Genomic DNA, 57,671 nt, shown 5'->3' with positions numbered 1-57,671 from the left:
ATGGCCTCGGCGCTGGTCTCGCTGACGGTGACGCCGATGCTCGCTTCGCGCCTCTCCGGCCACTCCTCCAGACCACCGGCGATCATCCGCTGGTTCGATGCGGGTTTCGAACGCACGTTGCGCGCCTATGGCCGCGCCGTCGGGTGGTGCCTCTCCCATCGCCGCATCGTTTTGGCGTCATTTCTCGCCTCGGTCGCGGCATCGCTCTATCTCTTCGAAACCCTGCCCTCCAGCTTCTTTCCCCAGGAAGATATCGGCCGTCTTTCGGTTTCGACGCAGGCGCGTGAGGATATTTCCTATACGGCGATGCGCGATCTCCAGGCTCAGATCGCCGATCAGATCCGCAAGAATCCGGCCGTGGTGCATGTCACCTCCATTGTCGGCGGCAATTCACGCAATCCGCTGAACAACGGCTCGATGTTCGTGGAGCTGAAGCCCAAGGAAGAGCGGGCGCCGCTGAGCCAGGTGCTGGCGGAACTGGGGCAGGCCACATCGAAAGTGGCGGGCATCCGCACCTATATCAATCCGCAGCAGAGCCTGCGTTTCGGCGGGCGCAGCTCCGCCAGCCAGTACCAGCTCGTCGTTCAGGGCCTGAACGCCGACACGACCAATGAATGGTCGAACAAGCTGATGGAAGCGATGCGCCGCGACCACACCTTCACGTCAGTCACCTCCGACGCCCAGAACGGCGCGATCGCCGCGACGATTTCCGTCGACCCGGAAAAGGCCGCCGCCTTCGGCATCACCAATGACCAGTTGCGCAAGACGCTGGAAATGTCCTTTGGCGGTTATACGGCGGCACAGATCCAGTCCACCGGCGACAGCTACGACGTGATTGTGGAATTCGACAGCTCGAAACCGTGGAATGATGATTTCCTCAGCGATATCAACATTCTTTCGGCGAAATCGGGCGTTCTGGTTCCGCTTTCAAACTTCGCCAGCCTCACCCGCACACAGGCCCCTGTCACCATCAACCAGACGGGCCAGCTCGTCTCCACCACCATCTCCTTCAACCTGCCGGATGGCGTGGCGCTTTCCGATGCCACAAGCCGGATCGATCAGATCAAGAGCACGATAGGCCTGCCGCAGGATGTCTTCACCAGCTATGGCGGCACGGCGGCGATCTTCCAGCAGAGCCAGGGCAATACCGGCATCCTCATTCTGGCGGCGGTGCTGACCATCTATGTGGTTCTCGGCGTGCTTTACGAGAGCTTCATCCACCCGCTGACCATCCTCTCCGGCCTGCCGGCGGCGGCCTTCGGCGCACTGGTGGCGCTGAAGGTGATGGGCATGGATTTCTCGATCATCGCGCTGATCGGCCTGCTGATGCTGATCGGCATCGTCAAGAAAAACGCGATCATGATGATCGATGTCGCGGTGGAACTGATGCGCGAAAAGGCCGAACCGCCCGCAACCGCCATTCACGAGGCCTGCGTGCGCCGTTTCCGGCCGATCATGATGACGACCTTCTGCGCGCTGCTTGGGGCGCTCCCCATCGCACTCGGCTCGGGCGCGAGTTCGGAACTGCGCCAGCCGCTCGGCATCGCCGTGGTCGGCGGCCTCATCGTGTCGCAATTGCTGACGTTGTTCATCACACCTGTCATCTTCGTGGAAATGGATCGGTTCGGCCATTTCCTCACCAGGCTGTTTTCCCGCCGGAAAAAGGCGGAAAAACACGTCGAACCGCAAAAGCCGGAAGGGACCGGCGAACCGGACTCCGTTGCCGCTTAACGCAGATTTTCGAGGCGCATCAGCGCCTCGAAACCCGCTGAGGCACCACCGCTGCAATAACAGAGCCTCTGTCAGAGAATATGAAAATCCAGCCAGGCTCTTTTATTGCCGCGAAAACCGGCCAAAGGCTCCGCCCGAAAAGCACAGCGGGTCCCCGTCGCGATGGGCGGCGCGCAGCACCTCGCCGACGATGATGGTGTGGTCGCCCGCATCGTGGGACGCCGCCTGACGGCATTCGAACCGGGCAAGCGTGCCGGGAATGACGGGAACGCCCTCGTCATTCATTTCCCAGTCGAGATCGTCGAAAGCGCGGCCATTGCGGGTGAAGCGGGCGCTCAGCACATCCTGATCGGCGCTCAGCACGTGGATGGCGAAATGGGTTGCACCGCTGAAGGCCTGATAACGCGACGAGCTTTTGGCCGGCGACCACAGCACCAGCGGCGGATCGAGCGACACGGATGCGAAGCTGTTGACCGTCATGCCGATCGGCCCTTCCGGCGTCGTGGCGGTCACCACCGTCACGCCGGTGGTGAAAGCGCCTAGCGCATTGCGGAAGCTGCGGCTGTTTTCGCCGCCGGGAACGAATACATGCTCATTGGGCATTTTGATCGCCTCTGCCACTGTCATCACGGCACCTCTTTTCCAAGCGCAAGGGTGTAGAGTTCGAACCACGTCTGGCGGTCCATCGTCACGTTGAGCGCATCGGCCGCCGTTCTGATACGCTCGATATTGTTGGTGCCGAGCACAGGCACGATCTTGGCCGGATGCCGCAAAAGCCAGGCGATCGCCACTGCCGTGGCATCCACGCCCTGTTCCTTGCCGATGCGCTGCAGGGCGGCCATGGTGCCACCATGGGCACCGGAGAACAGCGAGCCGCCGCCAAGCGGCGACCATGCCATTGGAGAAACACGCTTTTCCTGCAGGAAGGCCAGATCGCCATTGGTGAAGCAATCCGTGGCGAGAAGGCTCATTTCGATCTGGTTGGTCACGAGCCGGTTGCTCATCGCCGATTGCAGCAGGGAGAAATCCCACGGGCGGAAGTTGGAGACGCCGACGGCCTTGACCTTGCCGGATGCCACCAGCGCATCGAGTGCCTTGCCGGTTTCTTCCGCATCGATCAACGGATCTGGACGGTGAATGAGCAGCAGGTCGACGTGATCCGTCCCCATGTCGCGAAGCGACGCCTCGACCGAGGCGTTGATGTGGCCGGCCGTCGTGTCGTAATGTTTGACGCGGGCGGCGGCGTAACGTCCGGCGGGTGCAACGATGCCGCATTTCGTGACGATTTCTATTCTGTCGCGCAGTCCGGGCGCGGCTTTCAGGCCCGCCCCCAGAATGGCTTCCGCCGTGTATCCGCCGTAAATATCGGCCTGATCCATGGTGGTGATGCCCTGCGCGAGGCAAGCCTCGATCTTGGCCTGCACGTGGGCGGGCGAGGTATCGGCATCGTCGCCGATGCGCCACATGCCGTAGACGATGCGGCTGAGTTCGAGTTTGTCGGAAAGAGCGATGCGTTCCATCAGTGGCGTTCCCCGTTGCCGAGCGGCGTGGCCGGCGTTTCAGAAGGCACCCGGCCATAGGCATGCGGCAGGGAGCAGGTTTTCATCTGCGGCAGAACCTTGGTGCCGAAGTGCTCCGCCTCATCGAGATGCGGATAACCGGAAAGGATGAAGGCGCGAATGCCCATCTTCTGGTATTCCTCCAGCGCCGAAAGCACCTTGTCGGTGGAACCGACCAGCGCCGCACCGCAGCCCGAACGCGCCCGGCCGATGCCGGTCCACAGATTGGGTTCGACATAACCGAACTTGTCGGCGAGTTCGCGGGCACGCGCCTGATGCGACACGCCGAGCGAGCCGCTGTCATGCGCGCGGTTGCGGATCAGTTGCCCATATTCGTCATCGAGCTTCGAGACAAGATGTTCGGCATATTCGCGGGCTTCCTGTTCGGTATCGCGCACCACCATATGGACACGCAGGCCGTAATCCAGCGTGCGGCCATGGGCGGCGGCGCGTTCATTTGCGGCACGCATGCGGTCCGCAAGCTGGTCCTTCGTTTCCGGCCACATCAGATAGACGTCGCATTGCGCGCCGCAGAGTTCCAATGCATCCGGCGAGTAGCCACCGAAATAAAGAAGCGGTCCGCCATTCTGCTGATAGGGTCTTGCCGGCTCGGTGGAGACGCCCTTGAACTGGTAGATTTCGCCGTCATGGTCGATGGTGTCGCGCGTCCAGGCCTGGCGCAGAATCTCAACCACCTCATGGCTGCGCTTGTAGCGAAAGGCGCTATCGGCCACTTCGCCGGGGAAATCCGAGCTGATGACGTTGAGCGTCAGGCGGCCTTTCAGCATGTGGTCGAGCGTCGCCACCGTGCGCGCCAGCATGATCGGCTGCATTTCGCCGCAACGAATAGCAGCAAGGAAATTGATGCGGTCGCTGATCGGCGCACAGCCGGCGACGAAGCTCAGCGTATCCTGCCCGACCTGATAGGACGAAGGGCAGAGGATGTTGCGGAAGCCGAGTTCTTCGGCCTTTTTGACGATGTCGGAACAATGCTCGAAACTGGAACGCAGGCTGCCATCCGGCACGCCGAGATAGGCGTAGTCATCGGAACACAAAGCGGAAAACCAGGAGACCTCGGCAGCATCGAGATCAGCGGATGTAACGGGTACGACGGTCATGCAATTCCTCCTCAGGGCCGCTCTCGTTTTTCTTGCATAACATCAAGAAATATGTAAATCAATGATGTATCAATTTTTGTTTCGGGGGAGGAAACGGCATATGAAAAACACTGGCGGCAGCCTGCCAATGTATATGCAGATCGCGGAAATGCTGGTGCGCGAGGTGGCGGCGGGCCGGCTGATCGATGGCGAGAAACTCGCGCCGGAGCGCGATATGGCGGCCGATCTCGGCATCGCCGTTGGCACGCTTCGCAAGTCGCTCGCCGAATTGCAGGAGCGCGGCCTGCTGGAGCGCGTGCAGGGTTCGGGCAATTACATTCGCGCAGTCAGCGACCCGCAAAGCGTCTACGCCTTCTTCCGGCTTGAACTGATCGAGGGCGGCGGCCTGCCGACGGCGGAGGTTCTGGATGTGGCCCGCCTTGCCAAGCCCGCCGGCCTGCCCGCCTTCGGCACGTCGACCGAAGGACACAGGATTCGCCGCCTGCGGCGCATTGCCGGCAAACCGGCGGCCATCGAGGAAATCTGGCTGGACGGTTCTTACGTCGACACCATCGCCATCGAGAACATGTCGGAATCGCTCTACCTCTATTATCGCACCCGCCTCAACCTCTGGATATCGAAGGCGGAGGATCGCATCGATCTCGGTGAAGTACCGGAATGGACGCCCGAGGTCTTCGGTCAGAAATCAGGCGCGCTGGTGCCGCGCGTGTTGCGTCTTAGCCAGGCGCAGGATGGTGCTGTGGCCGAAGTTTCATGGACCTGGTTCGACCATACCGTTGTGCGATACGTTTCTCGCATACGTTGAGACTGCGCAAAATTCGCGTGATGCAGATGAATAGAGAAAATTGACGGGAGGCAAGCAAGCAGCGGCCTGCCCAGCAGGCAGTTTTGCGACTATATTTCTTTAAATCAATGGCTTAATAGTTTTTGATTTCTGTCAGAAATAAAATTGATACACTATTGATTTCCTTTTTTTGAAAGGTAATATCACGTCCTCAGGGAGACAGGCGTTTCGCCATCCCACGATATCGCCAGACAATCGGGATCGATTTTCGACGATGCGATGCGTGGAACTTGAAGGTTGATACCGGCAATGGCGTCCATCCGAATTCTGGACGCGCCGGTCGTGAGGAGGAAAATATGGCTTCGGTCAGCCTGCGCAAGCTGGACAAGAGTTACGGTGCCCTTCGCATCGTCAAGGGCATAGATCTTGAAATCAACGATGGCGAATTCGTCGTGTTCGTCGGCCCTTCCGGCTGCGGCAAATCGACGACGCTGCGCATGGTCGCCGGGCTTGAAAGCATTACCGGCGGCGAAGTGAAGATCGGCGACCGCGTCGTCAATCGGCTGCCGCCGCGTGAGCGTGACATCGCCATGGTATTTCAGGACTATGCGCTTTATCCGCACAAGACGGTGCGCGAAAACATGGGTTTCAGCCTGAAGGTGCGCGGTGTCAGCGCATCGCAGGCCAATGCCAGCATCGATGACGCGGCGAAGATGCTCGGCATCGAGCACCTCCTCGACCGTCGGCCCGGCCAGCTTTCCGGCGGCCAGCGCCAGCGCGTGGCCATGGGCCGCGCCATCGTGCGCCGCCCGCAGGTGTTTCTGTTCGATGAGCCGCTTTCCAACCTCGACGCCAAGCTGCGCGGACAGGTGCGCACGGAAATCAAGCGCCTGCACCAGCAGCTCGGCACGACCATCATCTACGTTACCCATGACCAAGTGGAGGCCATGACGCTGGCGGACCGCATCGTCATCCTGCGCGGCGGCGATATCGAACAGGTCGGCACGCCGGACGAGGTCTATAACAGGCCGGAAAGCGTCTTCGTGGGCGGTTTCGTCGGCGCGCCGGCGATGAATTTCGCCCGCGCAAAGGTGAGCGGCGACCGGCTGGCATTTTCCGACGGCAATTCCCTGCCGATGGCAGCCATCCGGCCATCGCGCGAAACCGGGCTCGACGGACGTGAAGTCATCGTCGGCATTCGTCCGGAACATTTCGGCCCCGTCGAGGGCTTCGACACGCAGCTTGCGGTCAAAGTGCAGGTGGTGGAACCGCTCGGCTCGGACACGCTCGTCCATTTCAGCCTTGGCGATGCGGCGCTGACCGCACGCATGCCGCCGCATCTGCGGCCTGCTCCGAATGAGGAACTGAAGATCGGCGTCGATCCGTCCAAGGTCCATCTTTTCGACGCCGCAACGGAACGCTCGATCCACTGATTGCCGGGCGAAAAACGCTGCGGCCAAGTATTTAATAACGGGAGGAACACATGACATTCAAAGCTATCGGGGGCAAATCTATCCGGGGCAAAGCCCTCATGGGTGCCGCGTTCTGCGCAACCATGCTCGCCTTTTCGGGACAGGCCTTTGCCGACGCCGAACTGAAAATCTTCGTTTCCAGCCAGCATCAGCCCGATGTGTGGCGCAAGGCGCTGGATCAATATGAGGCCAAGACGCCGGGTGTGAAGGTGGTCATCGAGACCGGCGGCAACACCTCGGAAATGCAGGCGCAATATCTAAATACCGTGATGTCGGCCAAGGATTCGAGCCTTGACGTGCTGATGCTCGACGTCATCCGCCCTGCGCAATTCGCCACCGCCGGCTGGACCAGCGATTTCTCCGGAAAGGATATGTCCGCCTATCTGCCGACCTATGCGGAAGCCAACACCGTGGATGGCAAGATCGTGGCGCTGCCCGCTTTTGCCGACTCCATGTTCCTATATTACCGCAAGGACCTGCTGGACAAATACGGCATTCAGCCGCCAACCACCTGGGACGAGTTGAAAGAGGCGTCCAAGAAGGTGATGGAAGGTGAAAAGAACCCCGAGCTTCAGGGCCTGTCCTTCCAGGGCAAGGCGATCGAAGGCGCGGTCTGCACCTTCCTCCTGCCCTATTGGAGCGAGGGCAAGTCGCTGGTTGAGAACGGCAAGCTGAATTTCGACAACAAGGCTGCCGTGGATTCGCTGAAGCTCTGGAAGAGCTTTGTCGATGAAGGCATTTCCAAGAAGAATATTTCCGAAGTGGCGACCGACGACACCCGCAAGGAATTCCAAGCCGGCAAGGTGCTCTTCGCCGTCAACTGGTCCTACGCCTGGACGCATTTCCAGGGCAAGGAATCGCAGGTGAACGACAGGGTTGGCGTCGCCCGCCTGCCGGCCGTCAAGGGCGGCGAGCAGACAACCTGCCTCGGCGGCTGGGAATTCGGTGTTTCGGCCTATTCCAAGCAGCAGGATGAAGCCAAGAAGCTGGTGGAATATCTCTCCGGTCAGGATGTTTCGAAGTTCATGGCCATCAACGCCGCGCTGCTGCCCACCTATGCCGCACTCTACAAGGATGCGGATGTGACCAAGGCGATCCCGTGGTTCGCGGATGCCCTGCCCGTCGTCGAGACCGCCAAGGCCCGCCCCGTGACGCCGCGTTACAACGAGGTCAGCGAGACGATCCGCACCACCGTCAACGGTGTGCTCGCCGGCGTGATGACGCCGGAGGATGGCGCAAAGCAGATGGAAAGCCGTCTGCGGCGCGTTCTGCGCTAAGCTTTGGGCCGGAAAGCGGCATGCCTGCCATGCCCTTTCCGGCCGCTTCGACTGACAGGAACAAAGACGCCTGAAGGGCGCGATAAACGGGCCGGATAAGAACCGGTCCGCTCGGGAGATGACGACGTGAATCCAGTTGCGGGAGTGGCAGACGTGACAATGCCGGAAAGAACCATGGTTCGGGTGGACGAGAAACCGCAGCCGCGCTGGACGCGGTGGCTCGATCTCGGCGACCGGCCGCTGGCCGTGCTTCTCCTGGCGCCGGCGGCAATCTTGCTGTCGCTCATCATCGTCTATCCGGTGGCGCGGCTTGTCTACACCTCGTTTTTCAGCCTTTCGCTGACATCGGGCCTGCCGGCGGAATTCATCGGCTTTGAAAACTACACGGCGATGTTCGACGACCCGATCTTCTGGGAAACGACCTGGAACACGGTGCTGATCACGCTGATCACCGTTCCCGGCGCGCTCATCGTGGGCCTTGGCCTCGCACTGCTCGCCAACCTGCCTTTCTCCATGCAGTGGCCGATGCGGCTTTCGCTGTTGATCCCGTGGGCGCTGCCGCTGTCCTTTGCCGGCCTCATCTTCGCGTGGTTCTTCCATTACGAATATGGCGTGGTCAATGATGTGCTCAACCGTTTGGGCTTCGAAGGCATCATCTGGTTCAATTCGCCGAACTGGGCCTTTGCGGCCATCTGCCTGACCATCATCTGGAAGACATCCTCCTTCATGGCGCTGATGATCCTTGCCGGCCTGCAGACCATTCCGCGTTCGCTCTACGAGGCGGCGGATGTGGATGGCGCCGGCAAAATCCGGCAGTTCTTCGAAATCACCCTGCCGCTTCTCAAGCCCTCGATCGTCGTCGCCCTCATCTTCCGCACGATCACGGCGCTGCAAACCTTTGATATTCCTTACATGATGACCGGCGGCGGCCCCGGCACATCCACCACGACGCTTGCCATGTACATTCACCAGAACACCGTTTCCTTCCTCGACCTCGGTTACGGTTCGGCGCTCGCTGTCATGATGTTTGCGCTCTCCATGTGCGTCACCGCCGTTTATCTCCGCATCATCAGGACGAAGGACTGATCCCATGAGCACCGTTGCGAATTCCGGTCTGTCCTCCTTCTTTTCCGGCAAGCCGCTGCGCTTCATCGCGGCCTCTATTCTTCTGGTCAACGGCCTGTTTCCGGCGATCTGGATCCTCTTCACCTCGCTGAAGACCGAAGCGGAACTGACGGTCAAGCCGATCACCTGGTTTCCGCATGCGCCGACGCTGGCCAATTACATGCAGGCCTTTTCCGACCAGCCGCTGCATCTCTTCCTGTTCAACAGCTTCATGGTGGCGCTGCTTTCGACCGCGCTCACCATCCTGATTTCGGTGCTGGCGGCTTACGCGCTGGCGCGGCTGAACCTCAAATATCGCGCGCTGATCCTTTCGCTCATCATCGCCGTTTCCACATTCCCGCTGGTGACGCTTCTGGTGCCGCTGTTCGAAATCATGCGCGCCTTGAACCTGCTCAACAGCTGGACGGCGCTGATCCTGCCCTACACGGTGCTTTCGCTGCCGGTCTGCACGCTGATGCTGGTCTCCTTCTTCGAGAGCATCCCGCGCGATCTCGAAAACGCCGCCATGATCGATGGCTGCACCCGCATCGGCGCGCTGTTCAAGGTCGTCGTGCCGCTCTGCGCGCCGGGCGTTTTCACCGCCGGCATCCTTGCCTTCGTGAATGCCTGGGATGAGTTCCTGCTGGCGCTGTCCTTCAATTCCAATCCCGCGCTCCGCACACTCCCCGTCGGCATCCAGCTTTATCAGGGTGAATTCGCCTTCCCCTGGCCGGTCATTTCGGCGGCGCTTGTGGTGGGTATCGTGCCGGTCGCCATCCTGATCGTCATCTTCCAGGAGCGGGTCGTCTCGGGTCTCACCGCCGGTGGTCTCAAGGGCTAAAAGGTAAAGTCATGCGTTTCGAAACCACCAAAGACGGCTTCGCGCTCACGATCGGCAACCGCACCATACTTTCCCATTCTCCCCAAAACCCGGCCTTCTTCGCCGGTTTCGGCGAGGAGCGAATGGACATGTATCGCGGCAATTTCGATATCGAGGACTACGTTATCGAACGAACCGCCCTGCGCCACGCCGAGGTGAGCGGCGACAGCGTCACGCTCTCATCCGCGCCGGGACAGGCACCGCGCCTTCGCCTGACACTCGACGGCAACGCGATGCGGCTAACGGCGCTGGATGACACCGTCAACCGCCTCTGGCTGCGCGTCGTTGCGGAAACGGATGAGCATGTCTGGGGCGGCGGCGAACAGATGTCCTATTTCGACATGCGCGGCCGGCGTTTCCCGCTCTGGACTTCCGAGCCGGGGGTCGGTCGCGACAAGACCACCGAAATCACCTTCAAGTCCGATGTCAGCGGCAAGGCGGGCGGTGATTATTACAATACCAACTACCCGCAACCGACTTACCTGTCGTCGCGCAGATACGCCCTCCATGTGGAAACAAGCGCCTATTCGGTCTTCGATTTCCGCAACGGCGATTTCCACGAGATCGAAATCTGGGCCATCCCCGAAAAGATCGAATTCTTCGCCGGCGATCATTTCACCGATATCGTTTCCGCCCTATCGCTGCGGTTCGGACGCCAGCCGGAACTGCCGGAATGGGTCTATAACGGCGCGATCATCGGGTTAAAGGACGGCGTCAACTCCTTTGCGCGACTGGAGAAAATCCGCGCGGCCGGAACGAAGGTGTCCGGCCTCTGGTGCGAAGACTGGGTGGGTCTTCGCCAGACATCCTTCGGCGCGCGCCTGTTCTGGGACTGGCAGGCGAATGACACGCGTTATCCGCATCTGCGCCAGAAGATCGCCGAGCTTGCCGATCAGGGCATCCGCTTTCTGGGTTATGTAAACCCCTATCTCTGCGTCGATGGCCCGCTGTTCCCGGTGGCCGAAAAAGCCGGTTATTTCGCCACCGACGCCGAGGGCAAGACGGCGCTTGTGGATTTCGGCGAGTTCGATTGCGGCGTGGTCGATTTCACCAATCCGGCCGCCGCCGACTGGTTTGCCGAGGAGATCATCGGCAGGAACATGCTCGATTTCGGCCTCTCCGGCTGGATGGCCGATTTCGGCGAATATCTACCGATCGACATCACGCTTTCCAACAGTGTCGACGCCAAGCTGATGCACAATGCCTGGCCAACGCTCTGGGCCGAGGTCAACGCCAAGGCCGTCGAAAGTCGCGGCAAGACCGGCGAAGCGCTGTTCTTCATGCGCGCCGGCTTCACCGGCGTGCAGGCCCATTGCCCACTCATCTGGGGCGGCGACCAGTCTGTCGACTTCTCCCGTCACGACGGTCTGGTCACCGTCATCTGCGGGGCGCTCTCCTCCGGTCTCATGGGCAATGCCTATCACCATTCCGATATTGGCGGTTACACCAGCCTGTTCGGCAATATCAGAACTGCAGAGCTCATCATGCGCTGGACGGAGATGGCGGCTTTTACCCCGGTCATGCGTACCCATGAGGGCAACCGGCCGCGCGACAATCTCCAGATCGATCAGGACGAGGCGGTTCTTGCCCATTTCGCCCGCATGACATCCATCTATGTCGCACTGGCCCCCTATCTGAAATCGCTCTCGGCGGAAGCGGCCAGGACGGGCCTGCCGGTGCAGCGTCCGCTCTTCCTGCACTACGAGAATGACCGGCGGACCTATACCATTCAGGACTGCTATCTCTACGGGGCGGACACGCTCGTCGCACCCGTCTGGAAAGCGGGCGAAACGCAACGCTCGCTCTATCTTCCGGGCGACGGTGAATGGGTGCACCTGTGGAGCGGCGCGCATTATACCGGCGGACAGGACGTCACCGTCGAAGCGCCGCTCGGCGAGCCGCCGGTGTTTTATCGTGCAGATAGCAGCCATCGGCCGCTGTTTGAACAGCTTCGTACCATCTGCTGAACGATAGCCGAGATCGTCCCTGCCATCACCCCGTCAGGCGGGGTGATGTGATTGCCTTTTTGAAAAGGGCGGTCATCGCCTCGCTGATGCCCTGCGACGGGCTGACTTCGAAGAACAGGCCCGGCGAAGCGCATTGCTGCATGCGTGCACCGATTTCCGGCTGAAAGGGTGCGATCCAGCTATTATACCAGCCATTGGTCGGCAGCGGCAGATAGGTGGTATAAAGCACGGCGATGCGAAAACCCTTTTCCTTCAGCTTCGTGCAATATTTGATATCGATCGGTTCCTGACAGCGGCCGCTGGTCGTTTTTTTGGTACAGGAGGATGGCTTGTAGCTGTCGCCGACGCCGTCTGACACGAAGAAAACGATCTTCTCCGGGCTCGCCGAACTCGCACCGGTGCCCGAAGAGCCGATCCTGTCTCCAATCTGGGTCAGTGCCCGGTCGAAATCGGTCTGCTGGTCGTTATTATAGCCCTGATAGGGAATGGACATCAGATCGATTTCGCCCGCTTTTTTCTTCGCGGTCGCCAGATCCGAGGTCAGGGGAACGACTTCGAGCAGCTTCGTATCTTCCGCCTTCTCTCCGAAGGTATATACCGCCATGCGATATTGATTGCTGCTTTTCCGCGTGGACTTTGCCGTATCCATCAGGCTTGCCGTAGCCTGCGCCACCACATTGATGCGCGTCGTGACCCCGAGGCTTTTGGCTTTGTAGTAATAGCTGTTTGTATCGACCACCCCGTTTTTCACGATGTGACAGGCGAAAGCACATTTGTCGCTCGTATTCGCAACCATGGTGGCAACGTCGGTCGGCGTCGCCCCAACGCCCATCGAGGGGGTGTTATCAAGCAGGACATAGAAGTCGCTGAATGTTTCCGTCTCGTATTTGGCGGTCGCCTTGCCCGAAACGGTAATGAGATCCTCTCCGAGTATCCGTGAAAGCGTCGTGCCGACCGATGCCTTGAAGCTGACCGAGGATTCGATCGCGTTACCCCGCTTGATCACCGACACATCAAGAGACAGGAGCTTATAATCGGGATTGGCCCGCTCATTGCTTTCAAAGAATGCGGACGCTTCATCAGTGCCAAGCGAAATGACACCGTCGCCCGACATTTCCTTTGCCTTGTGAACGCTCGACGACGTATCGGCAACCACTGCAAGCGCTGCGGCATCCGCCGCCATCTGCAGGTCCGATTTGACAGCCATGCCATGCGTCACATCGAGTGCCACGCCGGCCGCCCCGATCAGCGGCACCATCAACAGGGCGCTGAGAATGCCGAAATTTCCCGATTTATCCTGCCAGATGTTCTTCAAATTCGCCCCCGGAACCTTTCCTCGGAGCGAAAGTTAGCCGAATAATATTGAAAGGCAGTTTCAAGAGATAACTAATTTTCGATAAATCTAATTTCCTCAATAACTAATACGCCAATGGGAGATGCGCACCAGCGCAAGCCCGTTCGGGTATTCACGATCACGCCTGACGACGGATCGCCGGCAGGACGTTGACATTTATGAAACTTGACCTACAGAATAAACTCTTCCGAGGGGAGCACCGAACGGTGCTGAGATGGCGATGAGCCGGACCCTTGAACCTGATCCGGGTGACGCTCGCTACTGTTTTTGCTGATCTTTCAGCGTTTTTTTAGAACAGCTTATTAGCAATTCCATTAGCAATTCGACGCTAGCCGACGCCACGCTCCACCGGAGCTAAACTCGCATTCCCGAAGATGATCACAAGCCCCCGACACCTAATTTATCTGCGCCTAAATCGATCATTTTTGCCATGTTGATATCTGTCGGTAGCAATACGGCTTACGCTCATATCTTTCGACGATGTGCATGGCTTCGGGTGGGATCAACGCTTTGCTGATGCGAGAAAGAACGCGACCACGAGAGGATGGGGAGTTAAAGAAGTCTCCCGCTTCTCCCAGCGAATGGGTGATCAGCGGGACGGACTTCCGCCTCTACATGTGGGATGATAAGATTGCTGCTGTGAGAATGCATGGGGTCGGGACACTCGACGATTTCGTCGTTGATAGTGGATGAACTCCAAGCAAAGCACGATCTACCCCCGAAACGATTTTAAATCGAACTGAGCGGCTAAGACGTGAAGCTCCGCTGCCGGGTCAAACCCGATAACCTTAGCGATAGCTATGTACTCAACGACGTCTAGGCGGCGTTGACCCGTTTCTAGTTTAGCCATGTAGGACTGGTGCTGCCCGATGGCGTTAGAGACAAACTCTTGCGTATAGCCAGCCGCGTGCCGCTTACGCGTAATCATACGGATCAGTTGCTCATGTTCCGACGAGCTTAGCGATTTCGACAAAAAAAGCCCCAATTTTTTAATTGGGGACTTCAAATATACATAAGAACCAATTATGCCAAAACAGCAGAAATGGTATTACATCCATTTAGCAACCAGTCGTGGGTATTTGGGGGATAACTTGAAATCCAAAACTTTGTGGACCGCATGCAGGGTCTGCCAGAAGCAGGTTTCCGTGAGCGCTAAGGCTTGCCCGCAGTGCGGCGCGCCTCGAAAGCGATTGGGTGCTCTGAAGTGGTTTGGCGGCGGTTTCGCCGCATTAGTGATTGCCAGCGCAATTTTTGGTTCGGGTGAATCAGAGAACGGCGCACTGGTTGGCAACAGTACCACCGCGTCTGCATCAGCCGTCAAATCCGCCGCAGCGCCTTCGCCAGAACGGCAGGCGAGCTTCATCGCAGCAATCAGCGATTACAAAACCCGTTTTGAATCTGCTGGAAACGAACTTCAGCAAAGTGTTCTGCGGGACGAACGTCGCGCAGCAATCCTAAAAGCGGTTGGTGACGAGCTTCGCGCTGACGGTTGGTTGGGTACGCTTCGCAAATTGGAAACGAACAGTGATGGCAATGCAGTCATCGTCGTTCGTATCGCCCCAAATATCGATCTGGCGACGTGGAACAACGCGATCTCCGATGTTCTGCATTCGACCCTGATCGAAAAGGGAACTCCGCTTTACGCTGCCCTTGTGAACATGTCGACTGGCGACAGGGTAAAGGTCTCCGGCAATTTCATTCATGCTGAAGCTGACGGCTTGTTCGAGCAAAGTATCACCATTCGCGGGGCGATGACCGCTCCAGAATTTCTTTTCAAATTCACTGACATTTCCAAATAGGAGAATTGACCATGGCGCTTATCAGTTGCCCGGAATGCAATAACAACGTCAGCGACGCGGCATTCAAATGCCCATCTTGCGGTACACAGCTTCGCAAGCCAAAGCGCGGTTTCTTTGGGAAACTGTTCAAATGGTCCTTCATCGGATTCAATGCCTTGATGCTGCTATGGGCTGTTGCAGGCTTCAATGCCGCCACGAACGATATGGCGTCTCTTACGGGAGCGGAACAAGCGGGAGCGGCAATCGGAACCGGTATCGGTATGGCGATGGTGCTGACCGTGTGGGTACTAGGCGCAATCGTTCTTGGAATGTTTGTACTCTTCACCAGACCGAAGGTCGTCTAATGTGGAGAGATAACCGGCGAGATATTCGCCCGCGTGAACCTCTAGGTTTTAATCGGATGGTGGATTGCTGATGCTTGCGAAACTCTCTGGCATTTCGTTTCTTGCTGTCGTCGCATCGGCGATAGCCGCCAATTCTGCTTGCCTGAAGGAATCAGATGTTCAGCTTCACAACGCGGACTTGAAATCCCATTCGGAAAATGTTGGGCGAAAGGATGGCAGCGTCGTTTCCGTCTATCGACAAAAAGGCAGCGCACGCTTTGTCGAGGTCGTTCGTCAAAACCGCTGTATTGCGACTATCGAAGTCCTGAACGCTGACGAGTTGGATCGAAGATACGGTCTCATGGCTTCGCTCTGGGATGAGCGCGCCATTGCTCAAGAGGAAGCTCTCGACAACGAAGGAATGGATGAAGGTGGCGAAACCGAAGTTGTTTCGGATTCCGAACTGCCCTTCCTCGCAATGGATCAATTTCCTGTATCCATCTACTCAGGTCCGAGCCGACTTCCCGATTTCAAAGGGCGAGACCGAGACTTCGCCACCTTTCGCACTCGCATTTCCAACGGCGTGAAGGCAGGGGTCAATTTCTCAGGACAGTACGCGATTACGCAAATCGGCTGCGGGTCGAGTTGTTCGATAGCCTTCGTAAGCGATCTCAAGACCGGTCACCAGTTTCGCTTTCCGTATGGCGGTGAGGAAGCTGGACCTATGACGCTAAAGCACAGTGCGGGTAGTCGGCTTCTGATTGCGACATGGCGTGTTGGCGATCAATGTGTACTTGGCTCAATGACATTCAATGCCGGAACCTGGGAATCGTTGGCGAAGCATTCGATTGGGGATTCAGACGCCTGCTATGAAGACATTGATGAAAACATCAGCGCATTCAAAAGCAAACAAGAAATGAGCGGCGCAAATGAAGTTTCCGCTTCAGGAAACAAAAGTGCTAACGCCGATCACGCTCAAGCGCAGACAGATCAGCAACCGCCCGCCAATGTCTCACCGAGCGCGGGGATGACCGAATACGACAACATCAATGTCGCGGCGTTGCTGGACCTTTACGAAGCCCACGATTTGATCCTTGCTTGCTTCAAAGCCAGAAAAAATCAGTTCCCCGCTTATTTGTCGCGACAAGATATGGAAAAAGCCGAAGCGGATTTCCTGAAGGATGAAGCGGAAATTTTGAAGCGCGATCCAAGGATTGATAAACAAGCCGTTTCTCGAAGAGCGCAGGAGTTGAACACGCTGTTTACAATGGCTGTTGTTCTGACAGGGATGACAGAAACGAATTATGAACACTGGAAGGCGTGCCGAAAGCTGGCATCTATTTTTCCGCCCGGTATCGAAAACGCGAGATTGAAAAAACGCGAAGCCATGGGAAAGAAAAATTCGGCTGGCGGACTGATAGTGCCGCAGGACCCGCGCTTCAGATAAGCTTCTCAGAATGAAATTGCAGAAAAGCGAACGGGGAGATTAATGTTCTTGCCAGAGGCGACCTGATGAAAACTCTAAGCCTACACTGTCAGTATTGTGACTTCTCCCAGTCGATGCTCCAAGCGTCTTCTGGAAGGAGTCTGAGTAAGGCGGAGATATGCCAGACGACCTCCTCGTCATCGCCTTTTCGAGCTGAAAGTCTCGACAAAACGAACGTGTTCTCACCACGACACTGCCATGGGCTGGCGCCTTGATAAGTATTTTCGATTTTTGAGGAATGGTGCTCATCGATTTGAACAACGATGGACTGTTCAAAACGTCCAAATCCGTTTGATTGCATTCGATATCCAGATTCTTGTGAAGGCGGTGAAGATTTCAGTTTCCAACTTCTGTCGTCGCGTCGGCGGTGACAGCGTTATGAAAAGCAAAATCAGGGATCCAATTGCACAAAGCTGACTGAGCATCCCAGCCACTTGTTTCGTGAAAACGATTCCAAAACGGGAAATCCATCGACGAAGCCGGATAGAAGTCAAAAGGTGCGTAATTCGTTTGGTTGCTGGTAAGATGATTTTCCACTTTCAGTGAGTATCTCAAAAAACCAGCGAGATCACAAACACTACTCACAGGTTTGAAGTCAACGAGTGAAATACTTGCTGTTGGATTGGGGATTTTATAGCCGCCTTCCGGCGTAAGAAATCGATGATGACGGTCTTTGAAGTTCTTAAGTGTTTTCTCATGAAATAAAACCGCGCCGTGACCATGAGGGTGAATTGGATTTGTGTGAAAGCTATTTTGACGGCTACCTTCGATATCAAAAGCTAGGAAAGCCAAAGGCTGAAACTTCTTATTCCTGCGCGTCACTTTATCTTTAGTGAAGCAGTGACGTCTAAGCGTTGAAGCGTGATATTGTGCGAATGCTCTATCAACTCTCCGCTGCGCATCGATAATGTTATGACAATCTCCATAACTTCTGAGATGAACAGTAACAAGAAAAGCGTTCTCACTTATGTATTCCTGTATTCGAGATGTATTTTTATCGTATGAATTGACTATGTCGAACGATGCTTTTTGAATAAAGTTCGATAAAGCCCATTCGTCTATTTTATTTGTTTTCATTTTTACTTCGTTAAAAGGCAATATAAATCTAATTGCGCCAATCTCTGACGGGCGCATGTGAAAATTAAATAAAGAAAACCAAGATCGCTCTCGTGAGCGGACCCCTGATTGCCGCAAACCGGCTACTTCTTATTTAGTTTGTGGAATTGCTTTGCAGCGGAATAATTTTTCCGCTAGCTGAACCATGAGTTATCACGATATATTTATTACTATATCAGACTTTTTGTTTATTTTCAATAATATTATTGATTTAAGCAACTTTTTACTCGCGTCATCCCCACGTTCTGACGGTTCCGCTCACTGTTGCGTAGACATATGAGTCGACGTCTTGACGATGTTGACAGGAGCGCGGCATGCCAGCTCAACAAATTGCGCCATTTGAGTAAACCGTAGTGAGACAACGCCATGAGACACTTTTAGCGTCTTATTAGGGTTGATTTCAGCATTCCGAGACGTTACGACTCATACATCTAGAGTCAAATGAGACAAAAAGGGCATCAGATGTCGGTCATATACGGATATGCCAGAGTGTCGTCGGTCGATCAGGATTTGACCCTGCAAGAAGAGACCCTCCGATCAGCCGGGGCAACGCTTATTCTGAAAGAGAAGAAAAGCGGCACCACAACACAAGGCAGAGAAGAGCTTTCCAGACTGCTCGATTTCGCTCGGGAAGGCGACACCATCATCATTACCCGCATTGACCGTCTCGCCCGCTCGATAGGCGATCTATCCGCTATTGTGGACCGCCTGAAAGCCAAAGGTGTTTCCTTAAAGGCAACGGACCAACCAATCGACACCAGCACTCCAGCCGGAAAAGCATTTCTCCAGATGCTTGGCGTCTTCGCTGAATTCGAGACAGCCATACGCAGAGAACGCCAGTTGGAGGGAATTGCCAAGGCGAAGAAGGAAGGCGTCTACAAGGGCAGGAAAGCCACTGTTGATGGCGCTAGGATCAATGAGCTAGTGGCGGCTGGTAAAGGTCCGACCGAGATCGCGAAAACCCTTGGGATCGGCAGAGCGACTGTCTACAGATATTTACCGGACAAGGTTTAAATCGCTCAACAAAAGTGAACAGTTTTGTGTATTGTTCAACAATTGTGAAATCTGGCGGAAAACTAGGGCTGCACCGGGCGCGGGTAGGATTTGTGGCCCCTGAGCCCTCATCGAAACGTCAGTGCATAATTGTCTCGACTAGACAATTTGATAAAGGGTCTTCATTCTTTATTTGCATTCACCTTCTTAGGTTGCGGAGAATATATATCGCAACCACCAAGGATTTGTGCATTGCTAAATATCAACTTCAAATGCCCCGAGTGCAACTCATTCATCGAAGATGAAGTTGATAATGCCACTTTCGACTGGACAAACGATAGCACTGGCGACGGGATAGAGAGCAACTATTCGACAGTTACCTGTACCGAGTGCGATGAAGATTACAATATCGAGGTAATCGCCATGCCGGGGCAAAAGGATGTGAAGGTGACTGATCATCCTGAAGTAAAAGTCCGTTTCATTGATGATACATTCGATTTTGAAGACTTCGGACCTGAAGACCTGCCTTTCGACGCTTATGAGGTGTTTCAGCAATCAGTTGCAGACGCGAAATCCCTTCATACAAACTCGTACAAGTTAGGGATACCCGGTCAGCCGCTTCTAAAGGTGCTTTACCTTCAGTACGTCGTCATTTTGGAAGCGTATCTTAGTGACCGACTGATAAAAATAATCACCAACGATGATAAAAAACTACTTGCCTTAGTTGGAAGCACTGAGGCTCTCCGATCTTCAACGCATACGCTGATTGACATAGCTAAAGACCCAAATTTTGTAAAAAGGACTGCCAAAAAATATCTAGAACGAGTTTCATTTCATGATCTTTTGAAAGTTTCAGGCTTCTACGAAGCCGTGCTTGACGTTTATATTTTTGCTGACGAGCGCCCTGAAAAACCTAAGAAGAATAAGAAAAAAAATGAAGGTCAATCTGAACTGACTGCCGAAGAGCAGAAGATGCAACAAATAATCCAAATCCGACATCATATCGTGCATCGTAACGGGCGAGACAATGACGGAAACTTCATTCCGCTAAAACTCGAAGAGGTAGAAGAAGTCGCGAAACTGGTGAATGAAATGGTTGAGAGGATAGAAAAGAACTATCGTCCATATATCGAGCAGTTGTCCGAAGAGTTAGACAAGGACATTCCGTTTTGAAGTGATCGGGAACCGCCCTGATTGTTGGACAGTTTCTTCATCACACCACCAACGCCATGCTGTGCGCTCTAAGGAATTCAGCACATTTCATATCGTACTGAATGTGGACGCGCTCGGAATTAATGGTGAAGTCGTTAGGGGAGTACAAATCAAGGATTTTTGTTTTAAGTCGCTCATTTATGACGGGATTGTAGCCATATGCAGTCGCGAAGGTCTCAACCTCTTGTTCGGGTTCATCAAAGCCCTTGTCGATAGTCAAAAGCCGCATATTTTGCGGAGCGAAAGCGAAGCCAAGAAAAACGATGGTAGACGCGTTTGCCATTGCATGCTGAATTTTTGGTGCTCTATCACTCGCCCGCGACTCGGACCACGTAACGATATTGTCGCTCATTTGCCTTATTCTTTGGGGTGAAACATCGCCGCCAAAGGGATGCTCTTCCAAGTTTCCAAGGCTTCCGTATGGGTGGATAATATTGATCCTAGCGACAATCTGTCTCGCCCTATCAGGTGGAACATCACGGAACGCATTCATTATGGCATGTTCTAGGTACATTTCGATGCAGCGATCATAGTTGAAGCAAATAATCGTTATGTTGCTTCCCACGTTGTCAACGTCGCTGTTTCTCACCCCATCGAAGAGCATCCGCGTAAACGAATTGATCCATGTGTCAGAGAGTTGTGGGGGTGAAGAAGCCGCTGTTCCGAGTAGGGTAGTTGCGAGCTTACTGCGGCGCTCTGCTTCCAAGATCGCGTAAGCAATCTGGATTTTCCCCACTTCCGCGATTACTTCGTCTCCGGTATGGCGATTTATGAATTCGTCAATTGAACCAGCGTGATCGATAGCACGATTGATTTCCGCCATTCCCAATAAGCGTGCGTTGATTTCGTCATCGTCTTTGGTGTATCGATTGACAATGCATTTATAGATCGGCTCAACGCCTTCACTAATTGACCAGTGATCAAATCTAAACCTGCAATTGATTTGGATTGTTTTCATGAGTGCTTCACCTACAGGCAAGCCAAACTCGTGGCTTGCACCAGCACCGATTATGAAGACAGTGTTGTCCCGAAACATTCCAGCCGCCTAATTTGCAATCTACCCTAAGCAAACTAAATCATGCGTTGAGTTTGGCTTGCAATACTATTTTTACGGGGAAGATCGCGCTTTTCGAGATATGCCCAGATTACTGCCAAAGCAGTGAGGGCGATGACCGACGCGAGCACAACGGACAACACCCCTTGTGCAGAGACTTCCAGTCCGAGAAATTTAATGGTGATCTTGGGCATTGGACGCACCTTTCCATTTAAAATCAAAATGAAGGTGCTGCTTGCTGCTTCGCATAGTGGGAGGTGGGCGAGATTCGTCAATGATATTGTTGCAACATGATCTTATCCACAGGCGCTAATATTACGCGTTGCAGAGGCGCTCACCTCCTGCGCACCGCGATTCCCATAGCCAAGAGTGCAAGAATGAAAATGAGAATTACAGCGACGAGACCAGACGCGCTGGCTTCGAAGAACAGGAATTTGACTGACAGTTGCTGATCCATGGGCGCACCTCTTCATTTAAAAAACAAAATGAAGGTGCTGCTTGCTGCTTCGCAGTATCATCTGCTTGATGTTTTCAGTCAACTCAAGACGTGAACAAACCGTGACTCGCTGGACTCTAAATTGACTTACACCATCTAATTCACAGGCTGGTGTAGGCTCTTCCGGAAGTCGGTATGGTAGATTGGACCAAAATCACGTGCACAATCTGAAAAATGTTCAGAGGGTAAAGTCACTCTAACGTGGGCGGAGATGGCTTGGGGCAGCAAGGTGACTTCGTCTCTTCTCACCAACGATGAAACTGCTCACGTTCAGAATGGTGCGTCGCTCTCGGGGGTGAGATCGCTGGTAGCGCTGAGGTTTATTTTTTTCGCCAATGATTGCTTGACGTCTTGCCTCCACATCTTAGCTTTCTTTTGACGAAGCGCGTTCATTTCATCTGACAATTTCTGACCGGCGGGCGTATTTGCTCCAACAATAAAGCTTGCAGTTCCAAGGTTAGCTAAAAGCGTTTGGATACACTGGTCGCGCTCAGATGTAGTCGTGGCGTCATGATATTCAGCCCAGCAGTTCTTAATTTCGAGATTTAGCGAAAAGGGTGCGATTAATTTGCGTCCAACGACTCCAATACCGGTTATGAATACGGGGGCGCGACCGAGATCGCCAGAACGATTGGAATAGGTAGGGCAACGGTTTATCGCTACCTAAAATAACTCAGCGCGAGGAAATTGTGTCTCAGGTCGCGCCGTATGTGGACGGGTTTGTGGACAAATATCATCATCGCTACAGTTGGCAGCCGCATATTTTGTTGTCATTAACGAGAACGTGCTAATATTTTGCAACTCTGGGCTTTGAGGGGAGAAACAATGGGGATGGACCCGACTGCAAGCTTAAGGATTTCCATATGGCAAGCATTTTCACCGCCGTCGTCCCTTCTGTATACGGACGCTGAAAGGAGCCATTTGCTCCATCCCCGAGGTTCTTCACTTTTGAAAGAAATATATTCGTGGCAAACCCGCGAGGAGGTTTTTGGGTCCATCAGTGACGACACCTTGCGCACTTCACTGAAAGCTTTGTTGGTGGATGTCTTCAATGAGACGGTTCCACCTTCCGAAAGGACCTGTACAAAACTCAATGACTTTCTTGCAGCCGCAGGGAGTGCAATCCACTCTGGTCAGACGGAATGGATGTCAAGTGCGGAAAGCGACGATGACCGGGACGACACGGCAACAACAATAGATCCGTTTCGCGCCCTTTTCCAACATCTCCAGTGGATTCACGAAATTTTCAAAGACAGACCCGGCACGTCAATATTGGTTCGGTAAAAATGAAACTCGCAGCACCGTTAGACTTAACTGATTCAATTGCTCGACTTCTGAGTTCTGGCTTGTGCAAGTTAGAGGTACAGGAGGATCACGCCTTTGGCAGCTCAAATTGGTTGAACTTAGGTTCAATTGAAGTGAAGTCTGCGAGCACCCTACAGGAAGCTTATACTCGCGCCTGCCGCCGAGGCGGGTACGTTTGGACAACCCCATCGGTTGCAGACACAACAGACGCATTATCCGCGTTGTTCGCGGTCGACGCATTGGGTCCTGACGACAAAAAACGCGCCATGGGGAAAATACGCCGCCTTCTTGATACTATTGCAACTACCGTGATGCGCGTGGGCTTGGTCAATCCTGTTTTTGATCCGGGCACTCTAGAGAGCATGCCTTTTCAACGCCCATGTACAGTAGTGACCGACACGTCTGGGATCATTCAAGGCGCTTTGAACTTTATTACCAGCTATTTACATCCGGCAGCGCGGATAAAAGTTCCTGGCATTGTGCACATGGAAATCGTCAACTTTGGTGACCGCTTCATTTCAAATCGACATGATACAAAGCCCAGAACAATTGATCTGACGCTTGACCACATTCGTAGTCAAGCAGGGCATAGAGTTTTATTGGGTCTAGAATTGCGATCGAACACCGAAATTGAACGAACCTTTCTACTAGGAGATCCGCTTCGAAACGCTTTCCAGCCGGAAGGTGACAAAGACCTGAGGGGATTGAACCTAACGGGAATAATTAATGCATACTGCGACAGACTCATCCTCGAAGCTGCACGACACCATCAGGCACAGTCTGCTCCCGGGCACCGTGTCCACTTGCTCACCGCCGACCAAGGATTGGCGCGTATGGCTCTGGCAGAGGGCTTGATGCCAATTTATTATCGAGCGGTGAAAGCGTCTGACATGTTAGGAAAGACCTTAAGCGGCGTCACCCTGAATCCCTTCACCGGCAAGATCCGTTCTTTTCCTCTCACCGACATCCTGTGGGAGCTAGCTACCGCTTTTGGAACGGTTCGGCTGTCCGTTAACGATGAAACTTACCTTACAGTTTCTGCCATTGGAAAGGACCTGCCTTGGTCGCCTTATCAAAGCCAAGAAGACTTACTTTGGTTCGAAGAGGTAGGAATATCCTCTTGGGGCAACGGATCAGCGACGCCCTCGGTTATTCAAAAAAAGGCAAAAAAACAGGAAAATCCAAGAAGTGGTAAGACAAAACCACTAAACGCATCTGAAAGCAGAAGCTCAGAAGCTTCGCGGACCGACAAATCTGTCCCTGTATTCAGATTCCATCTTGAGAAGCTATTCAACCTCGTGTTGGAACTTGATGCCGAAGGTAGACTTTCTGAGAAGGAGGTCATGGACACCATTTCAGCGAAAAAACTTGGTGGTATAGAAGAGTTCCGAAGATTCTTGACTTCTGGGAAAGCAATTTCTCTTGAAGACAGGCGTTGGGAGGCGGAGCCTAAAATCTCCCGTTTAGCGGAAGCGATTATCGGTTTGGACATCGACGCCTTGAGTAGAGAACTTCACGCGTTTCCATCTTGCGCTCTCTTGCAAGATGTTATCAAGGATCTCCCCATAGGTCACTCTTGGGATTTCAAAGAATTTTCGAGAGCTAAGACGGCTTACAAGAGTGTCGCTGAAATCCTTGAGATTGGCTGTTTGCTTGAAGATGGAATGTATGCGACTCCGCTGAAACCAAGTTTAGAGAACTTTGCTAACATAGCGATTGATCGATTCAAAACCCTGTCTCAGGGGGACGAACTTGTTGCTACAGGGGCTTGGCTTGAAGATCTTATTAAAATCGACGGTATTCATCCAAACGTCGCTCGCAAGCTGTTAGATGCCGCGAGCGAAAAAAATCTGCTAAAACGGTCCACTGAAGGCTCAACTACGGATACGCGGTTTGAGGAGCGATTTATCTATGAATTAGAAATTGCTTCTGGCAAACCTGCCGTTAATAAAGCCTACCTTTATAGGGGTGACTTTCTCATCCCGGGAAAATCGAGCTCAAGTCTTCGGATTGAGAGGACATCTTTATGAGTCTGCGAGAACGACTGAAAACTGCTCAGAGAACACAACGGTCTGTTGATGTATTCAGCCGCTATGGTGTCCTAACAAACCCCTTTCCGGCATCAAATCAAACATCAAACAATCCCCATTTCCCCTCAGCGGCTGATGATGAGGTGGAATCGCGTATCGTAAGTTTTATGCGCGATGGAAAATCACAAGTTGTAGTGATTGAGGGCACTCAAGGCGTTGGTAAGACAAACTTGCTCAACCACTTTGAGCAGGACATCCATGACGCCCTCAGTGACGATGAGGGTTATTACGTAGTACGATATTTGGCTGACCCTGAAAAATCTTTTGACGGGACTATACGGCAATTATTTTTGGAGCTTGGTCAAGATCACTACAGACGCCTTGCTGAAGCGATTAGCAGCGATCCAGCTTCACTTAGCCTAGTTCGTAGTACTGATCTGAAAGCAGCACTGAAGACACTTTCAGAGTTCCCAGAATCCGACGACCTCTTGCGAGCATTCGAGGATTGGTTATTGGGTCTGCGTCTTTTGAAGATTCATCGAGAAGGTCTGGGTGTTCAATTCAGACTCGATACTGTTGAGTCAAAAACAGCGGCTCTTCGAGACATTGTTGTGATAAGCAGCGAACTTAGCTTGCTGAAAGGCGTATTCCTGCTTTTGGATGAGCTAGAGAAACAAGACGGGGTATTAGGACCCGCAGCAATAGTTCGATATCTCTCGGCAATGCGCGCCATAATGGACGCTTTGCCTAAACATCTTTTTATGATGTTGGCTATCACTCCTGATGCCATGCGAAGATACTCATCCGCTCTACCCGCGTTTCGAAGTCGTTTGCAGAACCAGATCGTACTCTCGCCGCTAAAGACGGTCGAGGAGGCTATTGAATTAGCCAACTTTTACGTTCAAAACGCTAGGCGAGAGGCAGAACGCGTAAGAGGCACCAAACCATCAAAACCACGTGCTCTCGTATCCACCGACGAGATGGAAGACGCTTTTCTAAAGCTTCTTCGCACGGCTGAAAGACGCGGCGATGATGGAGTTCGCCAGCGAGAATTTCTGCATCAGATTCATTTAATCGCAGAGAAAGCAATTAGCCAATAGGTTTCTAGGTGAACAATCGTCAGCCAAAAATATCATTTGGCTGACGTAGCGGTTAAAGCGCCGTCATGCGCTACTAGTAATGTACGATGAGGTCTAGCTCCTCCAGAACGCGTTTCTTCGCTTTCGCATGGCTTAACGCCGCTTCGGAAAAGCTTTGATCTTTAGCATTGGTAATCACCCAATCAATCGTTTCAAATAATTCCTTTCGCAACCTCTCGCTTTTCGCGAGATTATCGATCGTATATTTCTGCAACTCACATATTCCCTGTTTGGAATACGCCGATATTCATAATATAAAGTCATTCACTTCTCAGCATATCGTTTTGATATTATTGTTTATTTTTTGCGTATTCGAATGCTTTTTCTAACGCCTCCCTCTGGTTTTCAAGAGAGTATCCCTCCCCATAATACCCAGCGTGACCTTTGAGTGAATGCCCCATAATCGCGCTTTTTAAACCGAGATCGCAGCCTGATCTTTTCAATAGGTCGTCCAGCCGATGGCGATATGAGTAGTGCCCTTTACCCGGGACAACCTTTCTGAAAAAACCGGACATCGAACAGTTCATGCGCGTTGGACCTTGACCGTCATGGAAAGACGGAAACCCGTTCGGAAAGCGCTTCATCACTTCCAGCGCATCGCCCGTTAGGACAATATCCCTGTGGCGTACACCGCCTTTCTTGACCTTTCGGCGCAAAGAATTAGGGTACACACTGATGAACGGAATTGGAGCATCAAGACGAATGTCCGCTGCCTCCATCCAAATGAGTTCTCGAACACCGCAGCCCGTCATTTCGCCGAGGATCGCGATGGCTTTGCATTCTTCTCTCATCGAAGATTTCTCCAGCGCGGCTCTGGCAATTTTGACTTCTGCTTCGGTGAACGGCTTACGTTTCGCAGAATCTTCAAGGTTGATGGGTTTGAAGTTTTCAAAGACGTTTGTCCGCTCTGGATAGTGAGAAGCAATTACTACATCCAAAATGATCCGAAGCCACATCAGTTTCTTATTGCCTTCATCCCCCTTGAATTCACCCTCCTTACATGCAGCAATCAGCTTCTTTCGATACTCTGCGACATGACGTTTCTCTATTTCTAGAACGTTTGTGTGCGTAGGCATCCGCCTTAAGAAATCATCGGTTGCCTGCTCAAATCTACGCCATTTCCGTCTCGTCTCAACTTCGTTCAAGCCAAAAACTTTCTCAGGCGATAACTCTTGAAACAGCTTGAACGCTTGTTCCCATAGCAACGGTGTCTCCGGTGGCGTCTCCAGTATCCCGGCGATAGCCCCGGACTCGATTGGATTCAGCTTGGACTTGAGCGCCCTAACATTTTCTCTGGCTTCATAGGCTTGGAGCAACTGCGATACGTTTAGATTGATCAAGTCGGAGTGCGGAATATAGTCAACATTAAGTTTTTTTGCCGCCACCCTTATCTCGCTGTAATCAATGCGAACGTCATCGGGCACAATATCGCTGTCCATAGGGACAGCATATTTCACCTGCTCAATGGGCAAACGCCTCCGTGCAGTCGCCTCATCCTTCGTTCTCAAGGAACGCCAAATCTGGCGATGTTTCGTCAACGGCTTTAGCCGTTTCGGAACATTCATGACGAAATAGTAGTAGCCGTTTTCACGCTTCATAAGATTGGGATGAACACCCATGAACAACTCTCCCTGACAAATTCGGATTTCCACCTCCGTAATATTGATGATGCATTACTGTAGATTAATTTGGCGCATCAAGTCAATATAGCGAAGTTTAATTTTGCTTGGCGCCCAATTTTGTTTTCAAAATAAAATATTAATTCTCATTTGTTTTGAAAACAAACCGGCAATAAATCCAAATTTACAAATATACATAGAGTTCCTTCGGTTTGGCTTATTAGCAATTCCATTAGCAATTTTCTGATGCAACGGTTCACAACGGAATATTTGAAGAAGACATTTGACATGAGTTTTGAATTCTCCTATGAAATCAAACTCTTCCGAGGGGTGTGCTGCGGCACTGAGATGGCATTTTGCCAAACCCTTATCTACCTGATCCGGGTCATGCCGGCGTAGGAACGGAACTGTCGCGCCAAGAGGCGCTGCCCTTTCTCTTCTCCGCTTTGCCTGATCTCCGGGATTGTCACATCTGGAGACGAATGATGATGCTGAAACCTTCCGCCCTTCGCACACGGTGCGTCTGCGTCTGCGTCTGAGGTCCGGCTCATGCGTGCCACCCATGCGCTGAACGGTGTCGGTCTTCTGCTGGTTTTCTGGCAGGCGGGAACATGGCTGTTTTCACCGCCCCGCTATATCCTGCCATCGCCCGCCGATGTTGCCGGCGCTTTCTGGCGTCAGCCCGGCTTCCTGTTCGGGCAGGCACTGGTGACGCTCAGTGAAATGGCGCTAGGGCTCGCGGCAGGCATCGCCGCCGGCATTCTCGTCGCTTTCACGATTGCCGCCATCCCGCGTCTCGGCCGCCTCGTCTGGCCCATGGTTCTGGTGTTGCAGGCCTTTCCGGTCTTCGTGCTCGCCCCCATCCTCGTCCTCTGGTTCGGTTTCGGCATGGCTTCGAAAGTAGTGATGACGGCGATCATCATCTTCTTCCCCGTTGCCTCCGCTTTCACTGACGGGCTCAACCGCACCGATCGCGCCATCCTCGACGCCGCCTCGCTGACTGAGGCGAGCCACTGGCAGATCCTCACCCGGTTGCGTGTGCCGCTGGCGCTGCCATCGCTCATTTCCGGCCTGAGGGTGGCGGCGCCGCTCGCCCCGCTTGGCGCCGTCATCGGCGAATGGGTGGGTGCATCGGCCGGGCTTGGGTTCGTGATGATCCAGTCCAATGCCCGCATGCAGACCGACACCATGTTCGCCGCCATGGCCATTCTCGCCGTCATGGCGGTGCTGCTGCGGCTCATCGTCGACCGGGCGACCGCCAATCTGGCCCCCTGGGCCAAAGAAACAGAACACACCATTCCTTTCAGATCTTTACGGAGACTTTCGGCACCATGAAACGAACTCTTCTTTCCCTCGTCGTCGCGGCAGCAAGCGTGCTTTCACCCATGCAATCGCAAGCGGCAGACAAGCTGACCGTGTTGCTCGAATGGTTCGTGAACCCCGATCATGCGCCGATGGTGATCGCCAAGGAACGCGGCCTGTTTGCCGATGCGGGGCTGGAGGTCGAACTGGTTCCGCCCGCAGACCCGTCCGCCGTGCCGCGTCTCGTCTCGGCAAAACAGGCCGATATCGGCGTGCATTACCAGCCGAACCTCTATCTCGATCACGATGCCGGCCTGCCGCTCGTGCGTTTCGGCACGCTGGTCGAGACGCCGCTCAACACCGTCACCGTTCTGGCCGATGGGCCGATCAAGAGCCTGAAAGACCTGAAGGGCAAGAAGGTCGGCTTTTCCGTTTCCGGCTTCGAGGATGCGATGCTGAAACGCATGCTGGAAAAGGACGGGCTGACGAAGGACGATGTCGAACTCATCAACGTCAACTTCTCGCTCTCGCCGTCGCTGATCGCCGGCAAGGTGGATGCCACGCTAGGCGGCTTCCGCAATTTCGAGCTGACGCAGATGAAGCTCGAGGGACATGAAGGCCGCTCCTTCTTTCCGGAGGAACACGGCGTGCCGGCTTATGACGAGCTGATCTTCGTCACGCACCGGGATCTCGCAAAGGACAGCCGCCTGCCGCGTTTCCTCTCCGCCGTGGAACAGGCCGCGATCTTCATTACCAACCATCCTCAGGAATCCTGGCAGCTTTTCATCAAGGCCTATCCGAACCTTGACGATGCGCTGAACAAGCAGGCCTTCTTCGACACGCTGCCGCGCTTCGCCAAGCGCCCGGCTGCACTCGACCGCGCGCGCTACGCCCGTTTCGGCGCCTTCATGCAGGAGATGCAGCTGATCAAGCAGGCGCCGGCGGCGGACGACATCGCCGTGGAGCTGCAGCAGCCATGACGACGAATTTTCCGACAGCGGCAATCGCCGCCGAGATTCTGGAGCGGGTGCGCAAGACGCGCCCGCGCGTGCATTGCCTGATGAACACCGTGGTGCAGAAATTCACCGCAGACGGCATCACCGTCGTTGGCGGTATTCCTTCCATGACCACCTCGCTGGAGGAAATCGAGAGCTTCGTCACCAAGGCGGATGCGCTGACCGTCAATCTCGGCACGCTGGATGCCGAGCGGCGCAAGGTCATCCGGCTAGCGATCGAAATCGCCAATGCATCCGGCAAGCCGTGGATCGTCGACCCCGTGCATTGCGACTATTCGCCGTCGCGTCTGGAATTCGCGCGTGAACTCATCGCACTTTCCCCGACGATCGTACGTGGCAATCACGCCGAAATGAGCCTGATCGGCGATGTGCCTGGCGTGGTGAGGATCGAGACCGGGCCGGTCGATCATCTGCGCGATACCACCCGCAGCGTCAGGATCATCAACGGCCATCCGTGGATGGCGAAGGTGACGGGAACGGGGTGCCTTTCGGGCGGCGTCATCGCCGCCTTCATGGCTGTCGAAAAAGACGCGTTGACGGCGGCGGCCTCCGCCCTTGCCGTCACCGGCGTTTCCGCCGAACTTGCGGCCAAGCACGCCAAAGGCCCCGGCAGCTTCGAACCGGCGTTTCTGGATGCGCTTTCCGAAATTTCCGGTGAGGACATCACAAATCACGCAAGGATAGAGCATGAACAAGGTTGATTACCGCCTCAACGCGCTGGTCGATGCGAGCCTCAGTGAGGTTGCGCCGCTGCCGGAGCTTGCTCTGGCGGCTGCGCTGAACGGCGCGACCATTCTGCAATATCGCGACAAGCACGGCTCGACGCGCGAGATGATCGAAAACGCCCGCGCCATTCACGAGGCCATCGCCGGCGCCGGCGTACCGCTTGTCATCAACGACCGGGTGGATGTGGCCCTCGCCTCGGGTGCGGACGGGGTGCATCTCGGCGCCGACGACATGGACGCCAAAACCGCAAGGCGCATTCTCGGCGAAAAGGCGATTATCGGCCTCACCGTCAAGAACCGCCCCGATGCCGAGCGGGCGGCCTCCATGCCCGTCGACTATGCCTGCATCGGCGGCGTGTTCGAAACCGTTTCCAAGGTCAATCCGGACAAGCCGGTCGGTATCGACGGTTTTACCATGCTGCGCGCCCTGCTGAAGGAGTGGAAGCCGGATATGCCGGTCGGCGCTATCGCCGGCATCGATCTTGCCCGTGTGCCGTCCGTCATCGAGGCGGGCGCGGATGGTGTGGCGGTGATTTCCGCCATTTTCCGCGCGGGCGATATTGCCAGCGCAACCAAGGACTTCCGCTCCAGGATTGACGCGGCGCTGAAAGCGAGACAGCCATGACAGCCATTGCATTGACCATTGCCGGCTCCGACAGCGGCGGCGGCGCGGGTATTCAGGCGGACATCAAGACCTTCTCCGCGCTTGGCGCCTATGCCGCCAGCGTCATCACCGCCATCACCGCGCAGAACACCAAAGGCGTGACGGCGGTGGAGGATATTTCGGTCGCCACCATTATCGCGCAGATGGATGCGGTATTCTCCGATCTCGCCGTCAATGCGGTGAAGATCGGCATGGTCTCGCGGATCGAAACCATCGCCGCCATCGCGGAACGGCTTCGGCGGCAATCGCAGCCGGTGGTGCTGGACCCGGTCATGGTAGCGACCTCCGGTGACAGGCTGCTGCATGAAGACGCCATCGAGACATTGCGGCGCGATTTGCTGCCGCTCGCAACCATCGTTACGCCGAACCTGCCGGAAGCGGCGCTGCTGACCGGCACTTCGATGGCGAAGACGGAGACGGAGATCGCCCGCCAGGCTGAGTTGATTCTGAAGGCGGGCGCGAAAGCCGTGCTCATCAAGGGCGGCCATGGCGACGGGCCTGAGAGCACGGATTATCTGTTTGCGGATGGCGCCATGCAGGCGCTTTCCGCGGCACGGGTGGAGACGAAGAATGACCACGGCACAGGCTGCACATTGGCGGCGGCGATTACGGCTCATCTTGCAAAGGGTCGTGAGTTGCGGGAGGCAGTGGGGCTTGCGAAGGACTATCTGAATGGGGCGCTCGATGCTGGGCGGGGCCTTGCTGTTGGGCACGGGCGGGGCCCGGTGCATCATTTTTATCGGTGGTGGGGGTGACTTGAAGTGGCGGAGCGTGGGGCTTACCCCCCTCTGTCCTGCCGGACATCTCCCCCTCAAGGGGGGAGATCGACAAGTGGCTTGCCCACCACATTCAGTAACGTCACTTTATTGATAATAAGATGGCTGCGAGGGGACGAGCGGGCGCTCCATCCGATCTCCCCCCTTGAGGGGGAGATGTCCGGCAGGACAGAGGGGGGTGGCCGCGAACTCTGATGCTACCGCGCCTTCGGCGTCGCCAGCACATTCCGGATCGCAAAACTCGAATGAATGCGCGAAACCCCCGGCAGCTTCGACAGGATCTCCTTGTGAATCCGCTCGAAATCCCCAGCACTTTCCGCCTCGCAGCGTAGGAAATAATCCGAACCGCCCGTCATCAGATAACATTCGCGGATTTCCGGATATCGCCGCACCGCATTTTCGAAACGGTTGAGAAAATCCTCCGTCTGGCGGTCGAGCGTGATCTGCACGATGACCGAAATCACCTCGCCACCGGCAAGGCCGCTCGTCAGCGCCGTATACCCCCTGATGATCCCTTCCCGTTCGAGAATATCGACCCGGCGAAGGCAGGCGGATGCGGAAAGCCCGACTTCCGCTGCCAGTTTCGCATTGCTGATACGGGCATTGAGCCGAAGCAGGCGGATGATGTGGCGGTCGGTCGCATCGAGTGACGACATAGAAGATTCCAATCAGCAAAAGAAAATTGCGCCATTGTGAATTCTATCGCATTTTCTTCGAGCAATCGCCAAGAAATTCGACAATCGTTGCAATACCCTCATGGGATAAAAATGAGGGTGAACGACCATGGACATGCAGATCAGCCGCCAGCAGGCCGCCGGTGGTGCAAGCGGCCATTTGACCATTGATCTCGGCGCATTGCGCGACAATTATTTGACCCTTGCGGCCATGGCGCCCGCATCGCAGACGGCAGCGGTCGTCAAGGCCGATGCATACGGTCTCGGCGCGGATATCGTCTCGCAGGTCCTGTTCGACGCGGGTTGCCGCAATTTCTTCGTCGCCCATATCGATGAAGCGCTGGCGTTGCGACTGCGGCTTTCGGCAGAAGCGCGGATCTTTGTTCTCAACGGTCTTCAGCCCGGCAACGAGACCTCCTGCGCTGCCATGGCCGTTACCCCGGTTCTGAATTCGCTGGAGCAGATTGCCCAATGGTCGGCCCACGCCAAAAAGCTTGGCAAGGCGCTCACCGCCGCCGTGCAGATCGATACCGGCATGTGCCGTCTCGGCCTCTCCCCCGAAGAACTCGAAATCCTCGCCCCCCGGCCGCAATTGCTGGATGGCATCGACATCGCCTTCGTCATGAGCCACCTCGCCTGCGCCGATGAACCGGACCATGCCTCCAATGCCGCGCAGCTTGCAGTGATGCGTGAGGCCGCCATTGCCTTTCCTGAAGCGCCCGTCTGCTTTTCGAATTCCGGCGGCATCTTTCTGGGCAATGATTACCACAACCACCTGCTGCGCCCCGGCATCGCGCTTTATGGCGGCGCGCCGTCCGTTACACGCCCCAACCCGATGAAGCCGGTCGTTCGCCTCGATCTGGCCGTCATCCAGACCCGCACCGTTCCCGCCGGTTCGCTGGTCGGTTACGGCGGCTCCTTCGAAGCGGCCGGGCCGACGCGTCTGGCAACCATCGCCGCCGGTTACGCTGACGGCCTGCCGCGTTCGCTCAGCAATCGCGGCGCGGCGTGGTATAACGGCGTGCGACTGCCGATTGCGGGACGCGTTTCCATGGACAGCATCATTCTCGACATATCCACCCTGCCCGAGGGAACATTGACCCAGGGCAGCCTTGTGCAGATGATCGGGCCTGAACAGACGCTGGAAGACATTGCCGAGGATGCCGGCACGATCGCCTATGAAATCCTGACCGGCCTCGGACGCCGTTATCGACGCAGTTATATTCAGCCGGGAGAAACCCCGGCAGCCGCTTCAACATCAGTCAATCACAAGTGAGACGATCATGAACGTCACTATCCTCGGAGCCGGCGTCGTCGGCGTGACCTCCGCCTGGTATCTGGCCAAAGCCGGGCACAAGGTGACGGTGATCGACCGCCAGCCGGCCGCAGCGCTCGAAACCAGCTTCGCCAATGCCGGCGAGGTTTCCCCCGGCTATTCATCGCCATGGGCTGCGCCTGGCATTCCGGTGAAGGCAATGAAATGGCTGTTCATGAAACACGCGCCTCTCATCATCCGCCCCACTGCCGATCCGGCCGCATGGCGCTGGATGAGCCAGATGCTGCGCAACTGCACCTCGGCGCGTTACGCCATCAACAAGAGCCGCATGGTGCGTGTTGCCGAATATAGCCGCGATTGCCTGATGGCGCTTCGCGAAGAGACCGGCATCGAATATGACCAGCGCATGCAGGGCACGCTGGAGGTGTTCCGCACCCAGAAGCAGTTCGACGCCATCGGCAAGGATGTCGACGTGCTGACGGCGGGCGGCGTGCCTTTCGAGATTCTCGACCGCGACGGCTGCGCCGCCATCGAACCCGGTCTGTCTCCTTCGAAGGAAAAGATCGTCGGCGGCCTACGCCTGCCCGGCGATGAAACCGGCGATTGCTTCATGTTCACCACCGAACTTGCCCGTATGGCCGAAGAGGCGGGCGTTACCTTCCTTTACGATACCGGCATCATGCGCCCCATCGTCGAGGCAGGGCGCGTCAAGGCCGTGGAGACCACCCGTGGGCTGGTGGAGGCCGATATTTTCGTGGCGGCGCTGGGCAGCTATTCGCCGCAGTTCGTGCGCCAGCTTGGCCTTACTTTGCCGGTTTACCCGGTCAAGGGTTACTCCATCACGGTTCCGATCGTGAAAGAGGAGCGCGCGCCCGTTTCCACGGTCATGGACGAGACGTTCAAGGTGGCGATCACCCGCCTCGGCTCACGTATCCGCGCCGGCGGCATGGCGGAAATCGCCGGTTTCAGCAAGGATTTGCCGGCAGCACGGCAGGAAACGCTAGCCCACTCGGTGGAAGACCTGTTCGGCGGCGCGGGCGACCAGAGCCAGGCGAAATTCTGGTGCGGTCTGCGCCCGATGACGCCGGATGGTACACCTGTCATCGGCGCCACCCGCTACAGCAATCTATATCTCAATACCGGCCACGGCACGCTTGGCTGGACCATGTCCTGCGGCTCCGCCCGGGTGCTTGCCGATCTCATCAGCGGCAACAAGCCGGAGATCGACACACACGATCTGGCGATCAGCCGTTACGCCGCCTGACGCGCAATCAACCCGCCATCCCGTCCCGCGACGGGATGGCGGTCAATCAGAGCGCCAGCGCATCCTTCAGCGCCAGACCTTCCATCATGCGCAGGTCAAGATCGGCCTCGATGTGGTCGAGATGCTGCAACATCAGCGCACGCGCCTTTGCCGTATCCTTCGCCTCAAGCGCGTCCAGGAGATCGGCGTGATCATTGTGGCCGCAGCTTGAAACACCCGAGCGCCCGTAAAGCGCAATGACCAGCGACGAGCGGGCGACCAGCTCGTCCATGAATTTTTCCAGAATGGCATTGCCGGCAAGCGAGGCCAGCATCAGGTGGAAATCGCCCGATGCCTTGATTTCCGCGCGTCTGGCGCTCGGGCCGCGCTCATGCTGGTGGCGGCTTTCCTGCACCAGATGCTCACGCAGCCGCTTCACCGCCGCAGGCGTGATTTTTTCGATTGCGGCATCCACGACGCCGGGTTCGATCAACCGGCGCGAAGCGAACACCTGCCGCGCTTCATCCGGCGTGGGATTGGAGACGAAGGCGCCCCGGTTGCGCTCGGCCTTCACCAGCCCCTCATAGGCCAGCATCTGAAGTGCGGCGCGCACCACCGTGCGGCTGACATCGAACAGCGTTCCCACTTCCGATTCCGACAGTTTGGTTCCCGGCGCCAGCCGCCGGTCGACAATGGCGTCACGCAGCGTATCGCGAATGGCCTGGGCACGGTCTTCGTGCGAGGTGTCGGAATTGACGGTTATCTGGGAAAGGCTCATCGGTGCGTCCTGTTTATTCTTGAGTTCTAGCGCGAAGTGCGTCGCGCGCAAACAGGAATTGCGGGCCGCCGCCGGTCTGCCACAATTCATTCAGCGCCCGTTCAGCAGCCGGGCTGTATTTCCTTAACCATCGAATTTGCAACTGGCAGCGCCCTGCCACCTGTATGGAAGAACACACCATGTCGTCCTTTGCAGCTAAAACAGTTCTGGCCGTCGCCGTCGCCGCCGCCACCATCGTTCCCTTCAACAGTGCATCAGCCGATGACTGGGGCCGCCGCGACCGTCGCGATGCTGCCATTCTGGGTGGCGTGCTCGGCCTTGCCGCCGGTGTCGCCGTCGGCTCCGCAATGTCGCGTCCGGCGCCGGCCTACGATGAGCGCGTCTATGTCGACGAGCCGAGCTATATCGATGAAGAGCCCGATTACCGTTATTATCGCGCAGCACCCCAGCCGGTTTACCGCCCGGCACCCGTCTATCGCGCCCAGCCGGTTTACGACAGCCGCCCGGTCTACAACCAGCGCCGCACCTATCGCACCATCGAGCCCTGGACCAACGCCTGGTACGATTATTGCTCGCAGCGTTACCGGAGCTTCAACACCCGCACCGGCACCTATACGGATTATGACGGCCAGCGCCATTTCTGCGTAGCAGGTTGATCGGGAAGACCTTCAGCACGGTTATTACCGTTATTGTCAGGCCGCGGACGGAAACGTCCGCGGCTTTTCCGTGCGCGCTACGCGCCATCTTACGCCGTGCCGCTCCTCACATAATCCGCCCGGTTGATGCCGTGGCGCTGCAGCTTGTCGTAAAAGGTCTTGCGGGCGATGCCGAGTGTGGCGATGGTTTCCGCCACGTCACCATTCGATTGTTCCAGCGTTTCGCGGATGATGCGCGCCTCGATCTCATCCATGCGTTCCGGCAAGGTGCCGGAGGCGGGGATCGCGGATCGTAATGCGGGCGCGTCCGCTGGTTCCGTCTCCAGCCCCAGCACCACCCTTTCAGCGAAATGGCCGAGTTCGCGCACGTTTCCCGGCCAGTCATGGTCATTGAGGCGGCGGGAAATGCCGGCACTGATCTGCGGCACCGCCATGTTGAAACGGTTGGCGGCCTTGGTGACGAAGTGGGAAAACAACAGCGGAATATCCGCCTTGCGTTCGCGCAGCGGCGGAATGGACAGCGTCACCACATTCAGCCGGTAATAGAGGTCCTCCCGAAACGTGCCGCGTTCGGCAGGATCGCCAAGATCGACCTTGGCCGCCGCGACCACGCGAATATCGACCGGCCGCTCCTCATTCGACCCGAGCGGCGAGACCTCGCGCATTTCCAGAACGCGCAGCATCTTCACCTGCACCGCAAGCGGCATGCTCTCGATTTCGTCCAGAAACAGGGTGCCGCCGCTCGAATGTTCGATGCGGCCGACGCGCTTTTTCTGCGCGCCGGTGAAAGCCCCCGGCTCATGGCCGAAAAGCTCACTCTCGATCACCGTTTCCGGCAGCGCCCCGCAATTCAAAGCCACGAAATTGCCCTTGGACCGCTTCTTGCTCCAGCGGTGAAGCGCCGTCGCCACCACCTCCTTGCCGCTGCCCGTCTCGCCCGCCACCAGCACATCCACATCCGTATCGGCAATGTGCCGCAGCGTGGTGCGCAGGCGCTCCATGGCGGGCGTCTGGCCGATCAGCGGTAGATCGTCCTCCGCCTGCCCCGCCGCCCGGCGAAGGGCGCGGTTTTCCAGCACGAGGCGGCGCTTTTCCAGCGCCCGACGGGCGCTTTCCACCATGCGTTCGGCGGGAAATGGCTTGGCGATGAAATCATAAGCGCCATTGTGAAGCGCATCGACGGCCATCGGCACATCGCCATGGCCGGTGATGAGGATGACCGGCAGATCGGCATCGATCTTGCGGACATGGTCGAAAAATTCCAACCCGGTCATGCCGGGCATTCGCACATCGGTGATGACGACGCCGTCGAAATCCTCGTTCAAGGCCGCAAGCGCCTGTTCTGCGCGGGAAAACGACGTGACCGGCAATCCATCGAGTTCCAGCGTCTGTACCATCGCCTTGCGCAGCTGGGAGTCGTCGTCCACCAGGAATATGGTTCCATCCACCGTCATGTCATGCTCGCTTCAGAAATACGGAAAAAAATGTGCCCGCCTTGCTGCTTACCACCTCGATGCGCCCGCCATAATCCGAAGCAATATCGTTGGAGATGACGAGACCGAGGCCGAGGCCGCTTTCCTTGGAGGTATTGAAGGGCGAAAAAAGCTGGGCGCGGATGGCTTCGGGAATGCCAGTGCCATTGTCGCTGACGGAAAGCACGACCATGTCGCCTTCCTCGCGCACACGAACTTCGACACGCGCCGCCCCAGTCTCTTCAGTGGCTTCCAGCGCGTTTTGCAGAAGGTTGATGAGGATCTGCTCCAGCCGGATACGGCTGCCGAGCACTTTCAGGTCCTGATCCGGCAACACGATATCCAGCGCATCCATCTGCCCGGAGAAGCGGCTGCGCAAAAGCATGACCGCACCTTCGATAACCAGTCGAACGCTGACAGGCTCGGCGGCGGTGCGGCCCTTGCGCGCCAATATTTTCAGGTCGCCGGTAATGGTGCCGATACGCTCGGTCAGCGCCGCGATCTTTTCGAGATTTTCGTTGGCCTCGGACATGCGGTCGCGTTTCAGCAGGGTGCGGGCATTATCGGCAAAGGCGCGGATGGTCGCGACCGGCTGGTTGATTTCGTGCGCCACGCCCGCCGCCACCTGCCCCAGAATGGAAAGGCGGTTGGCCTGTACCAGTTCGTGCTGCACATTGCGCAACTCGCCCGAGGTCTTTTCATGCAGGGCGATTTCGGCCTGCAGATGATCGCGGGTCTTCGTCAGGTCGCGGGTCCGCTCCTGCACCTTCATTTCCAGCTCGGCGCGGGCGCGCTGCTCCTCTTCCTTTTCCTTGAGTGCCTTGTGCCTGCGCCACAGCCACAGGGCCGAAAGCGCCATCAGCGGCATCAGCGTCGCCAGCGCCACCACCCTGCCCTCGCGGATGGCGGCGTTCAGCGCCGGCGCGACCGGTTGGAGATAGTGCAGCGTCCATGAAGTGGTTGGCACCGGCACTTCCAGCCGCAGATAATCGCCGCGTTCCCTCCCCGGCTCATCGACATGAATGAGCGGAACACCCTCGCTCGCACGCCGCGCCGCCCGAAACGGCAGCGTTGAAAGCGCCTCATTGCCGAATTGCAGGCTTTCGGAAATGATTTTCCGCCGCGCCTCGTCGATGGGCGCAACGGTCTTGAACCGCCACTCAGGCACGCTGGTCATCAGCACGACACCGTTCCTGTCGACCACATAGACCGGCTTGCCGCCGATGTTCCAGTCTGTCTCCAGCCGGTTGAACTCGACCTTGGCAATGACGACGCCAAGCGGCCGCCCATCGGCGGCATCGATGCGGCGGGAGATATAAAGACCCGGCCGACGGCTGACATTGCCGAGAGCATAATGTTCGGACATGCCGGTCTTCATCGCCGCCTGGAAATATTCGCGGAAAGCATAATTGGAGCCGACAAAGCTGTCATCCTGCCGCCAGTTGCTCGACGCGATGGTCAATCCGGTCGGCCCGGTCACATAAATCACCGAGGATTGTGTGCCTTCAATCAGCCCTTCCAGCTTGCGGTTCAACCGGTCGAGGGCAGGAGCACCGCCGCCATCCAGCGCGGCGGCAAGATCAGGATCTCCGGAGAGGACAAGCGGAATGGCGCGCGGCCGCTCCAGCGCGACATTCAGGAGCGCGATCTTCAGTTCGGCATCCGTGGCGGCTTCGGAACCGGCCATGCGCAGCGCCTGATTGCGGGCGAACTCATCGGCCACCAGCAGAACGCCAAGACTGACGAGCAGCCACAGGCCCGCCAGCGCCAGCCATTGCGCCCGTCGCTTCGCATGGGAATGAGATGCCTGTTCCTGATAAGTCATGCGGCAATTGTGCGGATTTACACACAGACCGCAAGATATTTTGTCCGGAATTCCGCACAAATGCATGTGGGCCGATGAGGCGCCAATAAAAACTACTTTTGAAATCAGCCAGTTACACTAAATAAGCAAGTCTGGCATGCGTATTGCACATGACTCCGCAATCGGCGCGAAGCCGTCAACGTCACGGCGATCCCGGGAGGCCAATAAAGGCAGGGTGAGGCCGAGGAGGAAAAAACATGATCGATACGACAGCCGTGGCCGCAGGCCACGCCAAGCAGCCATTCTACAAGCACCTGTATTTCCAGGTTCTGGTGGCCATCATCGCCGGTATCGCGCTCGGCCATTTCTATCCGGCCTTCGGCGAACAGCTGAAGCCGCTCGGCGACGGCTTCATCCGCCTCGTCAAGATGATCATCGCTCCCGTCATCTTCCTCACCGTCGCAACCGGCATCGCCGGCATGAACGACATGAAGAAGGTGGGTCGCGTGGCCGGCAAGGCCATGATCTACTTCCTCGTATTCTCCACGCTCGCGCTCATCGTTGGCCTCATCGTCGCCAACACCGTGCAGCCGGGCGCGGGCATGAATATCGATCCCGCCACGCTGGATGCAAAGGCAGTCGCGACCTACGCCGACAAGGCCCATGAGCAGACCATCACCGGCTTCCTGATGAACATCATCCCGACCACCATCGTCGGCGCTTTCGCCAGCGGTGACATTCTGCAGGTGCTGTTCTTCTCGGTTCTGTTCGGTATCGCGCTTGGCATCGTCGGTGAAAAGGGCAAGCCCGTCACCGATTTCATGCACGCCCTGATGTATCCGATCTTCAAGCTGGTCGCTATCCTGATGAAGGCCGCCCCCATCGGAGCTTTCGGCGCCATGGCCTTCACCATCGGCAAATACGGCATCTCGTCCGTCACCAACCTTGCGATGCTGATCGGCACCTTCTACGTCACGTCCTTCCTGTTCGTATTCGTGGTTCTCGGTGCAGTATGCCGTTACAACGGTTTCTCCATCGTCGCGCTCATCCGCTACATCAAGGAAGAACTGCTTCTGGTTCTCGGCACGTCGTCTTCCGAAGCCGCCCTGCCGGGCCTGATGAGCAAGATGGAAAAGGCTGGCTGCAAGCGCTCGGTCGTCGGTCTCGTCATCCCCACCGGTTATTCCTTCAACCTTGACGGCACCAACATCTACATGACGCTGGCGGCCCTCTTCATCGCGCAGGCGACCGGTATCCACCTCTCCTTCGGCGAACAGATCCTGCTGTTGCTGGTGGCCATGCTCTCCTCCAAGGGTGCCGCCGGTATCACTGGCGCGGGCTTCATCACGCTCGCGGCCACCCTCTCCGTTGTGCCTTCGGTTCCGGTTGCCGGCATGGCGCTGATCCTTGGCATCGACCGTTTCATGTCGGAATGCCGTGCACTCACCAACTTCGTCGGCAACGCAGTTGCCACCATCGTCGTCGCCCGCTGGGAAGGCGAACTGGATCAGGATCAGCTCGCCCGCGTGCTGAGCGGCCAGGAAGAGTTCACCGGCATCGCCGATGTAGATCAACTTCCGGCTTCGGTGCAGCCCGCCGAATAATAAGACCTCCCAAGGTCCGGCCTGTCCCGGTTTCTCCGGGCAGGCACATATGGAAAGCCCGGCGCATCGACTGGATGCGCCGGGCTTTCATTGTTCAGGCTCTCCCCATCAAACGGGGTTTTTATCGGCCGGAAGATGCGGTAGAGCCGAAGCGGAACCAATGCGATAAGCGGAGTGGCGGCATGAAGAACCTGTTTCTGGCCTGGCAATTCTGGGCGCTGCTATCGGCAGCCTTTGCGGCTTTGACCGCCATCTTTGCGAAGATCGGCGTCGAAAATATCAATTCCGATTTCGCCACTCTCATCCGCACCGTCGTCATTCTCGCCGCCGCAGGCCTGATGGTCTACATCACCGGCAACTGGCAGCAGCCTTCCACCATCTCGGGTAAAACCTGGGTGTTCCTCGTGCTTTCGGGACTGGCCACCGGCGCATCGTGGATATGTTATTTCCGGGCGCTGAAACTCGGCGACGCCGCCCGCGTCGCGCCCATCGACAAGCTGAGCGTCGTGTTTGTCGCCGTCTTTGCCGTGCTGTTTCTGGGGGAAAGGCTGTCTTTGCCCAACTGGCTCGGCGTGGTGCTGATCGCCTGCGGCGCGGTGCTTGTGGCCTATCGGGGATAGGCCGGCCGGATAAACCGGCCGGCACAATCGCTGGAGTTATCAGCCTCGGGCAGCCGCGACCTTGTCGAGACCACGCTTCACACCGGCAAACAGCTCGTCCAGCTGTTCGGCCGTAATGATAAGCGGCGGGCAGAAGCAGATGGATTCGCCGATAGGCCGGGTGATGACACCCTCCTCCTCAATGGCCGCGGCAAGAGCGAGCGTCGTATCGCCCGGCTTCATGCCCTCCCACGGTTTCACCTCCAGCGCGCCGATCAGGCCGATACCGCGCGAGGAATGAATGAGCGGATGATCGGCCAGCGCCTTCAGATGATCGAGAAACCTGCCTTCCAGCCGCGCGACATTGCCGACCAGATCGCGCTCCTGAATGATCTTCAGGTTTTCCAGCCCCACAGCCGTCGCGACGGGATGGCCGGAGGCGGTGTAACCATGGCCGAAGGAACCGATACGGTCGGATTCATCGGCAATCGGCTGGTAGAAATTGTCATTCATGATGATCGCCGAAAGCGGCATATAGGACGACGAAATCTGCTTGGAGACGACAAGCACATCCGGCTTGATGCCATAGGTCTCGCAGGCGAACATCTTGCCGGTTCGGCCGAAGCCGCAGATCACCTCATCCACCACAAGCAGAATATCGTATTTCTTCAGGATCGCCTGAACGCCTTCCCAATAACCTTCCGGCGGCAAAAGAACGCCGCCGGCGCCCATTACCGGCTCGCCCCAGAAAGCCGCGATGGTTTCCGGGCCTTCGCGGAGGATCAGATCCTCCAGCTCCTTCAGGATACGCGCGGTAAAATCCGTCTCGCTTTCCCCTTCCTTTCCAAAATGCACATAGGAGGGGCAGGCCGTGTGCAACATGCGGTCCAGCGGCAGGTCGAAGCTTTCATGGTTGCGCGGCAGGCCGGTGATCGAGGCCGAGGCAATCGTCACACCATGATACCCCTTGATGCGGCCGATGATCTTCTTCTTGTCTCGTCTGCCCAGCGCATTGGAGCGATACCAGACCATCTTGGCGACCAGATCGTTGGCCTCGGAGCCGGAGGAGGTGAAATGCACCTTGGACATCGGCACCGGTGAAAGCTCGATCAGCAGCTCGGCGAGATCGACCGACGGGCCGTGCGTCTTGTAGGAAAAGGTGTGGTAATAGGGCAGCTTCTGCATCTGCTTCGTCGCCGCGTCCACGAGCCGCTGTTCACCGAAGCCGAGCGCCACCGACCACAGCCCCGCCATCGCCTCGATATAGCGCTTGCCGCTGCTGTCGGTGACATAGATGCCCTCGCCGCTCTCGATCACCAGACCGCCGGTCTTTTCGAATTTGCGCAGATTGACATTCGGATGCATCTGATAGGCGATATCGCGTGCCTCGACGGAATTCGGCAGGATGGTCATCGATGAAGGCTCCATTTTCGGTTGATGCTCGGCGTGTCAGACGTGCTGGCCGCCATTGATGTGAATTTCCGCGCCGTTGATGTAGCTCGACTGTTCCGAGCACAGGAAATAGATGGTCTGCGCCACCTCGGCCGTGGTGCCGAGCCGCCCGAGCGGCACCTGGGCTTCCACCAGCTCCGCCGTTCCGGGGGAGAGGATGGCGGTGTTGATCTCGCCCGGCGCAATCGCATTGGCGCGCACGCCGCGCGGGCCGAACTCATGCGCCAGCTCGCGCGTCAGCGCTGCAAGCGCCGCCTTCGACGTGGCATAGGCCACGCCGGCAAAAGGATGCACCCGTGAGCCGACAATCGACGTGACGTTGACGATGGAGCCTTTTGCCGCTTCCAGTTCCGGCAAAAGCGTGCGGGCGAGCAGCGCCGTCGAAACGAGATTGACGTTCAGCACCCGCGTCCAGATTTCCGCCGTCGTATCCATGACACCGAGACGGCTACCGCCCTCGCCCTTCGGCGAAATTCCGGCATTGTTGACAAGCGCCGCAAGCTTTCCCTCCGGCAGGCGTGAACGCACCTCATCCGCCAGATCGTCAATGCGGGACAGGTCCTCCAGATCGGCCTGAATATGGCTCTCCCGCGCCGACGGCCAACGGCATTCCTCGGAGAAAGGTTGCCGCGATACGGTGAGAATTCTCCAGCCCTTTTCCTGAAACAGCTTGACGGTGGCGTGCCCTATTCCGCGGCTTGCGCCGGTCAGAAGCATATAAGGAACAGCCATGTGAGAACTCCTGTGCCATGCGGACCGTTGAGCCGGCCGCGCATTCAGCCCCGCATGTTAGAGCGCTGCCACCGGCTGACAAGGTCTTTTTTGTCGCGGCGCAGCGATGGCGGATCGGCGACGGGCTAATCCCATTTGATGCACGGCTTTCACCCGAAGGGAATATTTGAAGCCGACCGTTTACCCATAAAATGAAGCCTCCCGAATGTGTGATCAGTATTGGGAGGGGGACGAATGCGCATCGATATCATCGACACGGACGCCGGCTTCGAGGCGATCCGGGAAAACTGGGATGCGGTGTTCATGGCCGATCCCCATGCCCGGCATTTCCTCTCCTGGGGGTGGCTAAGGGACTATATGCCGCGCCGCAGGCGCTGGTTCATTCTTGCGCTGCGCGAACGGGCGGAAGGCTCGCCCTATGTGGCGTTTTTCCCGCTGCGCATCGTCACCGAACCGGACAAGAAAACCGGACGCTTCCACGACAGCATCGTCATGGCCGGCAATGCAGCGGCGGATTACACCGGTTTCATCACCCTGCCGGACTATGAAAATCACGCAGTCGCCGGTTTCTGTTCCTATATACGCCAGCAGAACTGGACCGAGCTGAAGCTCGATTATCTTTCCGGTCCGCCGGAACGCCGCGAGGCGATGATCCGCGCACTTCAGGGCCCGCTCGTCATGTTTCGCGACAACATGCCGACCAACCCCTACAACATCAATAATTGCATCTGCCCCGTGGTGGCCCTGCCGGAGACGTTCGACGGCTATCTCGACAGCCATATGAGCAGCCAGACCCGGCAAAAGCTCAGGCGTTTCCTGAGAAAAGTGGAGGGCGGCGACGAATATCGCATCACCTTTGCAACGAGGGAAACAATCAAGCGGGACATGGACATCCTGTTCGATTTCTGGCGCATCCGCTGGGCGCCGCACAAGGGCAAGGAACGCACGGAACTCCTGATCGGCGCGACACGGCAGATGCTGATGGATGTCTATATCCGTGGCGATCTGGAAGTGCCGGTGCTGTGGTTCGGCGACCAGCCGCTCGGCGCGCTCGCCAATATCATCGACCGCCAGAAGAAATCGGTGCTGTTCTACATTACCGGCCGCGACGAGAACTGGAAGACCCCTTCCCCCGGCCTTGTGCTGCATGGCCATTGCATTCGCAGGGCAATCGAGCAGGGTTTCAAAACCTATGATTTCCTGCGCGGCAACGAGCCTTACAAATATTTCTTCGGGCCGGAGGAGCAGAAGCTGAGCTGCACGCTGTTCCGCACCCGCTCGGGTGACAATCTCGGCGGCACGCTGCACCCACGCAGCATCCGTTTTGTCTACGAACAGGCCCTCAAACTCTATAAGACCGGCCAGAAGGCGGCCGCCAATATTGCCTTCGCGCAGGTGCTGACTGCGGCACCGGACCATCTCGGCGCGCAATTCGGGCTGGCCAATCTGTTGTTCGACCGGGGCGAATTCCGGGAGGCCGAAATCGCCTTTCTCAGCCTTCTGGCCGCCGGGCAGGAACCCGTCGTCCTGTGGCTGCGTATCGGCGAGGCCCGGCTGGCGCAGCAGCATTACCATGAGGCGTCCGAGGCCTTCCGCCAGGTGACCAATCGCGCGCCCTTCCACCGGGAGGCGCTTTACAAATGCGCCGTAGCGCTGATTGCCGCCGAAAGAACGATGGAAGGTGCGGAAATCCTCGACAGGCTGCAGCACTATCATTCGGACGATGCAGCGCATCTGGAATATGCGGAAAAGGCCCGTGCAGCCCTTGCCCGGCTGGAACTGGCAAAAGCCAAGGTTCCGCTGCCAGCCGATGTCGTCACGCTCGCCATCAAGCCGAAAGCGGCGGGCAAACGCTGGCACCCGCCAAAGGTTTTGCATTAAAGGCAACGCCCTGTAAGTTGCGGCAGGAAAAACCGGCCGGACGACTTGCAAGGATTTTTGATGTTTCTGACCAACAAGGACATGCTCGATCTCATTGAGCTTCGCCATGATCTTCACCGTCATCCGGAAATTTCCGGCGAGGAGAAGGAAACGGCGCGGCGCATCCGCGCTTTCCTCGAGCAGGCGCAGCCCGACCAGCTTTTCGCCGATCTCGGCGGCCACGGCGTGGCTGCGGTCTATGACAGCGGCAAAAGCGGCCCGGCGATCCTGATCCGTTCGGAACTCGATGCCCTGCCCATTCACGAAAAGAGTGACGCCGAACACCGCTCCGGCACCGACGGAAAGGGCCATCTTTGCGGCCACGACGGTCATTCCACCATTCTGACGGCGCTGGCGCTCGGCCTTTCCCGGCAGCGGCCCGCGACAGGCCGCGTCATCCTTCTGTACCAGCCGGCGGAAGAAACCGGCGCGGGTGCCGCCGCCGTTCTCGCCGACCCGCGCTTTGGGCAGATAAAGCCGGATTATTCCTTTTCGCTCCATAACCTGCCCGGCCTGCCCTTCGGCCATGTCAGCATCGTGGAGGGACCGGTCAACTGCGCGTCGCGCGGGGTCAAAATCCACCTTTCCGGCAAGACGGCGCATGCGTCTTCGCCAGAACACGGCATTTCCCCGATGCGGGCAATATCCCGGCTGATGCCGGCCTTGGCCGAACTGGGCTCCGGTTTTCCGCCAGAGCCCGATTTTTCGATGGTGACGATCACCCATGCCGTAATGGGCGAAGCCGCCTTCGGCATTTCCCCGGCCGATGCTGAAATCTGGGCGACACTCCGGACACTGACCGACGACCGGATGGAAAAACTCTGCGAGGCTGCGGAAACTCTGGCTAGAAAGGTGGCGGACGAACAGAAGCTGACGCTCGACATCACCTATGACGATATTTTCCTGCATTGCGAAAATGCGCCTGATGCGGTCGGGCATATCCGGCGAGCGCTGGATGAGGAGAAAATCTCCCACGGTTCGGAGGGTCTGCCCATGCGGGCTTCCGAGGATTTCGGCCGCTTTCGCGCCGTTTCGTCATCGGCGATGTTCTTTCTCGGCGCAGGCCGGGACTATCCCAACCTGCACAATCCGGACTACGACTTTCCGGACGCTCTGATCGGCACCGGGGCGCGCATCTTCATGCGCATCATCCGCAACCTGACCGACGCGGAATAGCAGCGACTGCGGCTATATCCAGCCGCGATCAGCCGCCCGTCAGCCGCCCTGGGGACCGTTGCTCGGCCGGGCGGCGCGCACCGCAGCCAGCCCCCGGATGCCATCCTTGTTTCCGATAGCCGTCAGGCTTTCGAAAATCTGGGCGGCCTCACCATAACGGCGCATGGCGAGGTAAGAATAACCGCGCAGCACCATCAGGTCCGTGCGCTCATCCGCCAGCCGCGCCCGCTGGTCCAGCAGGAGAAGCGTTTCGGCATATCGCTTCGACCCGAATGCGGAGACCGCTCGATCGGCAAGGATCGACACCTGCAGTTCCGTCGCGCGTGGGCGATCCATACGCGATTTCGTCGCCGAGACGGCTGCATGGTCCGTCAAGCCCATGCGCAGATAGGCAAGGCTCTGGCCGTAGGCTGCGTCGCTTTTGACATTGGACTGACCGCTTTCAATCGCGGATTCGAAAGCTTTGAGAGCCTCCGCCGGCCGGTTCGTCTCCATCAGGCACCAGCCGAGATCGAGCGCCTGCTGTGGCGGCAGACGTTGCGGATCGGGATAGGCCGCGCAGGAACGTGGGCGCGATGCGGCGCTGGTTTCCCTTTGCACCTGCGCGGGGCGGCGCGCCTGCTTGCGCGAAGGTTCAAGCTGCTGAACGACAGGCGGGTTATAGACCACCGCCGTCTCACCCTGCGATACATTGGTCTGCACGGGCGGGGCCATCACCTGTGCGACAACCGGCGGGGCGGTTATGGGAGCAACCGTCTGCCCGGACTGGTCCACCATGCGCGCCATTCCGACATCGGCGATACGTTGCGAACGGCCTCCCCATTGCTGCTGGATGCCACGCAGGCCGGCGAGATTGCGAAGATCGTGGTAGCTGACCGCCATGCCGTAGGCCGATGGCTCATCATCGGGTTTCCAGCCAAGGGCCGTGCTGAACCATTGCAAAGCAAGCGGCGTCTGCCGGAACGCAAGCGAATACCAGCCGAATTGCTGCGCGGTCGCCGCATCCTTGCGCGCCACCGTTTCGGCGGCGATACGTTGCAGCACCTCCGGCGGCAGAACGACCGGCGGCTCCAGCGCGAGAAGATTGGCCGTTGCGGCGAGATAGGTCGCAAGCGCATCGTCGGATGCCTTGCGCCATTTATACATGACGTCCTCGGCCTCACGCGGCTCGTTACGGTCGATCAGCGCCAGCGCCAGCCCCTGCGAGGCCGATGCGCTATCTTCCTCTTCCCGCGCCTTGCGGAACCACTTCTCCGCCTCCGTCATGTTCTTCTGCCGGATATTGTACCAGCCGAGCAGCAGGGCGTCGCTTGCAAGCTTGTCGGTCTCGGCAAGCCGCTGAAGCCGCATCACATAGGCCGAAGGAACGGCAACGCCCTCCTTCTCCCCTGCCCTGGCCACGAACTGACGGGCGAGATCGTTCTTGACCGGTTCGAATTCCAGCTGACCGTCCGCGCCGGGTTTTTCCCTGGTCAGCAGCTCGTCCATCATTTCCGCCGGCAAAAGCGCGGATGCCTTCTGCACGGTGGCGAGCCTGTCGCTGGCGATCGTGCAATTGTTGAGGATGTAGAGATAGGCGTCGCGCGCCCGTCCCATCCGGTCGGTATTGGCGAAGGCATCGGCAACCCGCCACAGCACATCGACCTCGCCGCAGGTCAGCAGGCCAGGATTGTTGGCGGCCGTATCCACCACTGTGGCATATTGCTTGAGATCGGAAGCATTGACGAGCCGCTGGCGCGCTTCGGCAAGGGCAAGCATGCCCGTCAGATTGTCGGGCGGCTGCCAGCCGGGCTCCGCCTGCTGGCGGTCGGCAATCGCCTTCCTCACTTCGGCATAACGGCCGTCGGTATAAAGCTGCCACATGGCGTCGAGCCGCGGATCGCCGTTTTCGGGAATGGCGAGAGGATCGGCAGGCGGCGTCCAGTTGGGATAAAGCGTGCGCAGGCGCGCGATTTCGGCCTGAAGACGCTGCGTATCGCCCCTCGCCGCGAAATAGCGCAATGCACTCAGATCGACCTCGGGCATATCGGCCGATGCAGGCTGGGTGGCACGAGGGGCCGGCGCCTGTGCCGTCTGTGTTTGCGGTGCCTGCCCGCCAGCCTGTGTCACCGGCAACGGGTCGGTCGCCGGCACCGTGACCGGCGGTGTCGCGGGCTGTGTTACCTGCGCCATTTCACGGTTCTTGACGAAAGCGTTGATCTGCGCCGGATTGGCCGCCGTCGGCAAAACACGCTGTGCTGCCCGGTTGTCGCCGACCGCCGAGGTATGCACGTCCGACACCCGCCCGAGAATGTTGTCGCGCCAGTGGAAGGCGGCGAGCGCTATCAAAAGCAGAATGAGAGCCGAGGTCGACAGTGGCTTGTTCATCGGCATTCCCCGTTATTCCTTGCCAGAAACGACAATGCCAGAAGATGCAATGTGGAAGGATAATAAAGTGTTGGCTGGAAGTTTTTAAGTTCGGCGGAAACCTCCGGCCCGCCGCCGACACAGGCCGCAAGCGCCGGAATGATGCGATAGCCGGGATCGGACAGGACATCCTTGACCGCTCCGCTCTTCAGATCGAAGGTTCCGGCAGCGCCGCTTTCCAGCGTCATGCCGCCTTTCAGCCGGGCGAGCAGCTCCGGCGACCCCATATTCGCCCTTGCGAGATAAAGCGGTATGCGCACCGCATTATAGCCGAATTCCGGCGGGAAACCCGATGCCGGCTGCGGCTTCGTCTTCACCGACACCCAGTCAGCCGGCAGTTTTCTATCGCTGAAAGCGAATGTGCCGATCTGCGCCACACCGTCATCGGCAAGCGCTTTCCAAAGCGGCGACGGCGCAACAAGATTGAGCACCGGAAAGGCCTCGAAAATCAGATAGGAAGGATTGACCACTGGCCCATCCTCCCGGTCATCCTCGTCGAAACCTCTGGCCGCCGGCAGAAGCAGCGTTCGCCCGCCGCGTTGCACCACCGTCTTCTTGAGAATGGCGGATGCGATGGCCGCGGATGCTTCGGCATAATCCTGCCGGTTCCATTGCCCGGCCGCCAGCGCCAGCGCATAGGCGATCAGGATATCGCCATCCGTAGCGTTGTTGATATCGGTTACATGCGGTCTGGTGCGCGGATCCCATTTCCAGGCGGAAAGCCCGTCGTCACGCACCAAAAGCTCAGTGCGCGTGAAACTCCAGATCAGCTCGAAGTCGGACAGGTTGTCGGCAAGCACGGCAAGCCACATGCCGTAGCCCTGGCCTTCGCTATGGCTGATATTGCCGTTGCCAGTATCGATGACGCGGCCGCCGGGATCGAGAAACGCGCCTTTATAGGCAGACCACGCCTCCGGCGAAACCGAAGCGGCGCGGCTGACGGAAATACCTGCAATCACCGTCATCATGGACAGGAAGAAAATGCCGGCCAGTTTCGAGATTCCGTTCTTCATCGATGCCGTCCCATCATGCGCAGCATCGTGAAAGTGGCGAGGCCGAGGAGAGATACGAAGCCGATGAACGCCAGCGAATAGGAAAGAACGTTGGAAGACAGCCAGTTGGCGGCGACCAGCCTCCAGTTGGAAAGGGAAAACGCCCGCGTGACGTAAAAATACGGCCGCTCCACCTCCACCGTTTCAAGCTTTTCGGCTGCGGCATCGTAAGCGGCAACACGTCCCGTGACACCGCGCCAGCGGTTTTCCCGCGTCATCGCCGCCATCCCGTCAAGAAGTTCCGCGGACGTTGGCGCAGTGGCAAGCGTCCACACCCCTTCGCCGGAGGGGCTCAGTCCCTGGGCCAGCATGAAGGAGACATTGCTTGGCGGCGCATAGAGCTGTTCGGCTGCCGGCAGGAAGCGCAGCGTATCCGAGCTCAGGTCGAAATTCCGCTTCATCCATTCCTCGAGAGAAGACACCTGCCCCTCCCAGACACCGCCGTCCACCCGCTCGCGCCAATCATTGAAAAGGGTCTCGCTGCTCTGGGCGGGCGGCTGAACGCCGGTTCCCATTTTCCAGGATATCTGGCTGGAGGGAACGAGATTGAACTGGCCGATCAATGCCTGCGGGAATTGCGAAATCGTGCCGACGAACAGCGCGTCGCGATCGCCGATCACCAGCGGTGAGGCGACAGTCTCGATGTCGATGGGATGCCCCGCCACGCTTGCCAGCCGGCTGATCAGCGTGGCTGCCGCAGACATGGTATCGGTGTCGAAACGGTCGAGTGAGAGGGCAACAGGCGCTCCGCCGGTCCGATAGGGCTGTCCGGCCCCCGCCATCGCGGCAAGATCCGGCTTGCGGCCGATCTGCGCATAGTCCGGAATATGAAGTTCAGACGTGTCGAACAATGCAAAACGCGGCGTCGTGCTGGCGGGCGCGCCCGGCGCGCAGGCCTGATCCTGCGCCGTCATCAACACTGCCTCGATGGTCACCTTGTTCGGCCCGGGCTTAAAATGACGCATCGTCACATTGATCGGCAGATGCCGGAAAATGCCGCCGCCATTGTTGGAAATCGGCACGGTCGAGGCGATCTGGTCATTGACGTAGATATCGACATGGCTGCCCGGCAATACCTGCGACGAATAGGCGGCATCGAGGAGAAGCGACGCCTCACCATAGGCGGACGCATAAAAATCGGCTGGCATGCCGACGTAAAACTCGTTGCGGAAACGCCGGCCGCCAAATTCGGTGCTTTCGAAACCAAGTTCGGAAAGCGCGATACGGCGATCCGACATGACGAGCGGCACATCCGGCGCATGCCAGCTGCGTGTCGAAAAAGTCGTTCTCTGCGCACCGGGTGTGCGCGATATCGACGAAAACAGCGTCTCAATTGCCGCCTGCACCGCCTGCGGGGTGGGGCCGCTGACGAAAAGCGGCGAAAGACCGCCCGGCGCGGCGGCGCCAAAGCCGGCGAAAGCGCCCGCCGAAGCCTCGGGTGGCAGCGTTCCGGCGATGCCGGCAATCTCGCGGGCCGTTCCGACGAAGACCGTCAGCGTGCCCGCCTTGCGTTCAGCGGAAGGAGCGGCCACGAAACGGATCGTCTGGTTCGGCATCTGGGTTCTGAGCGCCAGCGCCTGTGAAAGACGCAGGAGAGAATCCGCAAATGCCGGATTGGCGAGCGCCGGCGCGACAATCTCGATCGATGTCATCGCCTTTCCGTCCGGCCCGGTTGCCTGAATATCGTCGATATTGGCAAAGCTTCCGGCGACATCCGCATTAAAGCCGATATAGGTATAGGCTGGGTCTATATCGGTCCACAGATCGTAGGTGGACTGGATCGTGCAATCGGTTCTGTGGCGCTGCTGCACGCCCAGTCTCACGACATTGGAGCCGATCTGCAAGACGCCGGGCGGAATCTTCAAGGAAACATTGCCCTCGCTGTCGGGCGCTTCGATACGCGCCGGATCCAGCGCGACATTGTTCAGGCTGACCTGAAAATTCGAGCTTTCCGGCGCAACCACGATAGCGTTCTGATAACCGATATTGAGCGAAACGGCGGCGTTCACCTGCTCCGGCGTCAGATAGATGCTCCATTGCCGCCTGTCCATCTCCCCGGAAAGGCTGAGCTTTTCATAGGGCAGAATGTATCGGCGGCGGCTGTCCGCGTTGAGCGACGGGCCCCTTGCTGGAACAGGTCTTGCGCCTTCCTGACGCGGAGGAGCCGCAACCGGCGGCGGCAACGGGACGGCTGGGCGCCGTTGCGGCGGCGGCGCGGGCTGAACCGCAAATGGCGGCGGAGCGGATGGCTGAGACGGCGGCTGGACCGGAATTTGGGCCGGCATCTGGGCAGGTGGCTGCTGACGCGGTGCGGCAGGCGCAACGGCAGACGGCAGCACGGGTGTCGGGGTCGTCTGGGCGGGCCGTTCCGGCGACATGTCGAAGGGGGAGGACTGCGCCATCGCGCCCGTGGCGACGGCTCCCCATATCAGCACTGCCACAGAATCCCGGATGGGTTTACGGCCGGTCATTTTACCGCTCCGACAGGTTTGGCGTCTCTGGGAGCAGGCCGAAGCGTTCGGACCAGATAATAAAGGCCGCGCTGCGTCTGGAAGAGCGATATGGCCAGGAAGATGGCCGTACCACGGATAAGGCCGGGGTTCTTGCGACGCACCCGCTGGAATTCGCTCCATTGTTCCGAATTGGCGAAGATCAGGTCCGCAATCAGGCGGTGATCGACGGCGCGTTGCGGCGAGAAGGTACAGCCTATCGAGACGAAACCCTCGCCCTTCACCGTTCGCACCACGTTGACAGGCATGGTTTCCGGCACGCCCTCGCTGTGCGGCTTGACCTTAACGATGGCCGTCGCGCCTTTTTCGATGGTTGTCGCGCTGTCGAAGAGATTGATCAGCAGGCCATGCACCGACACGTTATCGATGGAAGCCGGCACCCAGGCGTCGCTACCCTCGAGCTTGACTTCGCAACGCCGTTTGACCGTGATGCGCCGCGACGCGGACTTGTCGCCGCGCTCGGAAACGACACCGAGCGCACAGCCCGCGAAGATGAGATTGAGCAGGTTCCAGCCGCCCACCACGAGCGTGACATCCGCCTTGTAAGGCTCGCTGTAGATGCGCCAGGCGGCAAAGGCCATCGCCACCAGCAGCAGCGCGAAAATGACGAAGAACGGCCGACTGATTTCCGAAAGGCGCGCCTCGGCAATGGATTCATCCTTCGCCGTCACCTTGAAGGTGGGCTTGCCGGGATTGAAGATCACCGAAACGACGGCGGGCAGGAGGTGAACCGTCTGCACATATTCGTAAAGTTCCGAAATCCACGGCCAGCGGAAGCTGCCGTAGAGATAGTTCTGCATCATCAGGTTCACGAGCATATAGGCCGCCGTATAGGCCAAAAACTCGCCGCCCGAGGCCACGAAAATCTGCAGGTCGAAGAACAGGTAGAACAGCGGTGCGAACAGAAAGATGGTGCGCGGGAACGGAAACAGCCAGAACAGCGTCGACGACATGTAGCAGAGGCGCTGCGTAAACGAGAGACCGCGCCGGAAAAGGGGCTGGCGGAAGATCAGGATCTGCATCATGCCCTGTGCCCAGCGGCTGCGCTGGCCGATAAAGCTTGCGAAGGTGGCCGGCTGCAACCCGGCGATCAACGGCTTGTCGACATAGATGCTGTTCCAGCCGCGCGAATGCAGCGCCAGCGCCGTTTCGCAATCCTCCGTGATGCTGACACCGCTGAAACCTTCGGTATCCTGCAACGCCTCGCGCCGCAGCACGGCGGCCGAGCCGCAGAAGAAGGCACCGTTCCATTTATCGAGACCGCGCTGGATGATGCCGTAAAACATCTCGTTTTCGCTCGGCATCGTCTCGAAGGTGCGCAGATTGCGCTCGATGGGATCGGGATTGACGAAGAAATGCGGTGTCTGCACCAGAAAGAGCCGCGGATCCTCTTCGAAATAACCAACCGTTTCCAGAAGGAAGTCGCGGGCGGGCGCGTGGTCGGCGTCGAACACGGTCACGAGCTCGCCGGTCGAATGGGCAAGCCCGTTATTGAGATTTCCGGCCTTGGCGTGGACGTTGCGCTCGCGCGTCAGATAACGCACGTCGAGGTCCTCGCAGAGCTTCTTCAACTCCTCGTGGCGGCGCTGCGCCGCCTGCGCCTCGACGATATTGCTGGCGTTGCGCTTCTGCACCGAGCCGCCATCGTCCAGCAGCCAGACGGTGAACCGGTCGGCCGGATAATCCATGTTCTTGGCCGCTGCGAGCGTATTGGCGAGAAGCTCAGCGTCCTCGTTATAGCTCGGCACGAAGACATCGACCGTCGGCCGGTAATCGGGTGAACCGGGCCTCGTCTTGCGCGACGGCAGCGGCATCGACACGATGACGAGACTGAGCGCCAGCATCACAACGCTGTACATTTCCGCCAGATAGAGCAGAAAGCCGGGAATGAAGTTCTCGAGCTGGTTGACGGGCGGCAACGTGCTGGTGGTGCGCCAGTAGACATAGCGCAGCACGATGGCCGTGCCGAAACCGAGCGCTACCAGACGCCAGGCCCCCTGCCCGTTGAAGCTCTTGATCGTCGCCAGCAGAATGAGCGAAATCGCCGTGGCGACCAGATGCGTCTGCAGGCTGACCGGCATCGTGACGATGGCCAGAACGCAAAGCGACACAAGTAACCAGACAATGATTGTGATGGCCTTGCTCATCCAGAAACTTTCCGTTGTCTTCCCCACCCGGAATTTCGGCCCGGAATTTTTGCGATCTGCGCCTTGGCGTGCTCTTTCCCGCTGGTTCCGGCGATCACCTGCATCCTGACGCCACCCCCGAACCGGACAGACATGCGGGCGACGGAATGGAGACCTGCGGGACCTGCGACGGTTGCCGGCCGCCATCCACCGGCACACCGTCCAGGCGCCTGCCCGCCACCGTGGGCCTTGCAGGCTGGAGGGGTGCGCCAGCCGATGCGGGCGACGGGATACTGACTGCAGCAACGGGTGGAAGCGGCTGCGGTTCCGGCTGGGCGGGCGGTGCAACGGCAGCCGCGCGACGAACGGGCCTGGGCGGCACGCTCGCGGTCACCTCGCCGCCGGGCCGCATCGGCACCTCATCCGCCTTTATGGGATAGACCGGATGGCCCGGACGCCCGAGATTTTTATCCACCGCCTGCGGCGTGCCGTAAGGGTTCCAGCTGGGCGAGGCATAGGTGCCGGTGATCGTGTAATTATACATGACCGCCAGCAGCCGCTCGACGCTGGCGCCCGACTGGCAAAGGCGCAGCCGCACCTTGATGCGCCCGAGATTGCGGAAATCCTGCCGCATGCTTTCCGGCGAGCGTATGTCCTGCCAGCCATAAAGGCAGGTATCGTCGCCACGGCCGCTGCCGGCGGCATAGGAGAACGCGCCATAACCGTTCTGCAGGTAATTTGCCGACATGGCGATGTTTTCGCCCAGAAACTCGGCGCGGATTTCCCGCGCGACGGAAGATGCCCTGAAACCGGAAAAAGCCAGGGCGTCGCCACCGGTATCGCCGGCCTGTTGCGGACCGAAAAACTCGGCCTTGATGTAGTTCTGCCCGGGCGTAGCGGCCTCGGAGCGCAAGATGACCTGCTGCGCCACGGCGTTGGAATAGGTGCGGCTGACCACGGTAACGATTTCGGGACCACCGGGCGGCGGGAAAACCAGCGCCTCGGAAGGAGACAGCATCTGGGGTCCCCCGAAGGACCGAACGCCTGCGGGAGTATTGCAGCCCGACAGAACCGCAATGGAGAACAGCAATGAAGTATAGGCAGAAAAATTCACTGCCTTACGCCCCTTTATTTCCCCAACGCCGCCCAGGTTAAAAGGAGACCGAATCACTAATGACCAGACCATTGCTACGAAATACGTGAGGACTACGAATAAGCAATCTCAAATTTGCGTTGTAATTTCTGACACTTTATGGCTAGCGAATCACCATTGCCGCCCCACGTTCGCCATGAAAGAAGGTGGAACCAATCGGGCTGCCGGGGGTTGGCTTTCTGTCAGGTCGATAATTTTACGGTTGCAGCGCAATATGTCCCATGGTCTACTTGCCTCCATAATAACGTATTTTTATTGGTCCGCTTTTTATTCAACTGTAAAAACAGAGAGTTGACGCATGACATTGCCATTTCCGAGCATCGCGCAGACGCTTGCCGAAGAGATCGGAAGATTACGCAAATGGCTGGATGAGGACGCCCTGCCCCTGTGGTGGGAGGCGGGTTCGGCCCGTCCGGACGGCGGCTTTTACGAACGTCTCGGCCAGGATGCGAAACCGGTTTTTTCCGATGACCGCCGCGCCCGTGTGCAGCCGCGTCAGGCCTATTGTTTCGCCGCCGCCGGCCAGCATGGCTGGCAGGGACCGTGGAAAGACGCGCTCCTGCACGGGCTTTCCTGGTTCGAGAAGGTCTATCGCCTTGAAAACGGCCTTTATGGCAACCTTGCCGACCAGACGGGCCGGCTGATCGATCCCTCCTTCGATCTCTACAATCAGGCCTTTGCGCTGTTTGCCGCCGCACAGGCCGCCGCAAGCCTTCCCGAGCGCCGGGACGAGATGC

Annotated in this window: 47 protein-coding genes, 1 pseudogene and 1 riboswitch (1 of these 49 running past the window's edge); of the genes and pseudogenes, 28 read left to right on the top strand and 20 right to left on the bottom strand. The window is 57.6% G+C overall.

Going from position 1 to position 57,671, the window contains the following annotated elements; all coding sequences use genetic code 11:
• Positions 1-1,731 carry the 3' portion of an efflux RND transporter permease subunit gene (locus ACQZ5G_RS22080; RefSeq protein ID WP_448738505.1) on the top strand. The gene continues 1,410 nt to the left of window position 1, outside the view, so 1,731 of the gene's 3,141 nt are visible here — the last part of the coding sequence; the start codon falls outside the window, past its left edge; it ends in the stop codon at positions 1,729-1,731.
• 102 nt (positions 1,732-1,833) lie between these two features.
• Here the strand turns inward: ACQZ5G_RS22080 and ACQZ5G_RS22075 are convergent, their stop codons facing one another.
• Genes ACQZ5G_RS22075 through ACQZ5G_RS22065 form a run of 3 tightly spaced genes read right to left on the bottom strand, consistent with a single transcriptional unit; the run spans position 1,834 to position 4,408 of the window.
• Complete coding sequence (locus ACQZ5G_RS22075; protein WP_003519878.1) at positions 1,834-2,358, bottom strand: flavin reductase family protein; 525 nt, start codon at positions 2,356-2,358, stop codon at positions 1,834-1,836.
• Positions 2,358-3,251, bottom strand: a complete 894-nt coding sequence (locus ACQZ5G_RS22070; RefSeq protein WP_003519879.1) for an aldo/keto reductase — start codon at positions 3,249-3,251, stop codon at positions 2,358-2,360. The genes ACQZ5G_RS22075 and ACQZ5G_RS22070 overlap by 1 nt, the downstream gene beginning before the upstream one ends.
• Entirely contained in the window at positions 3,251-4,408 is a 1,158-nt protein-coding gene (locus tag ACQZ5G_RS22065; RefSeq protein WP_003519880.1) for an LLM class flavin-dependent oxidoreductase, read from the bottom strand. The genes ACQZ5G_RS22070 and ACQZ5G_RS22065 overlap by 1 nt, the downstream gene beginning before the upstream one ends.
• Before the next feature lie 100 nt (positions 4,409-4,508).
• On the opposite strand from ACQZ5G_RS22065, the gene ACQZ5G_RS22060 reads away from it, so the two are divergent.
• The 6 genes from ACQZ5G_RS22060 (at position 4,509) to ACQZ5G_RS22035 (ending at position 11,892) form a co-directional block, all read left to right on the top strand.
• On the top strand, positions 4,509-5,213 hold the full coding sequence (locus ACQZ5G_RS22060) for a GntR family transcriptional regulator (protein ID WP_448738504.1): 705 nt from the start codon (positions 4,509-4,511) through the stop codon (positions 5,211-5,213).
• 335 nt (positions 5,214-5,548) lie between these two features.
• Positions 5,549-6,625, top strand: a complete 1,077-nt coding sequence (locus ACQZ5G_RS22055; RefSeq protein ID WP_003519883.1) for an ABC transporter ATP-binding protein — start codon at positions 5,549-5,551, stop codon at positions 6,623-6,625.
• Between the two features lie 50 nt (positions 6,626-6,675).
• Positions 6,676-7,941, top strand: a complete 1,266-nt coding sequence (locus tag ACQZ5G_RS22050; RefSeq protein ID WP_448738503.1) for an ABC transporter substrate-binding protein — start codon at positions 6,676-6,678, stop codon at positions 7,939-7,941.
• 174 nt (positions 7,942-8,115) lie between these two features.
• A complete protein-coding gene (locus tag ACQZ5G_RS22045; RefSeq protein WP_448738602.1) occupies positions 8,116-9,027 on the top strand; it encodes a carbohydrate ABC transporter permease in 912 nt (303 codons plus the stop codon).
• Between the two features lie 4 nt (positions 9,028-9,031).
• Positions 9,032-9,886 (top strand): carbohydrate ABC transporter permease, encoded by an 855-nt coding sequence (locus ACQZ5G_RS22040; protein WP_003519886.1) that lies wholly within the window; start codon positions 9,032-9,034, stop codon positions 9,884-9,886.
• A gap of 11 nt (positions 9,887-9,897) precedes the next feature.
• Positions 9,898-11,892: an alpha-glucosidase gene (locus ACQZ5G_RS22035; protein ID WP_448738502.1), complete on the top strand. Its 1,995-nt coding sequence runs from the start codon at positions 9,898-9,900 to the stop codon at positions 11,890-11,892.
• A 25-nt stretch (positions 11,893-11,917) separates the two neighbouring features.
• Here the strand turns inward: ACQZ5G_RS22035 and ACQZ5G_RS22030 are convergent, their stop codons facing one another.
• Together ACQZ5G_RS22030 and ACQZ5G_RS22025 are read right to left on the bottom strand one after the other, a co-directional pair.
• Positions 11,918-13,207: a pilus assembly protein TadG-related protein gene (locus ACQZ5G_RS22030; RefSeq protein ID WP_448738501.1), complete on the bottom strand. Its 1,290-nt coding sequence runs from the start codon at positions 13,205-13,207 to the stop codon at positions 11,918-11,920.
• 751 nt (positions 13,208-13,958) lie between these two features.
• A complete protein-coding gene (locus tag ACQZ5G_RS22025; RefSeq protein ID WP_112540194.1) occupies positions 13,959-14,174 on the bottom strand; it encodes a helix-turn-helix domain-containing protein in 216 nt (71 codons plus the stop codon).
• 97 nt (positions 14,175-14,271) lie between these two features.
• On the opposite strand from ACQZ5G_RS22025, the gene ACQZ5G_RS22020 reads away from it, so the two are divergent.
• The 3 genes from ACQZ5G_RS22020 to ACQZ5G_RS22010 all read left to right on the top strand — a co-directional run bounded on the left by ACQZ5G_RS22020 (position 14,272) and on the right by ACQZ5G_RS22010 (position 16,815).
• Positions 14,272-15,045 (top strand): hypothetical protein, encoded by a 774-nt coding sequence (locus ACQZ5G_RS22020; RefSeq protein ID WP_448738500.1) that lies wholly within the window; start codon positions 14,272-14,274, stop codon positions 15,043-15,045.
• 11 nt (positions 15,046-15,056) lie between these two features.
• Complete coding sequence (locus ACQZ5G_RS22015) at positions 15,057-15,389, top strand: zinc ribbon domain-containing protein (RefSeq protein WP_448738499.1); 333 nt, start codon at positions 15,057-15,059, stop codon at positions 15,387-15,389.
• Between the two features lie 70 nt (positions 15,390-15,459).
• Positions 15,460-16,815: a hypothetical protein gene (locus ACQZ5G_RS22010; RefSeq protein WP_448738498.1), complete on the top strand. Its 1,356-nt coding sequence runs from the start codon at positions 15,460-15,462 to the stop codon at positions 16,813-16,815.
• A gap of 375 nt (positions 16,816-17,190) precedes the next feature.
• On the opposite strand, the gene ACQZ5G_RS22005 is transcribed toward ACQZ5G_RS22010, so the two are convergent.
• On the bottom strand, positions 17,191-17,931 hold the full coding sequence (locus ACQZ5G_RS22005; RefSeq protein WP_448738496.1) for a hypothetical protein: 741 nt from the start codon (positions 17,929-17,931) through the stop codon (positions 17,191-17,193).
• A 501-nt stretch (positions 17,932-18,432) separates the two neighbouring features.
• Here ACQZ5G_RS22005 and ACQZ5G_RS22000 point away from each other — a divergent pair.
• Positions 18,433-18,984 (top strand): recombinase family protein, encoded by a 552-nt coding sequence (locus tag ACQZ5G_RS22000; RefSeq protein WP_137086405.1) that lies wholly within the window; start codon positions 18,433-18,435, stop codon positions 18,982-18,984.
• A gap of 231 nt (positions 18,985-19,215) precedes the next feature.
• Complete coding sequence (locus ACQZ5G_RS21995; protein ID WP_448738495.1) at positions 19,216-20,136, top strand: hypothetical protein; 921 nt, start codon at positions 19,216-19,218, stop codon at positions 20,134-20,136.
• Positions 20,137-20,176: 40 nt separating this feature from the next.
• Here the strand turns inward: ACQZ5G_RS21995 and ACQZ5G_RS21990 are convergent, their stop codons facing one another.
• Both ACQZ5G_RS21990 and ACQZ5G_RS21985 read right to left on the bottom strand, forming a co-directional pair.
• A complete protein-coding gene (locus ACQZ5G_RS21990) occupies positions 20,177-21,211 on the bottom strand; it encodes a hypothetical protein (RefSeq protein WP_137086409.1) in 1,035 nt (344 codons plus the stop codon).
• A gap of 35 nt (positions 21,212-21,246) precedes the next feature.
• Positions 21,247-21,423, bottom strand: coding sequence for a hypothetical protein (locus ACQZ5G_RS21985; protein WP_162694297.1), 177 nt, complete (start codon positions 21,421-21,423; stop codon positions 21,247-21,249).
• A 911-nt stretch (positions 21,424-22,334) separates the two neighbouring features.
• Between ACQZ5G_RS21985 and ACQZ5G_RS21980 the strand changes: the two are divergent.
• The 3 genes and pseudogenes from ACQZ5G_RS21980 to ACQZ5G_RS21970 all read left to right on the top strand — a co-directional run.
• A pseudogene (locus ACQZ5G_RS21980) lies at positions 22,335-22,397 on the top strand (helix-turn-helix domain-containing protein); the annotation flags it as partial.
• 614 nt (positions 22,398-23,011) lie between these two features.
• Positions 23,012-25,060 (top strand): hypothetical protein, encoded by a 2,049-nt coding sequence (locus ACQZ5G_RS21975; RefSeq protein WP_448738494.1) that lies wholly within the window; start codon positions 23,012-23,014, stop codon positions 25,058-25,060.
• On the top strand, positions 25,057-26,160 hold the full coding sequence (locus tag ACQZ5G_RS21970) for a hypothetical protein (RefSeq protein WP_448742680.1): 1,104 nt from the start codon (positions 25,057-25,059) through the stop codon (positions 26,158-26,160). Before ACQZ5G_RS21975 ends, ACQZ5G_RS21970 begins: the two co-directional genes overlap by 4 nt.
• A 329-nt stretch (positions 26,161-26,489) precedes the next feature.
• Here the strand turns inward: ACQZ5G_RS21970 and ACQZ5G_RS21965 are convergent, their stop codons facing one another.
• Positions 26,490-27,818: a DUF6538 domain-containing protein gene (locus ACQZ5G_RS21965; RefSeq protein WP_448738491.1), complete on the bottom strand. Its 1,329-nt coding sequence runs from the start codon at positions 27,816-27,818 to the stop codon at positions 26,490-26,492.
• Positions 27,819-28,134: 316 nt separating this feature from the next.
• Positions 28,135-28,237: riboswitch (TPP riboswitch) on the top strand.
• Between the two features lie 130 nt (positions 28,238-28,367).
• Between ACQZ5G_RS21965 and ACQZ5G_RS21960 the strand changes: the two genes are divergently transcribed.
• Genes ACQZ5G_RS21960 through thiD form a run of 5 tightly spaced genes read left to right on the top strand, consistent with a single transcriptional unit; the run spans position 28,368 to position 32,280 of the window.
• Complete coding sequence (locus tag ACQZ5G_RS21960; protein ID WP_448738490.1) at positions 28,368-29,153, top strand: ABC transporter permease; 786 nt, start codon at positions 28,368-28,370, stop codon at positions 29,151-29,153.
• A complete protein-coding gene (locus tag ACQZ5G_RS21955; protein ID WP_191856056.1) occupies positions 29,150-30,100 on the top strand; it encodes an ABC transporter substrate-binding protein in 951 nt (316 codons plus the stop codon). Before ACQZ5G_RS21960 ends, ACQZ5G_RS21955 begins: the two co-directional genes overlap by 4 nt.
• Complete coding sequence (locus ACQZ5G_RS21950; protein WP_448738489.1) at positions 30,097-30,837, top strand: hydroxyethylthiazole kinase; 741 nt, start codon at positions 30,097-30,099, stop codon at positions 30,835-30,837. Before ACQZ5G_RS21955 ends, ACQZ5G_RS21950 begins: the two co-directional genes overlap by 4 nt.
• Entirely contained in the window at positions 30,824-31,486 is a 663-nt protein-coding gene (gene thiE, locus ACQZ5G_RS21945; RefSeq protein ID WP_448738488.1) for a thiamine phosphate synthase, read from the top strand. Before ACQZ5G_RS21950 ends, thiE begins: the two co-directional genes overlap by 14 nt.
• Positions 31,483-32,280 (top strand): bifunctional hydroxymethylpyrimidine kinase/phosphomethylpyrimidine kinase, encoded by a 798-nt coding sequence (gene thiD / locus ACQZ5G_RS21940; RefSeq protein WP_448738487.1) that lies wholly within the window; start codon positions 31,483-31,485, stop codon positions 32,278-32,280. Before thiE ends, thiD begins: the two co-directional genes overlap by 4 nt.
• 218 nt (positions 32,281-32,498) lie before the next feature.
• Here the strand turns inward: thiD and ACQZ5G_RS21935 are convergent, their stop codons facing one another.
• Positions 32,499-32,957: an Lrp/AsnC family transcriptional regulator gene (locus ACQZ5G_RS21935; RefSeq protein ID WP_003500727.1), complete on the bottom strand. Its 459-nt coding sequence runs from the start codon at positions 32,955-32,957 to the stop codon at positions 32,499-32,501.
• Positions 32,958-33,084: 127 nt separating this feature from the next.
• Here ACQZ5G_RS21935 and alr point away from each other — a divergent pair, with 127 nt between their 5' ends.
• Together alr and ACQZ5G_RS21925 are read left to right on the top strand one after the other, a co-directional pair.
• A complete protein-coding gene (gene alr / locus ACQZ5G_RS21930; RefSeq protein ID WP_448738486.1) occupies positions 33,085-34,251 on the top strand; it encodes an alanine racemase in 1,167 nt (388 codons plus the stop codon).
• A 7-nt stretch (positions 34,252-34,258) separates the two neighbouring features.
• The gene (locus tag ACQZ5G_RS21925) at positions 34,259-35,515 is read left to right on the top strand and encodes a D-amino acid dehydrogenase (RefSeq protein ID WP_003519915.1); all 1,257 of its coding nucleotides are present in this window, start codon (positions 34,259-34,261) and stop codon (positions 35,513-35,515) included.
• Positions 35,516-35,561: 46 nt separating this feature from the next.
• Here the strand turns inward: ACQZ5G_RS21925 and ACQZ5G_RS21920 are convergent, their stop codons facing one another.
• Entirely contained in the window at positions 35,562-36,272 is a 711-nt protein-coding gene (locus tag ACQZ5G_RS21920) for a GntR family transcriptional regulator (RefSeq protein WP_003519916.1), read from the bottom strand.
• Between the two features lie 179 nt (positions 36,273-36,451).
• Here ACQZ5G_RS21920 and ACQZ5G_RS21915 point away from each other — a divergent pair, with 179 nt between their 5' ends.
• Positions 36,452-36,928 carry a BA14K family protein gene (locus ACQZ5G_RS21915; protein WP_448738485.1) on the top strand — a complete coding sequence of 159 codons (477 nt, stop codon included), beginning with the start codon at positions 36,452-36,454 and terminating at the stop codon, positions 36,926-36,928.
• 89 nt (positions 36,929-37,017) lie between these two features.
• Here ACQZ5G_RS21915 and ACQZ5G_RS21910 read toward each other — a convergent pair whose 3' ends face one another.
• Both ACQZ5G_RS21910 and ACQZ5G_RS21905 read right to left on the bottom strand, forming a co-directional pair.
• Positions 37,018-38,382 carry a sigma-54-dependent transcriptional regulator gene (locus ACQZ5G_RS21910; protein ID WP_304983509.1) on the bottom strand — a complete coding sequence of 455 codons (1,365 nt, stop codon included), beginning with the start codon at positions 38,380-38,382 and terminating at the stop codon, positions 37,018-37,020.
• A 1-nt stretch (position 38,383) separates the two neighbouring features.
• Positions 38,384-40,225 (bottom strand): sensor histidine kinase, encoded by a 1,842-nt coding sequence (locus ACQZ5G_RS21905; protein WP_003519919.1) that lies wholly within the window; start codon positions 40,223-40,225, stop codon positions 38,384-38,386.
• Between the two features lie 236 nt (positions 40,226-40,461).
• Between ACQZ5G_RS21905 and ACQZ5G_RS21900 the strand changes: the two genes are divergently transcribed.
• Positions 40,462-41,808 (top strand): dicarboxylate/amino acid:cation symporter, encoded by a 1,347-nt coding sequence (locus ACQZ5G_RS21900; protein ID WP_003519920.1) that lies wholly within the window; start codon positions 40,462-40,464, stop codon positions 41,806-41,808.
• A 182-nt stretch (positions 41,809-41,990) separates the two neighbouring features.
• Positions 41,991-42,428, top strand: a complete 438-nt coding sequence (locus tag ACQZ5G_RS21895) for an EamA family transporter (RefSeq protein ID WP_059758266.1) — start codon at positions 41,991-41,993, stop codon at positions 42,426-42,428.
• A gap of 39 nt (positions 42,429-42,467) precedes the next feature.
• On the opposite strand, the gene ACQZ5G_RS21890 is transcribed toward ACQZ5G_RS21895, so the two are convergent.
• Entirely contained in the window at positions 42,468-43,820 is a 1,353-nt protein-coding gene (locus tag ACQZ5G_RS21890) for an aspartate aminotransferase family protein (RefSeq protein ID WP_448738484.1), read from the bottom strand.
• A gap of 36 nt (positions 43,821-43,856) precedes the next feature.
• Positions 43,857-44,591 (bottom strand): SDR family NAD(P)-dependent oxidoreductase, encoded by a 735-nt coding sequence (locus ACQZ5G_RS21885; protein WP_003524050.1) that lies wholly within the window; start codon positions 44,589-44,591, stop codon positions 43,857-43,859.
• A 234-nt stretch (positions 44,592-44,825) separates the two neighbouring features.
• Here ACQZ5G_RS21885 and ACQZ5G_RS21880 point away from each other — a divergent pair, with 234 nt between their 5' ends.
• Both ACQZ5G_RS21880 and ACQZ5G_RS21875 read left to right on the top strand, forming a co-directional pair.
• Complete coding sequence (locus ACQZ5G_RS21880; protein ID WP_142780434.1) at positions 44,826-46,472, top strand: GNAT family N-acetyltransferase; 1,647 nt, start codon at positions 44,826-44,828, stop codon at positions 46,470-46,472.
• Positions 46,473-46,532: 60 nt separating this feature from the next.
• Complete coding sequence (locus ACQZ5G_RS21875) at positions 46,533-47,687, top strand: amidohydrolase (RefSeq protein WP_448738483.1); 1,155 nt, start codon at positions 46,533-46,535, stop codon at positions 47,685-47,687.
• Between the two features lie 39 nt (positions 47,688-47,726).
• Here ACQZ5G_RS21875 and ACQZ5G_RS21870 read toward each other — a convergent pair whose 3' ends face one another.
• The 5 genes from ACQZ5G_RS21870 to bcsN form a co-directional block, all read right to left on the bottom strand.
• Complete coding sequence (locus ACQZ5G_RS21870) at positions 47,727-50,060, bottom strand: cellulose synthase (protein ID WP_448738482.1); 2,334 nt, start codon at positions 50,058-50,060, stop codon at positions 47,727-47,729.
• Positions 50,051-51,106, bottom strand: coding sequence for a glycosyl hydrolase family 8 (locus tag ACQZ5G_RS21865; protein ID WP_448738481.1), 1,056 nt, complete (start codon positions 51,104-51,106; stop codon positions 50,051-50,053). Before ACQZ5G_RS21865 ends, ACQZ5G_RS21870 begins: the two co-directional genes overlap by 10 nt.
• Positions 51,103-53,616 (bottom strand): cellulose biosynthesis cyclic di-GMP-binding regulatory protein BcsB, encoded by a 2,514-nt coding sequence (locus ACQZ5G_RS21860; RefSeq protein ID WP_448738480.1) that lies wholly within the window; start codon positions 53,614-53,616, stop codon positions 51,103-51,105. Before ACQZ5G_RS21860 ends, ACQZ5G_RS21865 begins: the two co-directional genes overlap by 4 nt.
• Positions 53,613-55,802 (bottom strand): UDP-forming cellulose synthase catalytic subunit, encoded by a 2,190-nt coding sequence (gene bcsA / locus ACQZ5G_RS21855; RefSeq protein WP_065655596.1) that lies wholly within the window; start codon positions 55,800-55,802, stop codon positions 53,613-53,615. The genes ACQZ5G_RS21860 and bcsA overlap by 4 nt, the downstream gene beginning before the upstream one ends.
• A gap of 94 nt (positions 55,803-55,896) precedes the next feature.
• Entirely contained in the window at positions 55,897-56,799 is a 903-nt protein-coding gene (gene bcsN / locus ACQZ5G_RS21850) for a cellulose biosynthesis protein BcsN (protein WP_448738479.1), read from the bottom strand.
• A 433-nt stretch (positions 56,800-57,232) separates the two neighbouring features.
• On the opposite strand from bcsN, the gene ACQZ5G_RS21845 reads away from it, so the two are divergent.
• Positions 57,233-57,671, top strand: a 439-nt coding sequence (locus ACQZ5G_RS21845; protein ID WP_448742679.1) for an AGE family epimerase/isomerase, incomplete at its 3' end; no start/stop codon positions are given.

This window comes from Agrobacterium sp. 22-214-1, from assembly GCF_053522465.1.
This window is presented reverse-complemented; position numbering and strand designations above follow the sequence as displayed.

Bases quoted from the DNA above. Each gene is read 5' to 3' on its own strand.
- ACQZ5G_RS21870 (WP_448738482.1), bottom strand. From the start codon at position 50,060: ATGCCGATGAACAAGCCACTGTCGACCTCGGCTCTCATTCTGCTTTTG.
- ACQZ5G_RS21860 (WP_448738480.1), bottom strand. From the start codon at position 53,616: ATGACCGGCCGTAAACCCATCCGGGATTCTGTGGCAGTGCTGATATGG.
- ACQZ5G_RS21990 (WP_137086409.1), bottom strand. From the start codon at position 21,211: ATGTTTCGGGACAACACTGTCTTCATAATCGGTGCTGGTGCAAGCCAC.
- ACQZ5G_RS22005 (WP_448738496.1), bottom strand. From the start codon at position 17,931: ATGAAAACAAATAAAATAGACGAATGGGCTTTATCGAACTTTATTCAA.
- thiE (WP_448738488.1), top strand. From the start codon at position 30,824: ATGAACAAGGTTGATTACCGCCTCAACGCGCTGGTCGATGCGAGCCTC.
- ACQZ5G_RS22010 (WP_448738498.1), top strand. From the start codon at position 15,460: ATGCTTGCGAAACTCTCTGGCATTTCGTTTCTTGCTGTCGTCGCATCG.
- bcsA (WP_065655596.1), bottom strand. From the start codon at position 55,802: ATGAGCAAGGCCATCACAATCATTGTCTGGTTACTTGTGTCGCTTTGC.
- alr (WP_448738486.1), top strand. From the start codon at position 33,085: ATGGACATGCAGATCAGCCGCCAGCAGGCCGCCGGTGGTGCAAGCGGC.
- ACQZ5G_RS21975 (WP_448738494.1), top strand. From the start codon at position 23,012: ATGAAACTCGCAGCACCGTTAGACTTAACTGATTCAATTGCTCGACTT.
- ACQZ5G_RS22020 (WP_448738500.1), top strand. From the start codon at position 14,272: ATGCCAAAACAGCAGAAATGGTATTACATCCATTTAGCAACCAGTCGT.
- ACQZ5G_RS21955 (WP_191856056.1), top strand. From the start codon at position 29,150: ATGAAACGAACTCTTCTTTCCCTCGTCGTCGCGGCAGCAAGCGTGCTT.
- ACQZ5G_RS21985 (WP_162694297.1), bottom strand. From the start codon at position 21,423: ATGCCCAAGATCACCATTAAATTTCTCGGACTGGAAGTCTCTGCACAA.
- ACQZ5G_RS21875 (WP_448738483.1), top strand. From the start codon at position 46,533: ATGTTTCTGACCAACAAGGACATGCTCGATCTCATTGAGCTTCGCCAT.
- ACQZ5G_RS21960 (WP_448738490.1), top strand. From the start codon at position 28,368: ATGCGTGCCACCCATGCGCTGAACGGTGTCGGTCTTCTGCTGGTTTTC.
- bcsN (WP_448738479.1), bottom strand. From the start codon at position 56,799: ATGCTGTCTCCTTCCGAGGCGCTGGTTTTCCCGCCGCCCGGTGGTCCC.
- ACQZ5G_RS21965 (WP_448738491.1), bottom strand. From the start codon at position 27,818: ATGGGTGTTCATCCCAATCTTATGAAGCGTGAAAACGGCTACTACTAT.
- ACQZ5G_RS21920 (WP_003519916.1), bottom strand. From the start codon at position 36,272: ATGAGCCTTTCCCAGATAACCGTCAATTCCGACACCTCGCACGAAGAC.
- ACQZ5G_RS21890 (WP_448738484.1), bottom strand. From the start codon at position 43,820: ATGACCATCCTGCCGAATTCCGTCGAGGCACGCGATATCGCCTATCAG.
- ACQZ5G_RS22055 (WP_003519883.1), top strand. From the start codon at position 5,549: ATGGCTTCGGTCAGCCTGCGCAAGCTGGACAAGAGTTACGGTGCCCTT.
- ACQZ5G_RS21880 (WP_142780434.1), top strand. From the start codon at position 44,826: ATGCGCATCGATATCATCGACACGGACGCCGGCTTCGAGGCGATCCGG.
- ACQZ5G_RS21895 (WP_059758266.1), top strand. From the start codon at position 41,991: ATGAAGAACCTGTTTCTGGCCTGGCAATTCTGGGCGCTGCTATCGGCA.
- ACQZ5G_RS21950 (WP_448738489.1), top strand. From the start codon at position 30,097: ATGACGACGAATTTTCCGACAGCGGCAATCGCCGCCGAGATTCTGGAG.
- ACQZ5G_RS21915 (WP_448738485.1), top strand. From the start codon at position 36,452: ATGTCGTCCTTTGCAGCTAAAACAGTTCTGGCCGTCGCCGTCGCCGCC.
- ACQZ5G_RS22060 (WP_448738504.1), top strand. From the start codon at position 4,509: ATGAAAAACACTGGCGGCAGCCTGCCAATGTATATGCAGATCGCGGAA.
- ACQZ5G_RS21865 (WP_448738481.1), bottom strand. From the start codon at position 51,106: ATGAAGAACGGAATCTCGAAACTGGCCGGCATTTTCTTCCTGTCCATG.
- ACQZ5G_RS22015 (WP_448738499.1), top strand. From the start codon at position 15,057: ATGGCGCTTATCAGTTGCCCGGAATGCAATAACAACGTCAGCGACGCG.
- ACQZ5G_RS21905 (WP_003519919.1), bottom strand. From the start codon at position 40,225: ATGACTTATCAGGAACAGGCATCTCATTCCCATGCGAAGCGACGGGCG.
- ACQZ5G_RS21900 (WP_003519920.1), top strand. From the start codon at position 40,462: ATGATCGATACGACAGCCGTGGCCGCAGGCCACGCCAAGCAGCCATTC.
- ACQZ5G_RS22040 (WP_003519886.1), top strand. From the start codon at position 9,032: ATGAGCACCGTTGCGAATTCCGGTCTGTCCTCCTTCTTTTCCGGCAAG.
- ACQZ5G_RS22045 (WP_448738602.1), top strand. From the start codon at position 8,116: ATGGTTCGGGTGGACGAGAAACCGCAGCCGCGCTGGACGCGGTGGCTC.
- ACQZ5G_RS22070 (WP_003519879.1), bottom strand. From the start codon at position 3,251: ATGGAACGCATCGCTCTTTCCGACAAACTCGAACTCAGCCGCATCGTC.
- ACQZ5G_RS22050 (WP_448738503.1), top strand. From the start codon at position 6,676: ATGACATTCAAAGCTATCGGGGGCAAATCTATCCGGGGCAAAGCCCTC.
- ACQZ5G_RS21925 (WP_003519915.1), top strand. From the start codon at position 34,259: ATGAACGTCACTATCCTCGGAGCCGGCGTCGTCGGCGTGACCTCCGCC.
- ACQZ5G_RS22075 (WP_003519878.1), bottom strand. From the start codon at position 2,358: ATGACAGTGGCAGAGGCGATCAAAATGCCCAATGAGCATGTATTCGTT.
- ACQZ5G_RS21970 (WP_448742680.1), top strand. From the start codon at position 25,057: ATGAGTCTGCGAGAACGACTGAAAACTGCTCAGAGAACACAACGGTCT.
- ACQZ5G_RS21935 (WP_003500727.1), bottom strand. From the start codon at position 32,957: ATGTCGTCACTCGATGCGACCGACCGCCACATCATCCGCCTGCTTCGG.
- ACQZ5G_RS22025 (WP_112540194.1), bottom strand. From the start codon at position 14,174: ATGATTACGCGTAAGCGGCACGCGGCTGGCTATACGCAAGAGTTTGTC.
- ACQZ5G_RS22065 (WP_003519880.1), bottom strand. From the start codon at position 4,408: ATGACCGTCGTACCCGTTACATCCGCTGATCTCGATGCTGCCGAGGTC.
- ACQZ5G_RS21885 (WP_003524050.1), bottom strand. From the start codon at position 44,591: ATGGCTGTTCCTTATATGCTTCTGACCGGCGCAAGCCGCGGAATAGGG.
- thiD (WP_448738487.1), top strand. From the start codon at position 31,483: ATGACAGCCATTGCATTGACCATTGCCGGCTCCGACAGCGGCGGCGGC.
- ACQZ5G_RS22035 (WP_448738502.1), top strand. From the start codon at position 9,898: ATGCGTTTCGAAACCACCAAAGACGGCTTCGCGCTCACGATCGGCAAC.
- ACQZ5G_RS22000 (WP_137086405.1), top strand. From the start codon at position 18,433: ATGTCGGTCATATACGGATATGCCAGAGTGTCGTCGGTCGATCAGGAT.
- ACQZ5G_RS21910 (WP_304983509.1), bottom strand. From the start codon at position 38,382: ATGACGGTGGATGGAACCATATTCCTGGTGGACGACGACTCCCAGCTG.